This window comes from Streptomyces oceani, from assembly GCF_001751245.1.
Taxonomy (GTDB): domain Bacteria; phylum Actinomycetota; class Actinomycetes; order Streptomycetales; family Streptomycetaceae; genus Streptomyces; species Streptomyces oceani.
On the sequence record NZ_LJGU01000141.1, the window covers coordinates 1 to 40,579 of the forward strand.

Genomic DNA, 40,579 nt, shown 5'->3' on the forward strand with positions numbered 1-40,579 from the left:
GCTGGGCTGGCGGTCCGCTCCGGGGCAGCGGTTCCGCGTCCGTGGATGGGCGGGTGCGGGATCACGGATGCGGCGGGCGGGAAGTCCGTAGGGGCCACCCGCCCGTCCGCTCGCTGCCTGACCGCCCGCCTGTCCGCCGTCGCGCGCCCGCCGTCGCGCGCCCGCCGTCTCGCGCGTGCCCCTGTGCGCTCGTGTCTACGGTCCCGTACGGCTCAGGGCTCGACCTTCGGCAGGGTCGCCGCGAGCGCCTCGAACGCCGGGGTGTTGGGCGTCAGCGGCGCGAAGTGCCCGCAGGGCTGCAGATGCAGCCGGGCGCCCCAGTCGCTGGCGTACCGGCGGGAAAGTTCCACCGGAACGTCCTCGTCCCCCGTGCCGTGCAGGATCTCCACCGGAACCCGGGGCATCAGTTTCATCGGATCGGCCGCCCGCAGCCGCTCCGTGAAGTCCTCACCCTCGCCCGCGCCGTCCGCGCTCCCCAGGAACTCCTGCACCGCCCCGCCGCTCAGCCGCAGTTCGTGCGCCCGCGCCAGGTCCGCTACCGGTGCCACCGCGAGGACGCGGGCGCTGGCCGCCCGTTCCCGCGTCGCCGCCGCCCACAGGGCGAGTTGGCCGCCCGCCGAATGACCGAGCAGCACCTGTGGTGGTGCGCCCAGCCGGTCGAGCGCCGCGTCGACGTCCTGTGCGGTACGCGGCCAGCCGCCGCCACCGCCGACCCGTCGGTACTCCACCAGCTCCACCTGGTATCCGCGCGCGGCCAGCGCCGCGGCGAACGGCGCGAGGTGCCGGCGGTCGTACGCCTCGCGCCAGAAACCGCCGTGCAGCACGCTGACCCGCACGCCCGACTGGCCCGCCGCCCCGGACTGGCCCGTGGCCCCCGACTGGCCCGCCGCCCCGGACTGACCAGGCCGGCGCACCGGCTCGTACACGTCGATCACCTGCGCCGGGTGTTCGCCGTACGCCATGGTGCGGGCCGGCGGGACGTACGCCGCGGCGGTCCGCCCGAACAGCGCCGCCGCCTCCGTCTCGCTACTCACGCCACCACCTCCCCCAGCACGCGAGCCGCGTGCGCCACGTCCGCGAACGAGGTGTAGAGCGGGGTGAGGCCGAAACGCAGCGCGTCCGGCTGCCGGAAGTCACCGACCACCTCCCGCGCGATCAGCGCCTCCATCACCTCGCCCGCGCCGGCGCACCGCAGCGTGACCTGACTGCCGCGCTCCCCGTGCGCGCCGGGCGTCAGGCTTTCCACCCGCCCCGCGGGGACGTACGCGGCCACGCAGCGCAGGAAGAAGTCGCTCAGCGCCAGGCTCTTGGCGCGCACCTCGGCCAGCTCGACACCGTCCCAGACCGTCAGCGCCTCCTCGAGCGCGAGCAGCGAGAGGATGTCCGGGGTGCCCACCCGACCGCGCGCCGCGCCGTCCGCCGGGACGTAGTCCGCCGCCATCGCGAACGGCTCGGCATGTGAGTTCCAACCGGGCAGCGGGGAGTCGAAGCGGGACCGCAGCTCCTCGCGCACGTACAGGAAAGCGGGCGCGCCGGGGCCGCCGTTGAGGTACTTGTAGGTGCAGCCGACGGCGAAGTCGACCTCGTGCGCGTCCAGTTCCACGGGCAGCGCGCCGGCGCTGTGGCACAGGTCCCAGACGACCCGGGCGCCCCGTTGATGTGCCGTGGCGGTCGTACCCGGCAGGTCGTGCAGCCGGCCGGTGCGGTAGTCGACGTGGTTCACCAGCACGACGGCGGTGCGCGGACCGATCGCCTCGCGCAACTCGGGGGCGGGGACGGGGCGTAGCGTGCAGCCGGTGAGTCGGGCGGCGGAGGCCGCGATGTAGCCGTCAGTGGGGAAGGTAGCCGCGTCGACCAGCAGCTCGTCCCGGCCCGGAGCGTCCTGCTGGGCGATCCGGACGGCGGCGACGACCGCCTTGAAGACGTTCACGCTGGTCGAGTCGCCGACCACGACACGGCCCGGACCGGCGCCGACGAGCGGGGCGATCCGATCGCCCACCCGCTCCGGCGCGGTCCACCAGCCCGACTCGCTCCAGGACCGGATGCGCAGCCGCCCCCACTCGCGGGTCACGACCTCGTGCAGCCGGCCCGGGACCGTACGGGGCAGCGCCCCGAGCGAGTTGCCGTCGAGGTAGACAGGGCGGGGCGTACGAGGCGGGGCTACCGCGTGCGCTTCGGGAGGGGCGAGCGGGGGCGCGCCGTCCAGCACGAACTCCGCGCGCTTCGCGGCGAGTACGTCGTCCGCGTCCAGCCGGGCGGCCTCCGAGAGCGGCTCCTCGGCCCGCGGGGCGGCGCCGAACTGGGCGGGCTCGGTGGGTTCGGCGGGCTCGGTGGGTTCGGGTCGCCCGTGGTGACCGGGGCCACGGGACTCCGTACGCTCAGACATGGCTGCGCGCCGTCCACAGCTCGGGGAAGACCTGCTTCGTCGCCCGCTTCTCCAGCCAGGCGACCCCGGCCGAACCGCCGGTGCCGGTCTTGCTGCCCATCGCGCGTCGGGTGGCGGCGAGGTGGTCGTTCCGCCAGCGCCACACCAGTTCCGCGACCTCGGTCAGCGCCTCTCCGAGCCGCACGACTTCGGCGTCTCCGGCGCCGGTGGCGCCCGCGGTTCCGTACGCCGCCGACTCCGTGCCGTACGCCCGCACCCATACGGCCTCCACCGCGGCCGAGGGCTCGTACCGCCGCGTCAGGTCCCGCTCCAGGGCCTCGGCCGGGATGTCCTCGCCGCGTCGGGCCAGGAAGCGCAGCACCTCGTCGTACAGGCTCGGCTGGTGCAGGGCTTTCTCCAACTCGGCGTGCACACGTGGCGCGCCCCGGTGCGGCACGAGCATGGACGCCGACTTCTCCCCGAGCAGGAACTCCAGCCGCCGGTACATGGCCGACTGGAAACCGGAACCCTCGCCGAGAGCGGAGCGGTAGGAGTTGAACTGCGCCGGGGTGAGGTGCGCGAGCGGCTGCCAGGAGGCGTTCAACGACTCCAGTTCGTACGTCGACCGCTTCAACGCGGCCAGTGCCGCCGGCAGGTCGTCCCTGCGCAGCGACTCGGCGGCGGTCTCCCACTCGTGCACGATCACGGTGAACCACAGCTCCATCACCTGGGTGGTGACGAGGAAGACCATCTCTCCCGGATCGTCGGAGAGCGGGTGCTGCAGATGTGTGAGGACATCCGCCTGTACGTAGTCCTCGTACGGAGTGGTGCCGGCGAAGTCGAGGTTCGGGGTTTCCGAATCCGTGCCTTCGGGCTGTGCCATGGTGACTCCCTCATTGCTCCGCCCGGGATCGCCGGGCCCTGTCCTGTGATGGTCTTGGTCAGGGCCCGGCGAGGCAAGGGGACCAGGTGCCGGCCGCATCAGCGGGTCTCGGTCAGGCCGGTCGACGCAGCCCGGTTCAAGCGGGGCCGGCGCGCTCAGGCCGTTCAGGGTGCCCGGGGCGTCCAGGTCGCTGAGGACCCCCGGGGCGCCCAGCCCGGCTCAGGAGCGGGTGGCTCAGGACAGCGTTGCGGCGGCGGTGGGCGAACTCTCCTTCAGGAAGGTGCTGCAACGCTCGTGCTCCTCCCGCTCGCCAATCGAGTCGGCCGCGCGCGCGAGTGCGTGCAGCGCCCGCAGGAAGCCTCGATTCGGCTCGTGCTCGAACGGCACCGGGCCGTGCCCCTTCCAGCCGCTACGGCGCAGCGCGTCCAGGCCACGGTGGTATCCGGTGCGCGCGTAGGCGTACGACTCCACGACGCGTCCGCCCTCGAAGGCGTCATCAGCCAGCTGCGCCCAGGCGAGCGAGGAGGTCGGGTAGCGCGCGGCCACCTCGGAGGGAGCGGTGCCGGAGGCGAGCAGCTCGCGCGGCTCCGGGTCGTCGGGGAGGTGAGTCGGGGGCGGACCCTCGAGCAGGTTCTCGTGAATTGCCATGTCTTCCAGTTTGCCTCGTTCGCGCGGCGGGAGGACGGGCAGCCCGGGCGACGGCCGTGCCGGACGGGCGCGGAGGGCGGCGGGTGCGGCAGGCGAACCGGCCGCGGCACGCGAAACCGACCGTGGCCCCGTACGGCCACTGGGGCTGGTACAGGGCCACGGGTTGGCGGTCAGGGCAGCCGGGTGCCGGTGGAGCGCAGGTTCGCGCATGCCTGCTGCACCCGCTCGGCCATGCCCTTCTCGGCAGCCTTGCCCCAGCTGCGCGGGTCGTAGACCTTCTTGTTCCCGACCTCGTCGTCGACCTTGAGCACGCCGTCGTAGTTCCGGAACATGTGGTCCGCGACGGGCCGGGTGAAGGCGTACTGCGTGTCCGTGTCCAGGTTCATCTTCACCACGCCGTTCTCCAGCGCGGTGGCGATCTCCTGCTCGGTGGAGCCGGAGCCGCCGTGGAAGACGAAGTCGAACGGCGCCTGCTTGCCGTACTTCGCCGCCACGCCCTCCTGCAGGTCCTTCAGCAGCTCCGGACGCAGGACGACGTTGCCCGGCTTGTAGACACCGTGCACGTTGCCGAAGGACGCGGCCAGCAGGTAGCGGCCACGCTCGCCCAGGCCCAGCGCCTCGGCCGTACGCAGCGCGTCGTCGACGGTGGTGTACAGCTCGTCGTTGATCTCGTGGGTGACACCGTCCTCCTCGCCGCCGGTCGGGGTGATCTCCACCTCGAGCACGATCTTCGCGGCGGCGGCGTCGGCCAGCAGCCGCTCGCCGATCTCCAGGTTGTCCTTGAGTGTCTCGGCCGAGCCATCCCACATGTGGGACTGGAACAGCGGGTCCCGTCCGGCGCTGACCCGCTCCCGGGAGACCTCGAGCAGCGGACGTACGTAGCCGTCCAGCTTGTCCTTCGGGCAGTGGTCGGTGTGCAGGGCGATGTTGACCGGGTACTTCCGGGCGACGATGTGGGCGAACTCGGCCAGCGCGACCGCGCCGCTCACCATGTCCTTGCTGTACTGGCCGCCCAGGAACTCCGCGCCACCGGTGGAGATCTGGATGATGCCGTCGCTCTCCGCATCGGCGAATCCGCGCAGGGCGGCGTGCAGCGTCTGCGTCGAGGTGACGTTGATGGCCGGATAGGCGAACTTGCCTGCTTTCGCCCGGTCGAGCATCTCGTTGTAGACCTCGGGGGTTGCGATGGGCATCTGTTCGCTCCTTGTGAAGTGACGGTCAGCTGGGCCTGGCTCGAGGTCGTCCAGCACGTCCCGCCCAGTGGCGTGGACCGCGTGAGGTCCAGACGGAATCCGGACAGTCCCTCGGGTGCGACGTCATCGTCCTCACCATCTTCCCAGACGGGCGCGAATGCTCCAGACGGGCGTAGTTTCACGTGAAACCGCATACACGCAGCGTGTCCGTTGAGGGTGTCACCACGCCACGCGGACCGCTCGCCCAACGCCGTCGCCGCGCCGGGTAGTTGCTCCGCGTGGCGAGACGGTACGGAGCGCCGCCCCGCCGGCCGCGTGCCCCGTACGCTCAGTCGAGTCCGATGTCGGCCAGGTCGTACGGATAGACGTACGGCAGGCCGGCCGCACGGATGGCCTCGGTGGCTGACCGCTCCACGATCGTGGCCACCGCGACCACCTCCGCACCCGCCTCCCGGGCCGCCTCGACAGCGGTCAGGGGCGAGTTGCCGGTGGTGGTGGTGTCCTCCACGATGAGCACCCGACGTCCCGCGATGTCCGGTCCCTCGATGCGTTGTTGCAGGCCGTGTGCCTTGCCGGCCTTCCGCACGACGAACGCGTCCAGCCGTTGCCCGCGCGCCGCGGCGGCGTGCAGCATGGCGCTGGCCACCGGGTCCGCGCCGAGAGTCAGGCCGCCCACCGCCGCGTAGTCCAGGTCCGCCGTGGCGTCCAGCATGACCTGGCCGACCAGTGGCGCCGACGCCCCGTCCAGGGTGACGCGGCGCAGGTCGATGTAGAAGTCCGCCTCGGCGCCCGAGGACAGCGTCACCCGGCCGTGGACCACGGCCTTGTCCTTGATCTGCCGCAGGAGTTCCGCCCGTGCCGGGCTCGGATCGACGCCGCCCTGGTCGCCGCCGGTGGTGCTCGTGTCGCCCGCGCCGTTCGTGTCGTCCGGGTAGTTCGTACTGCTCATGTCGCCTGTGCCCGCTGTGCCGCTCATGTCGCCGAGCCTATGCCAGCGACCGGTGCCGCGCCGGTGCGGCCTCGCCTGGCCGGTCAGTGGACCGCCGCCACGAGCATCGCCCGCGCGCATCCGCCGCAGGTCCGTTGACCGTCAACCGGCGTGCTGCCAGGTCCAGGTGGTCGAGACCTCCAGCGGCTCGATCGGGGTGACGAAACGGGGCAGCGTGTTGAGACCGTTGGGCGGCCCGGACTGCGGCTCGACGCACACGGCCTCCGGCTGCTGGTCGTAGATCACCGCCCACTCGGCGCGGCTCGCGATGTGCAGCCGCAGCTCGTCGGGCCAGTCCAGCGTGACATCGACGCCGTCCGGCATGCCGAAGCAGTCGTCCCACGGGCCGGGCCGCGGGTCGATGCGGTTGCCCGTGGGCAACTGGTCCGCTCCGCGCTCCTCCTGCCACTCCGGTGCGAAATCGATACGGACGTCCTGCCCGCCGTTGTCCAGATTCCGCCGGAACCACGGGTGCCAACCCGCCTGTGCCGGAAACGAGTCGCCACGCGTCTCCACCCCGAGCGTCAGCGTCAGCCCGCCGCCGTCCTCCGCCAGCTCGACGAGCTGGGTCACCCGGCCGTCCCAGGGCCACGGGTCCGTGAGGTCGAAGGTGAACGCCGCACTGCGGTCGTCGACCTGGTTGGTCCGCCAGCCGCCGTTGCGGGCCGTGCCGTGCAGGGCGTGTTCCCGGTTGGTGACGGGTAGCTGGAAGACCTCACCGCCGTTGCGGAACCGCCCGTGGTCCGTACGCCCGCACCACGGCGCCATGACGAAGGAGCCGTACTGCTCGCCCTGCCGCAGCAGTTCCGTACCCCTGGTCAGCAGCGAGGTGAGTCGGCACCCGTCCTGGGGGGCGATGGTCAGCTCGGCGTCGGCGGCGCGCAGCGTGACGCTCTCGGTGGGGGAGTGACGATTCATACGGCGACCTTAGACGAGTCGGTACAGCGGACGAACGCCCGGTCGGGCGAGGGCGCGTGGACGCTGGCAGAAGGTGGCTGGCGGGTTGCCGGAGGTGTCCGCCGGTCGTCGGGCGCCGACCGATACGGCCGGTCAGCGGCGCCGGCGCAGCGCCCGGCCGAGGACGATCGCGCCGGCCACCGCGAGTGCCGCGGCCGGCGCCGCCCAACGCAGCGTGGCGCTGCCGGCGACGGTCTCCGGCAGCGGCTCCGGAGCGTACCGACCGCGCGGCGGGGCGTGGTCCACCTCCTCGGCGCTGCGGCCGATCATGGTGCGCCGAGCGTGCGCGGCCTCGGCCGTCGAGCGCGCGATGTCCTCCTCGTCGAGTGCCTCGCTGTCGGCGTACGGATCGAGGGAGGGCGGCGGCACATCGGTGTCGAAGATCCCGTCGCCGGCGGGGCTGTCCGGTGCCTCAGTGGCTGAGGGCTCCGGGTCGGCCGACTCGGCGGCGGGCTGGTCCTCGGGCGCGGGGCCGTGCGTACGGTCCGGGTCCGGCTCCTCGTGAGGGGTGCCGGTCGCTTCCGGCGCGCCGGCCGCGTCGTCCGGGTCGGCCCTGTCATCCGGGTTACCCGGGTTGTCCAAGTCATCCGACGCCGGTTCGTGCGGTGTTGAGCCGGCCGTGGCGTCCGAGCCCGCGATGCCGGGAAGGTCGTCGTCCTCCGGTTCGTCGCCGCTCGCCACCCGTCGGGCGTTGATCTCCGCGTCCGCGGTGCCGTCCGCCGGGCTGCGGCTGTCCGAGGGCGCCGAGTCGGCCGCCGACCCGGATGCCGATTCCGTACGCAGGCTCTCCGCCAGTGCGCTGGCAAAACGATCCAGCATCCGACGGCCGGCGGCCAGGGCCACCTTCGGCTCGATGTCCGCGATGCGCCCCTCTCCGGTGACCGTGCCGGAGCAGGTCAGCCGGGTGCCGGTGCCGTCCGCGGCGAGTCGTGGCACCACCTCCAGATCGAGCCGCACCGACCCCTGGCCACGCGCCTCGGCGCCGCTGCCGCGCACCCGGAAGCCGTCGCCGAGCGCGTTGATCTCCAGACTGCCGCGGTACGTGATCGTGGAACCGCCCACCCGCACCCGCAGCCGTCCCTCGACGGCCCCGGAGTCGGCCGGCGCGTCGGCGGCCTGCCGCAGTCCCGGGACGCATCGCGTCACACGTGGTCGCTCGGTCAGCGCCGCGCGTACGGACCCGACGGGATGCGGAACGTACACCTCATGCTCCATGCGTCGGAGCCTACCCACCACATCCGGCACATGCGCCCGATCGGCGCATCGGCCGCGTCACGTAGTGCGTGGTGCGCACACCCGGCACGGGGCGCAGCTGCCTCCTCGCCGCAACGCGAACCTGCCAAGCAGCTCGAACTCCGAAACAGATCCTGCTCAGTGCGAAGGGACGGTGAGCAGAGCGGCCTCCGCCGGGGAAACGTCAGGGCGCAGGACCCGGGCACCACCCGCACGGAACAGCGCGATCTCGCCCGGCCTCAGCGAGGACGTGACGCGGACGGCCTGCTCGCCAGCGACCGGGCCCACCGTCTCCGCGAAGTCAGTACCCAGCGTCAGCAGGGCGTCCAGCGTGCGCCAGAAACTCCCGTGCCGCGGTGCTTCCCGGCGTACATGCACCACGGTGCACCAGGAACCGCCACCCGCGGAGACCGGTGGTGGTCGCCGTACGTCCGAGACAAGGCCCTGCGGCCCTTGGCCCACCCCGGGCGGTCGCGGCGGGTGGGGAGGCCAAGAACCCTCCTCGGTGCCCAGCACCAGGCGGCTACCGGCCGCTTCACTCAACGCCCTCCACAGCACTGGCCCCCGGGTCGCGGCAGTCACCTGTATCCCCACCGCGATCATCCGGCAGGCCAGCACCCGGCCGAAAAGCGACTCTCCCAGGACACCGATCCGCATGCCGCTGGAACCGCCGACCGGCAGCACGACCGGCAGCCCCTCACGGTCCTCGCCCAGACGGACCCCAGTCTGCGCGTCACGTAGCGCGAACCCGGCCCCGTCCGTATCGCCCTCGCGCCATCGGGTGGCAGGCAGCGCGGCGAGGCTCGGAGGCCGTTGTCGAGTTGGGCGCGGGTGGTCCGGAGGAGTCGCACCGGCGTCCGGCCGCCCGGTAGGGGCAGCGGCATCGGTTACGAGGCGCCGGCCGGATTGTCCATCGGTCTGACTCATACTTCTCCCACTCCGGTGGCGAACCCGGTGGCTGCCACGAGTGACCGGGACGGGTAGCTCACCGGCAGTGTGGCCAGCAGACCCGCTTCCTGAGAACCGGTCATTGGACGAGCGGAACCCTCACCGCTGATGTGGTCGCGTGCCACGGCGGCGCGCTGACCGAGAGAGCTCACCAGCCGTACGGCACACCGCATCTCCAGCTCCCCGTCTTCCCTGCTGAAGGTTGCCCCCATGACCAGACGGTCCACCCCGCAGGAGGCGGCCCGACCCATCAGCCCTCGCCAGTCTTCCGTGCTGCCGATGTCCGCGGTCAGCAGACAGTGTGTCGCTGTATCCTCCGCCCAGCTGTCCGCCAGTGCCCGTCCCGTCCCGTTCGGGCTGCCGAGCTGCTTCAGCAGCGTGCGTACCCGGTCGCCCCCCAGCGGCTGACTGGTGACCCCGAGCGACCGCAGCCGAGCCTGTAGGCGCGCGGTGGCGGCGACCACCGCGGCCCGCGCCCCTGCCGCCCCGCCCCCGCGGGAGGCCGCCGCCTCGGGAGCTTCCCAGGGCTCGTAGCGCACCACCAGCCAGGTACGGACGGCCAGCGGTGGGGCGTACGTCGACAGCTGACGGTAGGCCAAGGTGGGCTCGAACCGCTGGTGGAAATCCCATGACGGCAGGCCATGCTGTTCCACCAACAGCTGTGCGGTGGCAGGGCGGGCGGGATCCTCGGCCAGCCAGCGACCGAGCACCTCGGCGGGGAGATCCGGGTAGAAGCCGGAGGGAAGTTCCAGCACCGCGGCGAATCCCCGGCCGTCGCCCAACACCCCGACAGCGGGGCCGTTACGGTTCGTCACCTCGGTGACCTCCAGCTCCGGCAGCAGCGCTCCGGCCAAACCGAAGTCGTCCACCGCGGCGTCAGCGGCACCCGTCGGGACGGCGGCGAACGCTTGGCCGCGCAGCCACCGCACCAGGTGGCCGCTCGCGGTGCGCCCACCCCACCGCAGGAGAGTGAGCGCGCCGATGGCGGCACCCGCTGCTGCCAACAGGTAGCCGCCGGCGCCGGCGTACGCCACACCGGCGGCCACGCAGCCGACAGCCGTCTCCAGCGCGATGACGCGACCTCTGCTGAACGGATGCTTCCGGGCCGCCGAAGCTCTGGAACTCGGGTCTGCCGTGGTCACTGCTCCTCCCCCTGGTCGCCCTCACCCGACTTGTCGCCTTCCTCCGAGTCCCCGCCCGTATCCGTGCCCTCGGCTTCCAGCTCGTCCGTACCGCCTCGGTACTCCTTCGCGGCGGACTGCGGGTCGAGGACCGGCCCGCTCGGCAGCAGCGCCACGAACCCTTTTGGTACGGAGAGCGCGTCGTCAGGCTCGTACCGCAGTCGCTCCACAGCTTTTCCAGAGGAGAACGGATACGCCATGCCGCTGTCGGTCACCAGGGTGTAGGTGCCGCCCGAACCAGCCGACGCCGCGGCCCGCACCACCGCACCCTGGCCGGACGGCACGTACAACTTGTCGAGCGGGCCGGGGGTTGTTCCCTCCACTGACGCGACCGGGGTGACGTCCGTGGGGTCCGGCATCCGCTCAGGCAGATGCACCGTGGCCTCCCAGGGGGTGTCACCGGGCGTGCTTCCGGGCGGTGTGGTGACACACACCGGCTGCTCACGACCGGGTTCGACGGCTTCGGGAAGCTGTTGCGGCCAGGCGGGGTCGCCCGGCGCGCTCCGCTGCGAGCGGGGGGCGCCCGCCGCCTGTGCGGGCGTCAGTTCATGTTCGGTCGCGCCGGCGGCCTGCAACAGCGTGTACACCAACTCCGAGACCGGGACGAGGCCGTCCTGACGGATCTGGTAGTACTGCGGGTTCACCCCGTCCAGATCGCTGTGCGCCAGGTCGCCTGTCCCGGCCTCGACGGGGAGGCCGCTGACGGGCTGACTCTTCTCAGCTGTCTCCGGAACTCGAATGGCCGGGCCCTCCGGCACGGTGGCCAGCACATCCCCGCTCAGCGGCACCTCCTGGGACCGTCGCAGCCCCAGAGCGTCCCGCACCTGCTCGGAGATCCGGTAGCGCCGCTTGTCCGCGAGAAGCCACAGTTCATCATCGGGCGAGCGTGCGAGGACGGTGACTGATGACGGCTCCTTCTCACGCGTTCCTGTGCCGGGTGCGGGCCCGGCCTGGTCGAGCGCGACGTAGAGGTGGGTACGGGCCCTGCCGCCCTCCTCTCCCTCGGGAATCGCGCACACGGTCCAGTCCTCGGAGCTGAGGTCATCCTTGCCGGGCAGTGAGTCGGGAGCCGCGGGTATACCGACCGGCAGTCCCCGCCGTACGCCATCCAGCACGTCGGAACGGACCTCGGTCCGTTTCCCGCCTCCCACCAGGAGGGCTGAGGACAGGTTCAGCGCCGGGTGGAGCACACCGTCGGAGACGACGTAGCGATCGCCGCTGCCGCTGACCACCACGGCACCTTCGCCCGGCAGTTCGGGACCGCTGCCGCCACCGAGCCAACCCGCGATACCGAATCCGGCCATCACGAGGACGCCGATGGCGACTCCGCCGCCCAGTGCCCGGTTCAGCCGCCGCCGCGGATCGTGCAGCGCCTCGTCCGTACCCCGGATGAGACTTGTGGCCTGCCGCCGGCTGTCGTAGCCGTGGGACTCCGCCTGCTCTCGTGTGGTCGCCATCAGGGAGTTCCGTTCCGTCGGGCGTTGGTGGCGCGGCGCCTGGTGCGATCCGCTGCCGCTGGCCGCGGCGGCCCGGTCAGCCTTTCCAGCACAGCGGGTGGCGACTGCGGCAGTGTGGGTGCGGTTCCGCCGCCGGGTGGGGGCCGCTTGCCGGATGCCGCACCCGGCCGCCAGCGGCGGCCCACCGCACGGCGGAAGGCCGGTGCCGCCAACAGGGTGAGAAGTACGGCGAGCAGGATGCCCCCGCCCCAGGCCACGGCCGTGGTGGCCCTCGGGGACAGCAGTGGCTGCTCCTGAGGAATGGCCTGGACGGGGACGCTGCCCGCCTTGGCGGCAGGCTCAGCGTCCTCCCCATCGTCCACGAGTTGCGTCAGCGCTCCGAACGGGTCGACGAGTCCCGCGCCGGTACGGGTGTCCCTGCCGCCGCCGAGGGGGGCGGCGGAGGCCGCCAGCCGCTCAGCCACCTCCTCGGCGGACAGGTCGGGGAAGCGGGAGCGGAGCAGTGCCGCCGTGCCCGAGACCTGGGGCGCGGCGAAGCTGGTTCCGTCTACTTGCTGGTAGCCCGAGCCGCCGGCGGACAGCGCGATCTCGCCGTCCCCGTACGCGGCCAGATCCACCCAACCGCCCTGGTTCGACTTGTCCATCGGCCGGCCGTCCGTACCGACGGCCGCCACCGCGATCACACCGTCATAGGAGGCGGGATAGAAGCGCTTGCTCTTCGTGCCTTTGTTTCCCGCGGCCGCGACCACGACGACGTCCTCTTCCACCGCCTGCCGCACCGCCTCGCGGACGGGCTCACGGTCGACGGGCAACGCGAAAGAGAGGTTGAGCACCTGCGCTCCGCTCCGGACCGCACGGTCGATGGCGGCGGCGAGCGTGTTCGCTGACGCGCTCTCCACACCGCCGACCACCCGCACCGGATAGACGCGCGCCTCGGGCGCCACGCCGGTGATACGGGCCTCGCCGCCGCGGCGGGCGGCGATCAGCCCCGCGACTGCGGTGCCGTGGCCCACGCAGTCCAGTGAGGGCGCTTTCGTCTTCTGTACTTCGTACTCGTCCTTGTCGCGGACCGGCACCACTTCCCTGCCGGTGTCGACCGCTCCGGAGAGTTCGGGGTGACGGTCGTCCACACCCGAGTCCACGACGGCGACGGTGACGCCTCTCCCCTCCGTCAGGTCCCAGCTCTGGGCGAGACCCAGCCGTTTCGCCAGCGGAGTGGACGAGAGGCTGTCGGGAAGTTCCGCGCCCTTCCGCGGAGGCTCACGGCAACTGGTGTCCTCGCGCTCCGCGGCCATCGCGTGTCCGTTGAGTGAGAGCGGCAGCAGCGCGGTGGCCAACGCCACCACGCACCACCGGCACGCCGAGCCCCTCCTCATGCCTTCAGCTCCAGCAGGGCCGTGTAGACGTCCCATACGGCGAGCACGAGCGGGATCAGCGCCAGCAGCAGCATGGTCTCGACGGTGTCCAGCACCCGCGCCAGCCGTGGATTCTGTGTCCGCCGGCCGCTGAGGAGTCCCACCGCGCAGGCCGTCAGCGCGACCACCGAACAGATCGGCAGTGCGGCACCCAACAAGGGCATCGTCTCGCCCGTGAAGCGGACGACGACCAGTACCGCCCCACCGAGAAGCACGGCGAGGCCCGCGGCCAGCGCCGTACCGACCTGCACCGCGTCACGGAAGAGGCGGGCACGCAACAGGGCAAGGAGCCCCAGGACACCGGCCAGTACCGAGGCCCACGGTTCTCCGGAGGCCAGCAGCACCAGTGCGCCGCCCAGCATCACGACCAGGGACCCGGCGAGCATCCCCGTCAGAAGCCAGCGCGCCCGGTCGACCCGTACCCGCAGCGTCTCGTGCTCGACGGGCTCCGGCAGCTGGTCCAGTTCCTCAGCCGTGGAGGCGAGTTGCGGCCCCGGTAGGTGCGCAACCCGCAGCGCGAGAGCGGGCCACAACGTCGTGACGGCGAGAGCGAACGGAGCCATGACCGAAGCCGCCTGGGCCGCTCCGATGTCCCCGATGGTGGCGATGAACGCGCCGCACGCGCTCAGGGCTCCGCTGACCACCAGCACCGCGAAACTACCGTCGCCGCCCCCGACGACCACCGGCCCGGAAGCACCGACGACGGCCAGTACGGCACCGGCCAGAAGGAGATGAGCCGCGCCGAAACCCGCGTCGTCGCCGGGCCCGGCACCAAGCAGCCGGGCCGCTCCCACGGCGGCGAGCGGCGAAGCCAGTATCGCGGCGCACGTCCCGCCCGCCACGTCCGAGAAGGCCCGAGACAGCAACGCGGCCAGCCCCAGCCCCAACAGGCAGGCCACCAGGCCCAGATAGCCGGGCAGGGTGCCGGGGGCGACAGCGAGCGCCCCCGCGGCCCCCGTGACGGCGACCGCGGCGAAAGCGGCGGCGGTGCGGCGCACCGCCGTGGACGACCAGGGACTGCGTACGCCTTCGACACTCAGCGCCTCCACCACGTCGTCGTACAGCGGCGGTACGGGGTCGTCGCTGCCGTGGCCCAGGAAGAGGATGTCCCCCTCGCGGATCTCCTGCGCCCCGAGACTGCGGGAAGCCTCCAACCGGGCGCCGCCGCCCGTACGCAGCACCCAGCCGTCGTGCAGCGCTCCGCCGTCGGGTCCGGTCTCCACGCCCGCGTGCTGGACGAGGGCGGGCATGAGTCGGATCAATGGCACGCTCAGCGGGAGGGCGAGGTCGGCGCGGCTGTGCGGGCCCGCGACGACGACCCGGCAGAAGTCACTGCCGGAGCTCCTCTCCCGCTGCGAGCCGCTGGGCGGATTCCCGGGCGGGGTTCCGAGGGCGCCGTCCGTGCCCTCGGCTGTGGGGAATCCGGTCTGGGTGGTGCCGCTCATCTGGTCAGTCCAAACTCACGGAGTCGGTTGGATGTCATACGTCGGGGCGCGTGCGGGTCACTGTGACTGGCCGGGTGCGGGGCGATCGTTGGTGTCACGAGTCGTCGGCCAGCCGTGGGGCGTCGCACCGCACGGTGTGCACGGGTGTCGTCCCGAGCTTCCGGTGCAGCATCAGGGCACGGCCGCGTCCGCGCCGGGCGGAGCGGTGACCCCAGACGGCTGGTTCCTCCTTCGGCATGCTCATCAGTACGCCGGGGAAGTTGAGCTCCCGCATCCGGTTGAGGAGGGGATCGCCGCTGGCGCGGGAGGCACCGCCGGCCTGTCGGGTGAGGTAGACGTGCAGCCCGACGGCACGGGCCTGGGGCAGGAACTCGACGAGCGGCTTGAGCGGGTTACCGGCGGAGGTGGCGACCATGTCGTAGTCGTCCACCAGCAGGTAGATGTCCGGCCCCTGCCACCACGACCGGTCACGCAACTGTTCCGGCGTCACGTCCGGCCCGGGAAGACGTTCCTTGAGCCCGGCGACGAGGCCGGACACGACGTCCGCGGACGTCTCGTGGTTGGTGGCGTAGCCCAGCAGGCTCTCCCCGCCGAACTCCCGCAGCATGGTCATCCGGTAGTCGAGGACGATCAGCTTGGCCTGTCGCGGCTCCCAGGTACTCACCACCTGCCGGGCCACGGCACGCAACAGCGAGGTCTTGCCGCACTCGCTTTCCCCCAGGGCGACGAGGCCGTGTTCCTCGCCGGGCCGGAACACCAGCGGCTCCAGCCGGCTGCCCTCCACGCCGACGACCACGCCTGCCGGGCCGGTCCGCTCCGGCACCCGCTCCAGGGGATAGTCGGTGGGCAGCAGCCGTACGCGGGGCGCGGGATCCCCGGTCCACGCCTGAGCGATCCCGTCCACCAGGCCGGCGATCCCGTCCGCCATGTCACTGTCCCGACGCTGTCCGTCCAGCCGGGGTACCGCACCGAGGAAGTGGAGCTTCTCCGGCGTGACTCCGCGGCCCGGCCGGTCGGCGGGGATGACCCGCTGCACCTTGCGGTCGACCTCTGAGTCCAGCGCGTCACCCAGTTTCAGCTCCACCTTGGTGCCGATCAGGTCCCGCAGCCCCATCCGCATGTCCAGCCAGCGGTTACCCGAGACGACGAGGTGGATGCCGTACGTGAGCATCCGGCCGGCGACCGCCATCAGAGTGTCCTCGATCTCCGGATAGCTCTGCCGCAGCACCTGCCATCCGTCCACGACGAGGAAGACATCCCCGAAGGGGTCCACTCCCACGCGGTCCCGGGACCGCAGGGAACGGTAACCGGCCATGGAGTCCACACCCAGTTCGCGGAAGCGCAGCTCCCGCTGCTCCAGCACTTCCAGTACCTCGGCGACCGTACGGTTCACCACCTCGGTATCCAGTCGGCCCGCCACACCGCCGACATGCGGCAGCTCGGAGAGCGCGAACAGCGTGCCGCTGAAATCCAGGCAGAAGAACTGCACCTCACGGGGGGTGTGCCGCAGGGCGAGCGAGGCGATGAGGCTGCGCAGCACCGTGGACTTGCCGCTGTGCGGCCCGCCGACGACGGCGGCATGTCCGCCGGCGCCGGACAGGTCCAGGGTCATGGCATCGCGACGCTGGTGGAAAGGCCGGTCGACGGTGCCGATGACCGCTTCCAGCGGAGGCCGTCCGGGATGCACGCTCAGGCCACGGCCCTCGCGCACGGTCAGATCGCCGTAGAGCCCGTCGAGCGTGTCGGGCTCGTCCAACGGCGGCTGCCAGACCTGGTGAGCCTGCGGTCCGTACCGGATCAGCTGCCCCACCATGACACTCAGCACGGTGTTGCTCATGTCCTCGTCGGCGCCGAACTCGTCCTCGTCGAGTACGGGTTCCGGTTCCGGGGCACGAAGCTGAGCGGGCACGGGGACGTATCCGGCGGTGAACGGGCGTACGTCCGCGGGGCCGCTCAGCGCGGTACGACCGGACTCCTCGCCCGTGCGGTGGGCGCCGGAGACGTAGGCGGCACGGAACCGCCGGAGCGTGGTGGTGTCGGTGCGCAGGTAGCCGTGGCCGGGGGCGCTCGGCAGGTGATGCGCGTCCGGAACCCCGATGGCGGTGCGGCTTTCCTGCTCGGAGAAGGTGCGCAACCCGATCCGGTAGGACAGGTGCGCCTCCAGCCCGCGGAGGCGGCCCTCGTCCAGCCGTTGTGAGGCGAGGAGCAGGTGCAGACCCAGGGAGCGGCCGAGGCGCCCGATCTGCACGAACAGGTCCGCGAAGTCTGGTTTCTGGGCGAGCAGTTCGGAGAACTCGTCGACGACGATGAAGAGGCTGGGCAACGGCGGCAGGTCGGCGCCGCGTTGCCGGGCACGCTCGTAGTCACGTACGGACACCAGATTGCCCGCGTCCCGCAGCACCTCCTGTCGCCGGTTCATCTCGCCGGTCAGTGCCTCCTGCATGCGGTCGACCAGAGTCAGGTCGTCCTCCAGGTTGGTGATGACCGCGGCGACATGGGGCAGTTCGGCCATGCCGGCGAAGGTGGCACCTCCCTTGAAGTCCACCAGCACGAGATTGAGTTGCTCGGAGGAATGGGTGGCGGCCATCGACAGCACCAGAGTGCGCAGTAGCTCCGACTTGCCGGATCCGGTGGCGCCGACCAGTAGCCCGTGCGGGCCCATACCGTTCTGGGCGGACTCCTTGATGTCCACCTCCAGCACGCCGCCTTCGGCCGACAGTCCGATGGGCACCTTGAGCCGGTCCCGCATGGGGCGGGGCCGCCACAAGGCGTCCACGTCCAGCCGTCCCGCGTCCTGCACCCCGAGCAGGCCGGGAAGAGAGGTGTCGGCGGTGGACAGGTCCTCGCTCTGCCGGGTCGTCTGGTCCATCCGGACCCCGGCGAGCTGCTGCGCCAGGGCCTCCGACTCGGCGACGGACAGTGAGTCGGCGGTGCCCAGTTCATCGGTGACATCGGCCGCCACCACCTTCAGCAGGCCGTCCTCGGCCGCGAGACGGATGCCGTGCGCTTCGGTGAGCGCCTCCGTACGTCCGTCCGCGTCAAGGACGGTGACCTCCTGCAGTCCGTGCGGGTCGAGCACGGTCTCCGAGCCCGTCACCAGACCGTCGTCCAGGACGATCAGCAGATGGGGCACATCCGGATCAGGTTCGGCGTCCCGGCTGAAGCGCGTACGGCGGCTGAGTTCGGCGCCGAGTATCTCCTCCAGTTCCGCGAGCCGACTGTGCACCATACGGACCGGCCCCGCGTGATCCACCTCCTCCGGATGCTGGGCGTGCGGCAGCCACTTCAGCCAACCCCAGGCGGGGCCGTCCGGGTCTGCCGTACAGACCAGAACCCGCAGATCACGGGGTGAGTGGAACACCACCGACTGCGCCAGCAGCGCCCGCAGCAGGGGGCGTATCTCCTCCCGCTCCCCCTCGAAGGCCAGCGCGGCGAACCTGCGCAGGGCCAACTGCACCGGGAGGGCGGGGACCACGGAATGGGCGTTGACGAAGCGTTTGAAGGCGGTCGCGCTCAGCGGATCCAGCTCCTCCACGGGAGCGGACTCGCCGGGGATGATCGGGGTCGCCAGGTAACGGGGGCCGCAGCCGATACGTACGACGCCGAAGTCCGGGTCGGCCGCCCGGCGTTCCCACAAGCGGTTGCTCCCCGCGACACTCCACAGGGAGGTGGGGACGGGCGCGTCCCAGAGCAGGGCGGTGCGTTGGGCGCTGGCGGTTTCACGTACCTCAGCGCGGGTGCGTTCCAGATAGCGCAGGTAGTCGCGCCGCTGGGTGCGGGCCTGCGCCTTGGCGTTGCCACGCTGGCGCACCACCGAACCGACCACCATGGCCAGGGAGGACACCAGGAACATCGCCCCGACCACGTAACCGATGGGGCCACGACCCATGGTCAGCATGTACATCACCGAACCGAGGCCGCTCAGCGCGGGCAGCGCGGTCATCCAGACGTTGTTGTCCTCAGGCTGCGGCAGCTCCGGCGGCGCCTGCAGCGCCAGATCGCCCTCCGGCACGGAGGGGCGCGCGGCCCGGGCGGGACGGCGGAAGAGGACGGTGGGGGAGGTCACTCGTCGTCCTCATCTTCGTCATTTTTCCCTGGGTTTCCAGCTTTATCCTGCACATCTGTTACAGGCACATCGGCATCTACACCGTTAAAGGCCAGCCAGTTGCCATACGAATTGTCATAATCGGAGGAATAGTTGAATTTATCATGCATGTCATCCGTGACATCAACAAGACTGCCACCTTCACCCGTTACAGAGCTGTAGTTGCTGCCCAGGGTAGGAAGTTCAAATTCTCGCCCAGGGCTCTGGTATTTTCCGTCAAATGATTCTTCTGGATCATTTTCGACCTGCAAAGCGGCACTCGCGATCGCGTGCCGCATACTTGCGTTATCAGCCAGAGCATCTTCCATTTGTTCGCGACTATCCACGATCGGAGCATCTGGCATGCTATTTACCAGCGAGCCGCCCACAAGGGATACGGCTCCACCGGTGGTAAATATGGGTCCTGCTGCCGGGGCTAGACCACCCATGGTGGCGCCAGCGATGATGCTCGACTTCATTATGTCAGTTCTAAGCTTCTCCTGCTTATCCTCGCGCCCTTCATAATGGTGGATCGCGGCCCGCTCGCCCCAGTCCGTAAGTCCTTGTAGATCTCCGATTTTCCTAAAAGAACCGCTTGACGGTGCGTTACCCGTGAATACGTCGTGGGCGGTATTTCGCTGGTACTCGTAGACGCCCGCCTGGAATAGACGGTTTGCCTCGTGGTCTAGTGCACCCATTAGCTGGAAAGTTCCCGCGCGTTCCGCTGAAGAATAATGGTGGTTTGTAGTGTTGGATAGAATATCCAAACGATTCAATGCTGCAGTGGCAACTGACTCTTGCAGATCACTGCTGTCCATCGGGTGTATGTTTTTATACATTTGCTCATGGGCCGCGCTCCAGTCTTCTACAAGCAGCTGTGGACTGTTCGCAAAGTGCTTCACCACGTGGTCCGCTGCGAGCATCTGATTTTTGCTCAACTCCCCATCTTCACCAGGGTCAATAGCACTTTTCACAATTTCGGATATTCCCTTGCTGTCCGCCCAGTGTGCATTTAGCAGATCCTCGCGTGTATTCTTCTCGTTGAGCAACGACACCGAAACGTCAGAATTATGCGCTACAGCGTTCAGGAACCCACTACTGCCGGTATTGGACAAAGGCTTGGGAAGTTGTTCATCTTCCCCATTGGCAGCGTTTGCATTATTTAGATTCAGGGTTTCCACTGACTGCTGGGAATCGATCGCAACTTGCGCCATTTGTTTACTGAAGGCATCTCCTGCGGCTACTGTGGAATTCCCCATAAGACTGCCAAGCGCATTGAACTCTTGAAGGTCTTCCTTGTTCTTTATATGATGACTAATCAATCCTGATATTGAATCCGGAATCACACGGTGGGCATCGCGCGAACTGTAGTCAATTCCACCGACTTCCGGGTTCATCGCTGCGTTGATTCCGTTTGCCACCGCCTGTTTGGCTCCGAGAATCGAGTCCCTGGGGCTGCTCGGGCTGGTGTCCATATTCCCCAGTGTGGCCAGTGATTCGGCGCTCAGTGGTTTCAGGATATTGTTGACGTACTCATCCAGATTGCTTTTGTTTTCCTTGAAATCCGGATCGCCGTTCTTGTCATACATGTCTTCGATCGCCGAACCAAGGCCCACGGTGTACTGATCGAGAGCGTCCGCGTCCGGGTTCTTCTTGCTGAGTTCCTGCTCCAGCATTTTTCCATTGTACGCGGCCATTTCATCGGTGTGCCACAGCTTCAGCGGGCCGTCGGACGTATCATAGCCCGCCTCTTCCAGCTCAAGGCCGAGTTCTGACAGATTTTTCCGGTATTGCTGGATGATATCTTTTATTTCGCCGTGAGTATTCTTGGCCGCCTTGACGGCCTCGCCCAGGTAGTGTTGTTTGATGGCGGTTGCGAGTCCGCCGGGCGGCGCCCAGCCGCCCCGACCATCGGATACCGCCGTGTATTCGACTTCCTTGTAGATGTACGTGGGGGGCGGCTGCTCGGCCTGTTCCAGTATAGAAAAACCTCTGTCCGGCAGGCCGCTGCCGGAAGGGCGAAAATTGCTCAGGGCGTATTTGGCCGCGTCGTAGTCCGCCTCGGCGGAGTCGCTGAGGTCCTTGATCCTCTGCTCAAGCCCTTTTCCCTGGCCTTTTCCGCCCTCGATTTCGGCGGTGGTCTCCTCGCTGGCGTCCGTGGCCAGGCCGATGGCCTTGTAGACGTTCTTCACCACGGCGTCCATCGAGTCGCCGCTGTTGCCCAGTGCCTTGTCGGTAAGGTTGTCGCGTTCCTCCGCGTCCAGCAGTGGCGTCCCGTCCTGCGACCCCGAATCCTCGCTGTGATCGGTTGCGAGTTTCCCCAGCTGCATGGCCGATTCCGCCTCGCCACTCGCCTTGACGAACGACGTGGCATGGTCCGCCATCTCCTCGGGCTTGATCTCCTTCACGAAGTCGTCCCGCTTGTCCCACGGATTCGGCTTGGTTTTGTCTTTCACCTCGGATACGGAGATCGAAACATCAGCCATGACAGAACTCCCGCCCCTGTCGCTCACATACCGTCGGTGATGCCCTGCGCGATGGCGCTGTGCCCCGCTGGGTCGCTGAGGCGCTGCGCCGCGGCCGCCGCCGCGTCCGTTTCCTCTCCGAGGTCGGCCGCCTGATGATCCGCGTCACTCATGGTGTTCCGGTCCTGCGCCGCCAGGCCCGCGTCCTCGGCTTGCCGAGTGGCGTTCGCGTTGAGCGCGTCCGTGTACGAGCTGGCGCCGCCGAAGCTTCCCGGTACGGCGTTGACTCCGCGCAGGTACTTCTGCGCTCCTTCCGCCGCGTCCGCCGACTTGACGCTGCCACGTCCGCCCTCGCGGTAGCCCTCGGGCAGGTACTCCAGTCCTTCGCTCCCGGTCATGCTGCCTCCGCTCCGTTCATCGCCTACTCGCCGAGCACGCCACGGCCCGGGCCACGGCGACGGGTTTCCGTACCGGGGTCCCGGTCGTCCGGCTGCCCACGTCCTTCCTGGTTCCGGTCGCGGTCCCGATCCCGGTTGTTCCGGCGGCGCTCTCCGCCCGTTCGGCCGCCTCCAGCCGCTGGTGCCGGCCCGGGAACGGGACGGGCGGTGCCGGCTGCGGGCCGGGCCGGGGCGGGCGATTCCGCGAGACGGTGCCGGGCGCTCGCGTCCGCCGCCCGGGCGCGCCAGGTGCTGGGTTGCTCCCGTAGGTACCGGGAGCCGCCGCCCGTACCGGACCGCCGGGTACCGGCGCCCGCTCCAGCAGCGCCCGCTCCCGCGGCGGGCGGCGGCATGTAGGGGCGGCCACCCTGAGCGGCCTCCCGCGTCGCGAACCGGTTGGCGACATCAGCCTTGTGGGACATGTTCTGGAACGCCTGTTGACCCAGCCGCGCCTGTGACGCGCCGCCGTTCGCGATGCTCGGCGGTACGGCGCCGCCGTACATCCCGCCCAGGTGTGCGCTGCCACTCGCGGCGGTGCCGCCCAGCGCGGCGAGACTCACGCCGCTCGGACCAGCGAGGGCGCCGGGACCGCCACCGAGTCCGGCGAGTTGAGTGGCGTACTCGGTGACCGCGCCGAACGGTTTGCCGGTGAGCGGGTCGATCCAACGGCCGGTCGCCGGGTCGAACTCGCGGCCGGTCGCCGGGTCCACCAGGTAGCCCGTGTTGGGACTCTCGACCCAGCCGGCGAAGTCGCCCCCACTCGGGCCGACGACCGAGGAGTACGGGTATGAACCGCCCCCCACGGTCGCTCCGTTGGCCGCCAGCACGGTCGGGCCGCTGCCGCCTGCCACGGGCCCCTCCGCGCCACCGGCGCGGTGGGTGGCCGCCGCCCCCGGTGAACCGGCGCCCGACGCGGCCCCGACCTCGGGCGCGGACGGTGCGGTCCCGCCCAGCACCGTGCCGAAGACAGCGTCCAGACCGGCCAGTTCACCGGCCGCTTCCTTGGCGAGCTGGGCCTTCCGGCCGCCGTGCATGGCGATCGCCTTGTCAGCCTGGACAGGGGCGACGCTCCCACCGGAGGCGGCGTCGTCCCCCTTCTCCGCGCTTGCCGCCTCTTCCGCCTCGTACTCCGCCAGCAGGCTGTGGGCACGCTCCGCGGCCTTGGATGAGGCATCGCCGGCTTTCCGAAGCTGGCTACTGATGGTCATCGCCAGTGACGCGGCCCCGGTGCCCCAGCCGCCGACCTGATCCAGTCGGTCAGCGAGCTCCGGCAGCCCCACGCCTGGTTCCGCCGCGGTGCTTTCCGCGACGCCGCGGAGTTCGTCACCGCTGCGGGTGGCCGATCCCGCCAGCGCCGCCCAGGCGCCGGCCGCGGCCTTCATGGCGTAGCCGTTGGCGCTGAGAATCGCGTCGACACTCTTGTGGAAATCCCCGGACACAACAACTCACTCCAGAAGCATCTGCGCACCGCCGCCGGGACGTTCAGCCGCTGCCAACCGCGCCTGCATGGCGGCCTCCTCGTCCGTCATGTCAGCGATATCTGCGACCGTCCCGGCGTTGGCCACGATGTTCTCCACGGACACTCCGGCCCGTTCGGCCTCCGCCAGCATGTCCTCGGCGGCACGCTCCAAGGCTTCCTCGGCTCCGGCGCCGTTGGGCACCTTGCCGAAGAGGCCCCGTGGCGAGGCGATCCGCAGGAACTCGTCGCGCATCGCGTCGAGCCCGCCCGTATCAGCAGTCTGGTGTCGCGTGTCGTTCGCGGCCCCGGCGTTGAGGTGCTCGGCGCCCTGATTCGCTTCCATGGTTACCCCCCGGTATGGCGCGGAACGCTCACAGACGTACGGCGTTCCGCATCATCTGGCCACCCTCCGCGGCGATCTGACGGGTGTTACCCACCGCGACGTTCTGCAGGTCCATGTCATCCGTGAACTGCTGGACCTGCTTCTGGTACTGCTCATTGCGCTCGCTCAGCACGGCGGCGAGGCCAGCGTCGATCTGGCCGTCCGGGAACAGCGCGGAGATCCTGGACATCACATCGCCCCAGATCTCGTTGCACACCGCGACCTGCTGTTGACCGACGCTCTGGATGTCGCCCAGTCCCGCGTCGCTGAACTTGTAGTGCCCGTCCGCTCCCATGGTGCTCTCCTTATGCCGACAGGCCGCCCGGAGAGGTGCGGCCAGCTGTACGAGATGCTGCGCGCTAGCAGTCGTGCTCAGGCGCGCATGCCCTGATAGACACCCTGGCCCGTCGCGCCGCGCATCTGCTGCTGAGCCTGCTGGTCCGTCTCGTGGCCGTGCTCGGAGGTGATGTTGAGGTCCGCCTTGAGCCCCTCGAGCGCGTTGCTCAGCGCGGTGCCGGCACCCGCCAGGTTCTCGTAGTTCTCCTGGCCGGCCGCGGAGCCGGAGCCGACATACGAGAGGGCCAGCTGGCCACCCTGGTTGCGGATGGTGGTGGCCGCAGTCTCCATCCGATCGTAGGCGTCGGCGACGATCCCCTCGATGGCCTTGAGCGCCTCGGTACTGACATTGACGTCGTACTCGCCTGACACGTCGTCCTCCTCGTCTCGCCCCGTGCTGGCGCGGAAACACCGATGACGGTGACGTCGCGTCAGCGACTTCTGAACATGGCGTAATTCAGCCTAGAAGGTCGTCGTATCAGACACGTATCCACTGTGTAACGGTGCCTGTTGCAGCGTCAACCAGCAAAGTCCGTACACGACATCGGGTCACACCAGAGCGCGTGCCTCCCGAGGCTGGAGGACCAGCCTCGTACGGGTGGCCACCAGCCGACCCTCCTGCGGGTACGAGTGCCAGGTGCGCCAGGCCACCTCCTCGTCCTGCCGCTGGACCAGCAGTGCCGTGAAGGCGGTCGGATCGCCGGGAAAGGTGCCCGCCAGGCCGTTGGGGTGGTCGGCGACCAGGGCGAGGAGTTCCTGCGCGCGTCCCGCGAAGGAGCCGGGGGACAGCGTCTCGACCCGAGCGGCGAACTCGTAGTCGCAGTCGCCGATCCGCTTGGACACCCCGAGCGGCAGTGGCGAGTTGCTTCCCGGCATGCAGGCGACAGTCTCCGAGCAGGAGTCCGGGCCGTCCCGCAGCAGCACCTGGTGGGAGGCGCCCAGTAACCGCAACTGCACGCGGGCGCCGGAGAGTTCCAGGTCGAGCGTGGCCAGCGCCGGCAGTGGTCCGCGTCCCAGCGCCCAGGCCAGGTCCGCCGCGCGGGTGTCGCTGTAGGCGATCTTGAGTGAAGTGAGCATGGGTCGACTCCGCGGGAAGCAACGGAAAGTGGACTCACCGAATCACGGAAAGAGCCGAGGCACAGCGCTTTTGCCCGAGTTCATCGGGGTATTTACCTCGTCGGAGTTCTTTCTGCTCGGTTGTTCAACCAAGCCGCCCATGGCCGGATAACACACGGGCCGCGACCGGTTAGTGATGGCTTGTCAGTGTCGGTGCGGGTGGCCGTCCAGGCCGCCGTGGAGGAACGCCACACGGATCGGCGTCACCCGGCGGCCTACGAACTCCTGGGCGGTCATGGCGTCCCCCTTCGTCTGACCGGACCCCGCGTCGTGAACGTGCGAGCGCGACGGCGTCGTTCGCCGTGCGGTGGCACCTCGGCGAGGCTGCACCTCATCGCCGCGGCGCCGCGAACACACGCGGCTACAACGGAACGTTCCCGACGGAACCCGCTTCAATCCCCCCGTGGCACCGCCGAAGCGCGCTGACTCGTGTATGCCGGCCCTCGCTCGGCACGGGCCGCCAACCGCCCCTGCGGGAGGGCGCGCACGCTCCACTCCGTACGTCCGTCACGCGCTCCGGACCAGCCGGTCCACCGCGTCCCGTACGGACTCCCCACGCTTGCAGAAGGAGAAGCGCACCAGCCACCCCGGCGCCTCCGCCCCCTGGTAGAACGCCGCGGTGGGAATCGCCACCACCCCCGCCCGCTCCGGCAGTTCACGGCAGAACCGCACCCCGTCCGCGTGCCCCCAGGGCCGTACGTCCGCCTGCACGAAGTATCCCGCGTCCGCCCGGTACGGCCGCAGCCCCGCCGAGCGCAGCCCCTCCGTCAACAGGTCGCGGCTGCGTACGAGTTCGCTCCGCAGCCGCTCGGCCCACTCCGACACCGAGTCCAGTGAGCTGGCCAGCGCCGCCTGGTACGGCGCCCCGGAGACGTACGTCAGGAACTGCTTCGCGGACGCCGCCGCGCCCACCAGTTCCGTCGGGCCGCACAGCCAACCCACCTTCCAGCCCGTGACGTTGAAGGTCTTGCCCGCCGAGGAGATCACCAGAGTGCGCTCCCGCATGCCGGGCAGCGCGGCGATGGTGTGGTGCCGCGCGCCGTCGTAGACCAGGTGCTCGTACACCTCGTCGGTGACGACGGTCAGCCCGTGCCGCTGGCACACCTCGGCGATGACGGCCAGCTCGTCCGGGCGGAACACCTTGCCGGTGGGATTGTGCGGGGTGTTCAGCAGCAGGACACGGCTGCGCGGCGTGACCGCCGCGCGCAGCGCGTCCGGGTCCAGCTCGAAGCCCTCGCTCCCGGCCGCGAGGGGCACGGCCACCAGTTGGGCGCCGGCGAGGCGCGCGTCGGCGGCGTACGCGTCGTAGCACGGGTCGAAGGCGATGATCTCGTCACCCGGGTCGCAGAGCCCCAGCACGGCCGCCGCCAGCGCCTCGGTCGCTCCGGTGGTGACCAGCACCTCCCGCTCAGGGTCGTAGGTCAGGCCGTACTGCCGCAGCTGGTGCTCGGCGACGGCCTCCCGCAGGGCCGGTACGCCCCGCGCAGGCGGGTACTGGTTCTCGCCGGCCAGCACCGCCCGCGACACCCCCTCCAGCAGCGCGGGCGGGCTGGCCAGCTCCGGCACGCCCTGGCCGAGGTTGACCGCGCCGGTACGGCGGGCCAGGTCGGTCATCTCGGTGAAGATCGAGGTGGCCATGCCGCGCACCCGCGCCGCCGGTCGCCAGTCCCGCGGGGTGTTCGCGCGCTGGGTGTCCGCGCCCATGTCTGTCGCCGCCTTCCCGAGCGATCGTCCGTGTCCGAGCCCTCCAACCATAGGTGTCGCGGGCCGCCGGGAACCCCCGCCCGTACGGCCCCCGGTTCGCGGTACGACCCCCGGGCTCTCGCCCGTACGGCCGCCGCGCACAGCGGCGCCCCCTCCCACGCGCCGCCCGTACGGGACGGAAGCGGAAGGGGGCGCCGCCGACTGCGAACCGGGGCATCCGCCCTCGGGGGCGGATGGCTCAGCTGTCGTCCGAGCCGGAACCGGAGTCGCCGTCCGAGTCCTCGCCGGACTCGGCGTCCTTCTCCAGGCCCAGCTGGTCGACCAGCCACTTGTCGAACTCGATCGAGGCCCGCACCCAGCTGACCGTGCTGGACACGAAGTGCTCCAGCGCGACGCCGACGCCGACCATCATCTGGGCCTCGCCGATCAGCCGGACGGTGCCGTCGTCGTGCGTGTGGCTGTACACCTTCGGCCACAGAGTGCGGCGGTTCCAGTCGTCGATCGACTCGAGCAGTTTGCCCTTGTCATCGATCGGATGCGGCCGGTCGTAGAACGTGCGGACGGAGAAGACCTGCTGGTCGCCCTCGCCACGGAACATGAAGTACGTGCGGAAGTCCTCCCACGGCGCTGCGAGGTCACCCTCGTCATCGACGACGTACTTCAGCTCCATCTGGTCGAGGAGCTGCTTGACCAGGTCCTGGTCTGGGACGACGGGGCCGGCCGGGCCCTCGTCCTTTGGGTCGGGCTGCTGGCCCCCGAAGTTCGGAATCGAGGACGGGTCGATGCTCACCGTGGTGGTCCCTTCAGTACGGAATTCGGCCATCCTCTCGCATCCCCGACCGGTCCACGCAAGCGCGCGCGGGCACATGTCCGAAGCCGCCGCCGCGCGGGCGCGTACGCCCTGGTGAGACGCCTGATCCGGGCGAGAGAACGTACGAGCGCCGCCGGCTCCGGACGCTCACCCATCGGTGTCGTCGCCCTGGCCGGTGCCGTCGGAATCCGAGTCCGTCGCCCGGTCCACGTCTGATCACGAGCGGCCCGGGACGGCGGAACGGTCCCTGGCCGCTCGGCCGGGAAACCGGCCCGGGCCGCTCGGTCGGGAAGCGCCCCGGGACGCCGCTCAGCCCCGCTCGGCCGGGCCGACACTCAGGCCGTCCCAGCCCTCCACCCGGTCGACCCGCACGGTGTCCCCGTCCCGCACCTCGCCGGACAGGATCTCCCGCGCCAACTGGTCCCCGATCGCCGTCTGCACCAGCCGCCGCAACGGCCGTGCGCCGTACGCCGGATCCATGCCCTCCCGGGCCAGCCAGTCCAGCGCGGCCGGGGTGACGTCCAGCTCCAGCCGGCGCTCGGACAGCCGCCGCTGGAGACCGTCCAGCTGTAGCGCCGCGATCCGACTCAGTTCCTCCTGACTGAGCGCCGAGAAGACCACCACGTCGTCCAGCCGGTTCAGGAACTCCGGCCGGAAGGCGGCCCGTACGGCGTCCAGCACCTTCTCCTGCTGCTCCTCCTCCTTGACCAGCGGGTTCGTCAGATGCTGGCTGCCGAGGTTGGAGGTGAGGATGAGGATGGTGTTGCGGAAGTCGACCGTACGCCCCTGCCCGTCCGTGAGCCGCCCGTCGTCCAGCACCTGCAGCAGGATGTCGAAGACCTCGTGGTGCGCCTTCTCCACCTCGTCCAACAGCACCACGCTGTACGGCCGCCGGCGCACCGCCTCGGTCAGCTGACCGCCCTCCTCGTACCCGACGTAACCAGGCGGGGCCCCGACGAGGCGGGCCACCGAGTGCTTCTCGCCGTACTCGCTCATGTCGATGCGGACCATCGCCCGCTCGTCGTCGAAGAGGAAGTCCGCCAGCGCCTTGGCCAGCTCCGTCTTGCCGACGCCCGTGGGCCCGAGGAAGAGGAACGAGCCGGTGGGACGGTCCGGGTCCGCGATGCCGGCCCGGGTGCGGCGTACCGCGTCCGAGACGGAACGCACCGCCGGGGCCTGCCCGATCAGCCGGCGGCCCAGCTCCTCCTCCATCCGCAACAGCTTCCGCGTCTCGCCCTCGAGCAGCCGACCGGCGGGAATGCCGGTCCAGGAGGCGACCACCTCGGCGATGTCGTCCTGGCCGACCTCCTCCTTGACCATGGTTGGCTTCTCGCCCGCCGAGCCCCGGGCGCCCCCGCTGGCCGCTTGCTCCTGCTCGGCGGCGGTCGCCCCAGAGTCCTGCTCAGCGGCTGTAGCCGCAGATGCCTTCTCAGCGGCTGTAGCCGCAGATGCCTGCTCAGCGGCTGTAGCCGCAGATGCCTGCTCAGCGGCGGTAGCCGCAGATGCCTGCTCAGCGGCGGTAGCCGCGGATGCTTTCTCAGCGGCTGTAGCCGCTTCGAGGCGGCGCTCCAGATCCGGGATCTCCCCGTACAACAGCTGCGAGGCACCCTCGAAATCGCCGTCCCGCTGGGCCCGTTCGGCCTGGCCACGGGCCTCGTCCAGGCGCTCCTTCAGCTCACCCAGCTGGTTGAGGCTCTGCTTCTCCTTCTCCCAGCGGGCGGTGAGGCCGCGCAGCTCCTCCTCCCGATCGGCCAGCTCGCGGCGCAGCCGGGCCAGCCGCTCCACCGAGCCCGGGTCGGTCTCATTGGCCAGCGCCAGCTCCTCCATCCTCAGCCGGTCGACGGCCCGCTGGAGCTCGTCGATCTCGACCGGCGAGGAGTCGATCTCCATCCGAAGCCGGGACGCCGCCTCGTCCACCAGGTCGATGGCCTTGTCGGGGAGGAACCGGGAGGTGATGTAGCGATCGGACAGGGCGGCGGCGGCCACCAGCGCGCCGTCCGCGATCTGCACCTTGTGGTGCGCCTCGTACCGCCCCTTCAGGCCGCGCAGGATCGCGATGGAGTCGCCCACGGTCGGCTCGGCCACCAGCACCTGCTGGAAGCGACGCTCCAGCGCCGGGTCCTTCTCGATCCGTTCGCGGTACTCGTCCAGCGTGGTGGCGCCCACCATCCGCAGCTCGCCGCGGGCCAGCATCGGCTTGAGCATGTTCCCCGCGTCCATCGCGGAGTCGCCGCCCGCGCCCGCGCCGACGACGGTGTGCAGCTCGTCGATGAAGGTGATGACCCGCCCGTCACTCGACTTGATCTCGGCGAGCACGGTCTTCAACCGCTCCTCGAACTCGCCCCGGTACTTCGCGCCGGCCACCATCGCGCCGATGTCCAGCCCGACCAGACGCTTGTCCTTCAGCGACTCCGGCACGTCGCCCTTCACGATCCGCTGTGCCAGGCCCTCCACCACCGCGGTCTTCCCGACCCCCGGCTCGCCGATGAGCACCGGGTTGTTCTTCGTACGCCGCGACAGCACCTGCACGACCCGACGGATCTCCTGGTCCCGGCCGATGACCGGGTCGAGCTTGCCGTCCCGGGCGGCGGCGGTGAAGTCCGTGCCGAACTTCTCCAGCGCCTTGTACGTCCCCTCCGGGTCGGCGTTGGTCACGCGCTGGCTGCCACGGGCGGCGGCGAAGGCGTCCAGCAGCTTACGGTCCGCCGCGCCCTGCTCCTTGAGCAGCGTGCCGGTGGCCTCGCCCTTCGTGGCCAGGCCGATCAGCAGGTGCTCCGTGGAGACGTAGTCGTCGCCCAGCTCCTTGGCGCGGTCCGTCGCGTCGGCGATGACGGCCAGCAGCGCCCGGTTCGGCTGCGGTCGGGCGACGGTCGACCCCTGGACGCTGGGCAGCGCGGCGAGCTGGCGCTCGGCGCCGGCGCGCAGGGCCGCCTGGTCCGCCTCGGCGGCGGCGAGCAGGTCCTGGATGTTCTCGTTGTCCTCGCCCTCGAGCAGGGCCAGGAGCAGGTGTGCCGGGGTGATGTCGGGGTGGCCGTCCCGGACGGCACGGTCGTTGGCCGTGCTGATGGCGTCCCGGCTCTTGTTGGTCAGCTCGGCGTCCACGGTGCTGCGTTCCTCCTCGTCGTCGCTGCGGTCAACGCGGCTCAGTAAGTATTGATAAGTCAAGCCTATAACAACTTGAGTCTATAACGCTCAACCCGTCGGCGCTGTTCGGTGCGGTCCCCTTCCCGTGCGCTGACTCTTCGTGGTTGTAACGTCCCGCCTCGTGCGAGGCGGGTCGGTCCCGGCCGACCGATTCCGCCGTGGTGGGGAACCGGTCGGCCGCGTCTGACATCGAGTCGAGTGTGGGGTGTGCGGGCGGGGCGGACACGCGCCCGGCACGGACAGCCCACAGAGCACCGGGTTACGCTGCGACGTACGTACAGCGACGTACGTACGGCAGGGCCACGGCAGTTGAGAACGGCAGTTGAAACAGATGGCCCGACAGCGAACGCAGTCCGGATCGCCTGACCGTACCGTGGCGGACCCGGGTGGTGTTGGGCCCAACTGAGGGGCGGGGGAAAGCGTTGAGCGCCATGTCGCCGCTGGAGGAGAAGGACCCGCGGTCGATCGGCTCGTACCGGCTACTGGGCAGACTCGGCTTCGGCGGCATGGGCCGGGTCTACCTGGCCCGTTCCGCGGGCGGCCGTACCGTCGCGGTGAAGGTGGTGCACCCGCACATCGCCGTGGACCCGGAGTTCCGGGAGCGGTTCCGACGTGAGGTGGACGCCGCGCGGAGCGTGGGCAGCGAGTGGACGGCTCCGGTGCTGGACGCCGACCCGGACGCCGAACTGCCCTGGGTGGCCACCGGATACGTGGCGGGCCCCTCGCTGCAGGCCGCGGTCTACGAGCACGGCTCGTTGCCCGAGCCCTCGATACGGGCGTTGGGCGCGGGCCTGGGCCAGGCGTTGAAGCACGTACACGACCTGGGGCTGGTGCACCGGGATGTGAAGCCGTCCAACGTGCTGCTCACGCCGACCGGGCCGGTGCTGATCGACTTCGGGATCGCCCGCGCGGGCGACGGCACCACGGGGCTGACCTCTTCCGGTGTCTCGCTCGGCTCACCGGGCTACATGTCGCCCGAGCAGGCTCTGGGCGAGCGGGTGGGGCCGGCCGCCGACCTGTTCTCGACGGGTGCGGTGCTGGCGTACGCCGCCACCGGATTGCGGCCGTTCGTGGGTGGGAACTCCGCGGTGCTGCTGTACCAGGTCGTCCATGAGGCGCCGGATGTGGAGGGCCTGGAGGAACTGGACGAGGCCGTGGGCGAGTTGATCATGCGCTGTCTCGCCAAGGAGCCGGAGGCTCGGCCCTCCTCGCAGGACCTCGTGAACGAACTGGCGGGCCACGCCGGCGGCGCGGCGGCGCTGGTACGGGACGGCTGGCTGCCGGGCGCGATCCTGCAACAGATGAGCCGGCAGGCGGTCGAACTGCTCGATCTGGAGCCGGAGCCCATACCGGAGCCCATACCGGAACCGGAACCGGAGCCGGAACCGGAAGCCAGATCGGAGCGACAGCCCGGGCGCGAGCCACAGCCCGGGCACGAGCCAGACGTCGAGCGGAGTACCGGAAGCGGGCCGGCGGCCGACGCCACGTTCGCCCTCGGATCCAAGAGCGGGCCAGCGCGGGCCGAGGGTCCCGCGGGCCCCGTGGGGGCCGTGGGCCCGGTCGACGGGGTCGGGGCCACCGGCTCTGCCGCCGAGCCGCCCTCCGGAGGCACGGTCCCGGAGGCTTCCCGTACGCGGCCGTCCCCCCGGCGTCGCGGGCTCTACGTCACCCTCGCCGCGGTCGCCACGGTGGCCGTGCTGCTGGGCGGGATGATCGTCGTACGGAGCGACGGGGACGACTCGGTGAAGGACTCGGGGGCCTCCCCGGTGTCCACGCCGACCAGGGGCAAACCAGTGACCAGCCCGAAACCGTCGCCCTCCACAAGCACGAAGGACCCCGGGAACGACCCGACACGGTCCCCCACGCAGTCCAGTGACAGCCCGGAGGACGACGCTCCGCCACCCTCGCCTCGCCCTTCCGACGGCGAGGGTGGCCCGGCACCGAACCCGGCGGGGCCCATCGCCCCGAAGTACATCGGTCAGTGGGAGGGGCCGTTCCTGAAGCGCGAGTACCAGGCGGAGGGTTCGGTCAGGATGACCCTCGCCCAGGGCCGGAAGGGCGAGCGAGTCGGACAGGGGGCGTTCCGGTTCAGCACGCACGAGTGCCCGCTCGACTGGCAGCTCCTCAGCGCCGGTCCGGAGGGCGAGGCGGTCACGGTGCAGGCCGTGACACGGGAGGCGGGCCCGTCGGCGGAACGCTGCGCGTCGTACGCCGGAGCCTACGAACTGCGCGCGCCCGGGTCCGGAAACGAGGCCGGCGAACTGCGCATGCGCCGCGCGGACAAGGGAGAGACACAGGACCTCGCGAGGCTCACCCCCGGCATACAGTGACGTGCCGTGCTTCCGTACGGGCAGGGGCAGGGGCAGGGGCAGGGGCAGGGGCAGGGGCACGGACACGGGCTCGGCCGGTCAGGGGCGCGCTGGCGCGCGGGGGTACGCGGGGGTGCGCCCTCGCGGGCCGGAGCGGGCTCCGCGTACTAGATTCGGTGTCGTGCCGAATCCTGCCGCTGGCTCCGACGCAGCTGACCCCCCCGACCCCGCCGTGTCCGACCCCGAGGAGGCCCTGTTGGCCTTCTGGCGGGAGCGGCACTACGCCACCCTGACCACCGCCCGGCCGGACGGCACCCCGCATGTCGTGCCGGTGAGCGTGACGTACGACCCGGACGCCGCGCTCGCCCGTGTCGTCGCGAGTGCCGGCAGTCGGAAGGTGCGGAACATCCGTGCCGCCGGCCCGTCCGGCATGCCGGTGGCGCTGTGCCAGGTGGCCGGGCGGCGCTGGTCGACGTTGGAGGGGCGGGCGCACGTACGCACCGAGGCGCCGCTGATCGCGGAGGCCGAGCGGCGTTACGCGGAGCGGTACGGTCGGGAGCCCCGGCCGAATCCGGAGCGGGTGCTGATCGAGGTGGCCGTACGCTGCCGGATGGGGCGCGGCTGAGGGCTCCAGCCGAGCGGCCCGTACGCATGTGGGCCGTCCGTACGCCGTCCGCTCACGCCCTCGGCCGTACGCTGAGCCCTCGGCCGCGCACGCGAAGGGCCGCGCACGCGAAGGGCCTGCCGTCCAACGGTGGGACGACAGGCACCTGATCACCGGAGCGAGCACCGGACCGATGGTGGGGGTCACCGGTCCGGCGGGGCAGGTTCCGCGGAGAGCGGGCTCAGGCGGGGAGGCCGAGCGCGTCCCAGATGACGAACGGGTCCATGTCCTCGCACGGGCCGATGGCGGCTTCGCCGTGGTTGCCCTTCGAGGCCCGATAGTGCACGTGGGGATGGTTCAGGCCGTCCGCCTCGGTGCCGACCTTGGCCCAGACGTCGCCCTTCTCGAAGGTGCTGCCGACCTTCAGCTGGGAGCCGTCCAGCAGGTGACCGAGCGTCATCGACATGTCGATGGACGGGAAGTAGACCTGGATCCACCGGTGGTAGCCACCGTCGTCGTAGCCGGTGCCGACCACCTTGCCGGAGCCCCAGGCGTGGATCGTGGTCCCGGTCGGGGCGCCGATGTCAAGGCCCTTGTGACGCTGGTCCCCGTTGCAGCCGAACTTGTAGCCGGGGTTGTACTCGTTGTACGGCGTGGTCGTCTTGCCGTCCCGGACGCCCCACCAGCTGTCGTCCGGCAGTTCGGCCTGGGCGCTGACGGTGGTGCTCTGCCGTACGGAGTCGGCCGGTGTGGTCGCGACGGCCCCGGTGACTCCGGTGGTCAGCAACGCGACCGCGGCCACCGCGACCGCTCCCGTACGGAAAGTGCCGGCCCTGCGGCGTCTGTTGGTCATGGAACGCTCCCTGTGGGGGGTGGATACCTTCCACGGGACATCCGAACGCACTGACGCGTCATTGGTCCATGGCATCGGGCAACTGTTATTGGGCGAACCAATGAGGTGACCTGCTCGGGCCTGGTCAGGAGAGGGAGTTTTTGCCTGAGAGGCAATTCGTTTGCCTGGTGGGCATGACTGTGTGTCCAATCGACCCATGGGCCAAGACACCGGCGAGCCTGGCATGGCTCTGCCCAGCATCGCGCCACAGCTTCGTGACCTGCGCAGGCAGCGGGGTCTCACCCTGGAGGCGGCCGCTCGGCGCCTCGACCTGTCGCCCGCCTACCTCTCCCGGCTGGAGACCGGGCAGCGGCAGCCCTCGCTGCCCATGCTACTGACGCTCGCGCGCACGTACGGCAGCACGGTGTCGGACCTGCTCGGCGAGGCGCCCCCGGAGCACGACCCCGTGATCCGGGCCAGCGAGGTCGAGTCACTGCAAGCCGGTGGCTGGACGTACTGGCAGGCCAGCGGGCCACAGCGAGCCATGCAGGCGCTGCGCGTGCACGTGCCGCCGAACGCGCAGGACGACCTCGTACGCACCCACACCGGCGAGGAGTGGCTGCACGTCCTGAGTGGCCGGCTGGGCCTCGCGCTGGGAGAGGACCAACACGTGCTCCAGCCCGGCGACTCCGCCCACTACGACAGCCTCACCCCGCACCGGATCACCGCGGTGTCGCCGGAGGGCGTCGACCTGCTCTTCGTCCACACCCTGTTGCAGAGCCCCACCAGCGACCTGTGCCTGGGCGGCGTGCGGCGTTCGGCCTGGCAAGCCGCAAAACAGCGCAAGGCTCCCTCGGAGGGTAGGGCCCATGGCGGGTAAGGAGCACGGCGTCGAGCGCGGAGACGGACGGTTTCCCCGCGGCTTCGCTTTCCGACTGTTCGTGTACCTCGTCGCGGGTCACTTTTTCGCGGGCTTTCTCTACCTCCTCTTCGAAGTGGGCGGGAGCTAGCTGGAACTAGGCGCACCAAGCCGCCTGTGCCACCGTTCCGAGTGCGCGGGACCCGAGGCCGCCCCCGGGAAGCCGCCCGCGGCGCGTCGGCGTCAGTCGCCGTCCGAGGTGGGGCGGTGGTGCACGTACTCGACCACCGTGCCGTCCGGGTGACGGACGTTGAACGCGGCTCCGGTCGGCACCTCCTGGAACGGCACCACGATTTCCGCCCCGTCCGCGACCAGCCGCTCGTAGTACGGCCGCACGTCATCGACGAGCAGCGTGCCGGTCGTGGAGCGGTAGGGACGCAGGTCCTCCTCGGCGCCCTCGATGAGGAGGAAAGCACCCACCATGGCGAGCCGTAGAGTCCCGTACGTGAACCGGCCGTCCGCCTCGACGCCCTGCAGTCGCTCGTAGAAGGCGAGCCTCGATTCGAGGTCGCCGGGGTCGAGGAAGACGCGGATCAGGACCCGGGGTGTGGTCAGCCGGGAGGAGTCGTTCCGTCGGCGCCACATCTGTGGCGCGTGCTGTTCTGCTGGCATACGGCAAGCCTGCGGCCCCCCGGCGGGCGTAGCCAGGTGGGCGTTTCTGGGGTGACCGGCGCTCATAGGATCGCGGTATGGACGAGTCGTTGCGCCGGGAACTCGGTGAGCATCTGCGTGCGGCGCGGGCGGACATCACCCCTCCGGAGGTCGGACTCGCCGGCGGGGGCAGGCGTCGCGCTCCCGGGCTGCGCCGCGAGGAGGTCGCCACCCTGGCCGGCGTCAGCCTCGCTTGGTACACCTGGCTGGAACAGGGCCGGGTGACGACCTCGCGGCAGGTCATCGACGCGGTGTGCCAAGCCCTGAGGATGGACACCGGCGCCCACCGGCACGCGTTGGCACTGGCCGGGTACCTCCCCGGAGTCGCGCTTGCCGGCGAGGACCGGGCGACGATCAGTCCGGGGACACGGATGCTCATCGACGGCTGGCCGACCACGCCAACGCTGGCTCTGGACGAACGTCTCGACATCCTCACCAGCAACCCGGCCTACCGCCGGCTGTGGGGTGACCCCGAGGATCTGCCCAGGCAGCGCCGCAACGTGCTGCTTCAATGGGCGAGCCTGCCCTCCGGGGGAGCCAGGATCACCGGCGACGAGTCGCTGTTGCGCGCCCTGTACGAGCACTTCCGCACCGCTGTCGGCCACGTACCGGAGGACCCCCGAGCAGCGGAGATCGTACGGCTGTTGCACGGCGAACGGCCGCACGCCGCGCACTGGTGGCGGTGCCGGGCGGTCGCGGACTTCCCGCCAACCACGGTCGAAATGACGTTCGTCGAGCCGGAGACGGAGCCGTGGCGGCTGACGTACGCGCTCCTGCGGCCGGTGGCTGATGCCGGTGTGCTGCTGTTCACCCAGACCCCGGCCGACACCGCGACGGGGCGGCGGCTCGGCGGCTGAGCTGACCGTGCTGGCCTACGGGTTGGCGCGGACGTACGGAAACGGCCCCCGAAGAGTCGTCTTCAGGGGCCGCTCACACTGCTCAGAGGGCGTGGCTGGGGCCGGGGTCGAACCGGCGACCTTCCGCTTTTCAGGCGGACGCTCGTACCAACTGAGCTACCCAGCCACAGCGGTCCTGACGGGATTTGAACCCGCGGCCTCCACCTTGACAGGGTGGCGAGCACTCCAAACTGCTCCACAGGACCAAGCGTGACGCATGCGAGAACAGTCTCGCACAGGTGGTGCGTGCCCCCAACGGGATTCGAACCCGTGCTACCGCCTTGAAAGGGCGGCGTCCTGGGCCACTAGACGATGAGGGCTGATGGCCCACCTGGGCGCCCTCGGGCGCCTCGGGGACGCGAGAAGCATATGGGATAGCTACACGGATCGCCAAAACGGTTCCCGGGCCGGGCCGCCCGTGCCCTCCCGGAAGCTGAGCGGGCTGACGGGCGCGGCGCCTGCCCTCGCGCGGAGCCCATGCCGCCCCTCTGCCCTGTGCGGGCGGAACCATGATGGTTCTGAGGACGAACAGTCGATTGGGCGCTGTGAACCGCTTGGCACGATATGCGGCGTATCACCTCGTACGGCGTCGGCTTACGGCGACCGCGAGCGCGAGGCTCGTACGCGCCTGCCCATGCGCCCCGGGCGCCCGGTGGACGACAATGGCCGGGTGCTGCAGATGACACGCGAGGACTTCGAGGAACTGGTGTCCCAGGCGCTCGATCGCATCCCGCCGGAGCTGACACGACTGATGGACAACGTCGCGGTCTTCGTCGAGGAGGAGCCTCCGCCCGAGGATCCGGAACTGCTGGGGCTCTACGAGGGCACGCCCCTCACCGACCGCGGGGAGTGGTACGCCGGGGTGCTGCCGGACCGGATCACGATCTACCGGGGGCCGACCATGCGGATGGTCGACGCGGAGGGCGGCGATCGAGAACTGGTCGTGCGGGAGGTCGAGGTGACCGTGGTGCACGAGGTCGCGCACCACTTCGGTATGGACGACGCCCGGCTGCACTCCCTCGGGTACGGGTGAGCGGGGGCGACGACGAGCGGAGCGGTGCCGGCGAACCGTACGTCTCGAGGCGGGCGGAACCGTACGGGAGCCGGGGGGCGAACCCGTACGGTGACCCGGCGGCCGGCCCGGGCCCGGCGGCCGGCCCGGACCCGGACATGGGACCGGTGCCGGACCCTGACATCGATCCGGGTGTTGACCCGGACGTGGACCTGCACGTGCCGACGCGGCGCGCGGAGCTGGCCGGCGGCCGCGCCTGGCCGGTGTTCGCCCTCCTCGCCTGCGGTGGCGCGCTCGGCGCGGCCGGTCGCTACGGACTGGCGCTGCTGCTACCCGCCCGGGCCGCGTCGTTCCCCTGGGCGACCTTCCTGACCAACGCGCTCGGCTGCGCGCTCATCGGCGTCCTCCTGGTGCTGCTGACCGAGGGCGGCCGACGTGGCCATCCGCTCCTGCGGCCGTTCCTTGGCACCGGCGTGCTGGGTGGTTTCACGACCTTCTCCACGTACGCGGTCGACGTGGTCGGGCTGCTCGACGAGGGTGCCGCCGGCCTGGCACTGGGCTACCTCGCCGGTACGCTGCTCGTCGCGCTCGGCGCGGTGTGGCTTGGCGTGACGGTCACCCGCCGGCTGGTACGGCGTGCGGCGCGGAGCCGGAGGGCCACGGCGTGACCTGGTTGCTGGTGATCGTCGGGGCGGCGGTGGGTGCGCCGTTGCGGTACGCGACGGACCGCGCGGTGCAGGTCCGGCACCTTACGGTCTTCCCCTGGGGGACGTGCGCGGTGAACGTCCTGGGCTGTCTCGTGCTGGGCGCCCTCGTCGGTGCCGCGGATGCCGGGGCGGTCAGTCCGGCCGTACGGTCGCTGCTGGGCACGGGCCTGTGCGGGGCGTTCACGACGTACTCCACCTTCTCGTACGAGACACTGCGGCTGTGTGAGCGCGGGCGGAACGGGCTCGCGCTGGCGAACGTCCTGGTCTCGGTGCTGGCCGGGCTGGGCGCGGCGGCACTGGGGCTCATCTCGGTACGGTGGCTGGCGGGTTGACGGCGACGGGCGGCGGGTGGCGGGTGGAGCCCGGCAGGCGAACGTTCCGGCAGGTGGGGGCGGGCGCGGTTTGCGCTACCCACCCTGGGGTGCGTATGGTGGTAGATCGTTTGATCCCACTTGCCCGGCGCCCGGTTTGAGCGCGCCGTGTGGCGCGTTCCTTTCCAGCCGTGGCTTGATCGCAGTTGAGGCGATCGTGTGTGCAACACGGAGTTGTGGGCGCGTGCCGATGACTCCGGAAGGTTCACGTTTCGCATGTCCGTTTCTGCCCCTGACGCCGCCATCCTCGCCACCGAGGACGACGCGCCGACCGTCACGTTCGCCGATCTCGGGCTCGCCGAGCAGCTCGTAGCCAAGCTCGCGCAGAACGGCGTCACCACGCCGTTCCCCATCCAGGCCGCCACCATCCCGGACGCGCTCGCGGGGAAGGACATCCTCGGCCGTGGGCGTACCGGCTCCGGCAAGACCCTCTCGTTCGGGCTGCCGCTGCTGACCCGGCTGGTCGGCGGCAGCACCGCCAAGCGCCGGCCGCGAGGGCTGATCCTCACGCCGACCCGGGAGTTGGCGATGCAGGTGTCCGACGCGCTGCAGCCGTACGGCGACACGCTGGGGCTGAAGTTCAAGGTCGTCTGCGGCGGCACCTCGATGAGCAACCAGATCTACGCCCTGGACAAGGGCGTCGACGTCCTCGTCGCCACGCCGGGCCGGTTGCGTGACCTGATCAACCGCGGCTCCTGCGCGCTGGACGACGTCGAGGTCGCCGTGCTCGACGAGGCCGACCAGATGTCCGACCTGGGCTTCCTGCCGGAGGTCACGGAGCTGCTCGACCTGGTGCCCGAGGGCGGCCAGCGGATGCTCTTCTCCGCGACCATGGAGAAGGAGATCGGCAGCCTGGTCGAGCGTTATCTCGTCGACCCGGTCAGTCACGAGGTGGATGCCGCGCAGGGCGCCGTGAGCACCATGACGCACCACGTGCTCGTGGTGAAGCCGCGGGACAAGACGCCGGTCACGGCGGCCATCGCGGCGCGCAAGGGACGTACGATCATCTTCGTCCGCACCCAGCTGGGCGCCGACCGGGTCGCGGAGCAGCTGCGCGAGTCCGGGGTGAAGGCGGACGCGCTGCACGGCGGCATGACCCAGGGCGCGCGTACGCGGACCCTCGCGGACTTCAAGGAGGGTCAGGTCAGCGCCCTCGTCGCCACGGACGTCGCGGCCCGCGGTATCCACGTGGACAACATCGACCTCGTGCTGAACGTCGACCCGGCCGGCGACCACAAGGACTACCTGCACCGCAGCGGGCGTACGGCCCGTGCCGGCGAGTCCGGCACGGTCGTCTCGCTGGCGCTGCCGCACCAGCGGAGGCAGATCTTCCGGCTGATGGAGGACGCGGGCGTGGACGCCTCGCGGCACATCATCGGGCGGGGCGACATCTTCGACGACGATGTCGCGCGGATCACCGGCGCCCGGTCCCTCACCGAGGTGCAGGCAGAGTCGACCGCGAACACCGCGCGACAAGCCGAGCGGGAGGCGAAGAACCTCGCCCGTCAGCAGGCCCGTGCCGAGCAGCACGCCGCCGAACTCCGCGCGGAGGCCGACCGGTTGACCGCACGGGCGGCGCGCGAGCGGGGCGACGACCCGGACGAGGCGCTGGCCCGGGCGGCCCTGC

35 protein-coding genes and 3 tRNA genes are annotated in these 40,579 nt (G+C 70.5%); 9 read left to right on the forward strand and 29 right to left on the reverse strand.

The features are described from left to right. Positions 1-212: 212 nt before the first annotated feature. The 24 genes from AN216_RS20310 to AN216_RS20420 all read right to left on the reverse strand — a co-directional run bounded on the left by AN216_RS20310 (position 213) and on the right by AN216_RS20420 (position 30,609). Positions 213-1,034 carry an alpha/beta fold hydrolase gene (locus tag AN216_RS20310; protein ID WP_070198156.1) on the reverse strand — a complete coding sequence of 274 codons (822 nt, stop codon included), beginning with the start codon at positions 1,032-1,034 and terminating at the stop codon, positions 213-215. Further along, a complete protein-coding gene (gene kynU / locus AN216_RS20315; protein WP_079166781.1) occupies positions 1,031-2,386 on the reverse strand; it encodes a kynureninase in 1,356 nt (451 codons plus the stop codon). The genes AN216_RS20310 and kynU overlap by 4 nt, the downstream gene beginning before the upstream one ends. Further along, a complete protein-coding gene (locus AN216_RS20320; protein WP_070198157.1) occupies positions 2,379-3,248 on the reverse strand; it encodes a tryptophan 2,3-dioxygenase family protein in 870 nt (289 codons plus the stop codon). The genes kynU and AN216_RS20320 overlap by 8 nt, the downstream gene beginning before the upstream one ends. 234 nt (positions 3,249-3,482) lie before the next feature. Beyond that, entirely contained in the window at positions 3,483-3,896 is a 414-nt protein-coding gene (locus AN216_RS20325) for a DUF3151 domain-containing protein (protein ID WP_070198158.1), read from the reverse strand. A gap of 170 nt (positions 3,897-4,066) precedes the next feature. Continuing rightward, positions 4,067-5,089, reverse strand: coding sequence for a class II fructose-bisphosphate aldolase (fbaA, locus tag AN216_RS20330; RefSeq protein WP_070198159.1), 1,023 nt, complete (start codon positions 5,087-5,089; stop codon positions 4,067-4,069). A 328-nt stretch (positions 5,090-5,417) separates the two neighbouring features. Further along, positions 5,418-6,065, reverse strand: coding sequence for an orotate phosphoribosyltransferase (locus AN216_RS20335; protein WP_244502554.1), 648 nt, complete (start codon positions 6,063-6,065; stop codon positions 5,418-5,420). A gap of 114 nt (positions 6,066-6,179) precedes the next feature. After that, positions 6,180-6,995, reverse strand: coding sequence for an aldose epimerase family protein (locus AN216_RS20340; protein WP_070198160.1), 816 nt, complete (start codon positions 6,993-6,995; stop codon positions 6,180-6,182). 132 nt (positions 6,996-7,127) lie between these two features. Next, on the reverse strand, positions 7,128-8,249 hold the full coding sequence (locus AN216_RS20345; RefSeq protein WP_079166783.1) for an SRPBCC family protein: 1,122 nt from the start codon (positions 8,247-8,249) through the stop codon (positions 7,128-7,130). 156 nt (positions 8,250-8,405) lie between these two features. Further along, positions 8,406-8,951: a hypothetical protein gene (locus tag AN216_RS20350; protein ID WP_244502555.1), complete on the reverse strand. Its 546-nt coding sequence runs from the start codon at positions 8,949-8,951 to the stop codon at positions 8,406-8,408. A 239-nt stretch (positions 8,952-9,190) separates the two neighbouring features. After that, positions 9,191-10,357, reverse strand: a complete 1,167-nt coding sequence (locus AN216_RS20355; RefSeq protein ID WP_070198161.1) for a type VII secretion protein EccE — start codon at positions 10,355-10,357, stop codon at positions 9,191-9,193. After that, positions 10,354-11,853 carry a type VII secretion protein EccB gene (gene eccB, locus AN216_RS20360; RefSeq protein ID WP_070198162.1) on the reverse strand — a complete coding sequence of 500 codons (1,500 nt, stop codon included), beginning with the start codon at positions 11,851-11,853 and terminating at the stop codon, positions 10,354-10,356. Before eccB ends, AN216_RS20355 begins: the two co-directional genes overlap by 4 nt. Beyond that, positions 11,853-13,229, reverse strand: coding sequence for a S8 family peptidase (locus AN216_RS20365; RefSeq protein WP_244502556.1), 1,377 nt, complete (start codon positions 13,227-13,229; stop codon positions 11,853-11,855). The genes eccB and AN216_RS20365 overlap by 1 nt, the downstream gene beginning before the upstream one ends. After that, positions 13,226-14,713: a type VII secretion integral membrane protein EccD gene (gene eccD, locus AN216_RS20370; RefSeq protein ID WP_070198164.1), complete on the reverse strand. Its 1,488-nt coding sequence runs from the start codon at positions 14,711-14,713 to the stop codon at positions 13,226-13,228. Before eccD ends, AN216_RS20365 begins: the two co-directional genes overlap by 4 nt. A 94-nt stretch (positions 14,714-14,807) precedes the next feature. Further along, on the reverse strand, positions 14,808-18,779 hold the full coding sequence (gene eccCa / locus AN216_RS20375; RefSeq protein ID WP_070198165.1) for a type VII secretion protein EccCa: 3,972 nt from the start codon (positions 18,777-18,779) through the stop codon (positions 14,808-14,810). Continuing rightward, positions 18,776-21,283, reverse strand: coding sequence for a hypothetical protein (locus AN216_RS28750; RefSeq protein WP_139140966.1), 2,508 nt, complete (start codon positions 21,281-21,283; stop codon positions 18,776-18,778). Before AN216_RS28750 ends, eccCa begins: the two co-directional genes overlap by 4 nt. 23 nt (positions 21,284-21,306) lie before the next feature. Continuing rightward, on the reverse strand, positions 21,307-21,660 hold the full coding sequence (locus AN216_RS20380; protein WP_070198166.1) for a hypothetical protein: 354 nt from the start codon (positions 21,658-21,660) through the stop codon (positions 21,307-21,309). A 23-nt stretch (positions 21,661-21,683) separates the two neighbouring features. Continuing rightward, positions 21,684-23,138 (reverse strand): hypothetical protein, encoded by a 1,455-nt coding sequence (locus tag AN216_RS20385; protein ID WP_070198167.1) that lies wholly within the window; start codon positions 23,136-23,138, stop codon positions 21,684-21,686. Positions 23,139-23,144: 6 nt separating this feature from the next. Beyond that, entirely contained in the window at positions 23,145-23,501 is a 357-nt protein-coding gene (locus AN216_RS20390) for a hypothetical protein (protein WP_070198168.1), read from the reverse strand. Between the two features lie 28 nt (positions 23,502-23,529). After that, the gene (locus tag AN216_RS20395; protein ID WP_070198169.1) at positions 23,530-23,835 is read right to left on the reverse strand and encodes a hypothetical protein; all 306 of its coding nucleotides are present in this window, start codon (positions 23,833-23,835) and stop codon (positions 23,530-23,532) included. Positions 23,836-23,912: 77 nt separating this feature from the next. Then, a complete protein-coding gene (locus tag AN216_RS20400; RefSeq protein WP_070198170.1) occupies positions 23,913-24,248 on the reverse strand; it encodes a WXG100 family type VII secretion target in 336 nt (111 codons plus the stop codon). A gap of 177 nt (positions 24,249-24,425) precedes the next feature. Then, the gene (locus AN216_RS20405) at positions 24,426-24,953 is read right to left on the reverse strand and encodes a DUF2617 family protein (protein WP_070198171.1); all 528 of its coding nucleotides are present in this window, start codon (positions 24,951-24,953) and stop codon (positions 24,426-24,428) included. A gap of 546 nt (positions 24,954-25,499) precedes the next feature. Next, positions 25,500-26,696: an aminotransferase class I/II-fold pyridoxal phosphate-dependent enzyme gene (locus AN216_RS20410; protein WP_070198172.1), complete on the reverse strand. Its 1,197-nt coding sequence runs from the start codon at positions 26,694-26,696 to the stop codon at positions 25,500-25,502. A 238-nt stretch (positions 26,697-26,934) separates the two neighbouring features. After that, a complete protein-coding gene (locus tag AN216_RS20415) occupies positions 26,935-27,486 on the reverse strand; it encodes a YbjN domain-containing protein (protein WP_070198215.1) in 552 nt (183 codons plus the stop codon). Positions 27,487-27,816: 330 nt separating this feature from the next. After that, complete coding sequence (locus AN216_RS20420) at positions 27,817-30,609, reverse strand: ATP-dependent Clp protease ATP-binding subunit (protein ID WP_070198173.1); 2,793 nt, start codon at positions 30,607-30,609, stop codon at positions 27,817-27,819. A 473-nt stretch (positions 30,610-31,082) separates the two neighbouring features. Here AN216_RS20420 and AN216_RS28315 point away from each other — a divergent pair, with 473 nt between their 5' ends. Both AN216_RS28315 and AN216_RS20430 read left to right on the forward strand, forming a co-directional pair. Continuing rightward, entirely contained in the window at positions 31,083-32,981 is a 1,899-nt protein-coding gene (locus AN216_RS28315) for a serine/threonine-protein kinase (RefSeq protein ID WP_070198174.1), read from the forward strand. Positions 32,982-33,141: 160 nt separating this feature from the next. Then, a complete protein-coding gene (locus AN216_RS20430; RefSeq protein ID WP_420855778.1) occupies positions 33,142-33,585 on the forward strand; it encodes a pyridoxamine 5'-phosphate oxidase family protein in 444 nt (147 codons plus the stop codon). Positions 33,586-33,805: 220 nt separating this feature from the next. Here the strand turns inward: AN216_RS20430 and AN216_RS20435 are convergent, their stop codons facing one another. Next, the gene (locus tag AN216_RS20435) at positions 33,806-34,417 is read right to left on the reverse strand and encodes a M23 family metallopeptidase (protein WP_070198176.1); all 612 of its coding nucleotides are present in this window, start codon (positions 34,415-34,417) and stop codon (positions 33,806-33,808) included. Between the two features lie 196 nt (positions 34,418-34,613). On the opposite strand from AN216_RS20435, the gene AN216_RS20440 reads away from it, so the two are divergent. Then, positions 34,614-35,276, forward strand: coding sequence for a helix-turn-helix domain-containing protein (locus AN216_RS20440; RefSeq protein ID WP_070198177.1), 663 nt, complete (start codon positions 34,614-34,616; stop codon positions 35,274-35,276). Then, positions 35,266-35,406, forward strand: a complete 141-nt coding sequence (locus AN216_RS29380) for a DUF6126 family protein (protein WP_170843178.1) — start codon at positions 35,266-35,268, stop codon at positions 35,404-35,406. The genes AN216_RS20440 and AN216_RS29380 overlap by 11 nt, the downstream gene beginning before the upstream one ends. A gap of 92 nt (positions 35,407-35,498) precedes the next feature. Here the strand turns inward: AN216_RS29380 and AN216_RS20445 are convergent, their stop codons facing one another. Next, the gene (locus AN216_RS20445; protein WP_070198178.1) at positions 35,499-35,927 is read right to left on the reverse strand and encodes a VOC family protein; all 429 of its coding nucleotides are present in this window, start codon (positions 35,925-35,927) and stop codon (positions 35,499-35,501) included. Positions 35,928-36,004: 77 nt separating this feature from the next. Between AN216_RS20445 and AN216_RS20450 the strand changes: the two genes are divergently transcribed. Continuing rightward, positions 36,005-36,823, forward strand: coding sequence for a helix-turn-helix domain-containing protein (locus AN216_RS20450; RefSeq protein WP_070198179.1), 819 nt, complete (start codon positions 36,005-36,007; stop codon positions 36,821-36,823). A gap of 92 nt (positions 36,824-36,915) precedes the next feature. Here AN216_RS20450 and AN216_RS20455 read toward each other — a convergent pair. The 3 genes from AN216_RS20455 to AN216_RS20465 all read right to left on the reverse strand — a co-directional run bounded on the left by AN216_RS20455 (position 36,916) and on the right by AN216_RS20465 (position 37,182). Next, positions 36,916-36,989 (reverse strand) — tRNA-Phe (locus AN216_RS20455). 4 nt (positions 36,990-36,993) lie between these two features. After that, a tRNA-Asp gene (locus AN216_RS20460) sits at positions 36,994-37,068 on the reverse strand. 41 nt (positions 37,069-37,109) lie between these two features. Continuing rightward, positions 37,110-37,182, reverse strand: a tRNA-Glu gene (locus AN216_RS20465). 350 nt (positions 37,183-37,532) lie between these two features. Here AN216_RS20465 and AN216_RS20470 point away from each other — a divergent pair. The 4 genes from AN216_RS20470 to AN216_RS20485 form a co-directional block, all read left to right on the forward strand. Next, positions 37,533-37,895: a metallopeptidase family protein gene (locus AN216_RS20470; RefSeq protein ID WP_212732735.1), complete on the forward strand. Its 363-nt coding sequence runs from the start codon at positions 37,533-37,535 to the stop codon at positions 37,893-37,895. After that, positions 37,892-38,542 (forward strand): fluoride efflux transporter FluC, encoded by a 651-nt coding sequence (locus tag AN216_RS20475; RefSeq protein WP_338059272.1) that lies wholly within the window; start codon positions 37,892-37,894, stop codon positions 38,540-38,542. The genes AN216_RS20470 and AN216_RS20475 overlap by 4 nt, the downstream gene beginning before the upstream one ends. After that, on the forward strand, positions 38,539-38,913 hold the full coding sequence (crcB, locus tag AN216_RS20480) for a fluoride efflux transporter CrcB (protein ID WP_070198180.1): 375 nt from the start codon (positions 38,539-38,541) through the stop codon (positions 38,911-38,913). Before AN216_RS20475 ends, crcB begins: the two co-directional genes overlap by 4 nt. A gap of 255 nt (positions 38,914-39,168) precedes the next feature. Next, positions 39,169-40,579: DEAD/DEAH box helicase (locus AN216_RS20485; protein WP_070198181.1), on the forward strand; the 1,411-nt coding region annotated here is incomplete at its 3' end.

Excerpts from the sequence above, each read along its gene's own strand:
- AN216_RS20395 (WP_070198169.1), bottom strand. The coding sequence starts at position 23,835 with ATGGGAGCGGACGGGCACTACAAGTTCAGCGACGCGGGACTGGGCGAC.
- AN216_RS20365 (WP_244502556.1), bottom strand. The coding sequence starts at position 13,229 with ATGAGGAGGGGCTCGGCGTGCCGGTGGTGCGTGGTGGCGTTGGCCACC.
- AN216_RS20340 (WP_070198160.1), bottom strand. The coding sequence starts at position 6,995 with ATGAATCGTCACTCCCCCACCGAGAGCGTCACGCTGCGCGCCGCCGAC.
- AN216_RS20325 (WP_070198158.1), bottom strand. The coding sequence starts at position 3,896 with ATGGCAATTCACGAGAACCTGCTCGAGGGTCCGCCCCCGACTCACCTC.
- AN216_RS20380 (WP_070198166.1), bottom strand. The coding sequence starts at position 21,660 with ATGACCGGGAGCGAAGGACTGGAGTACCTGCCCGAGGGCTACCGCGAG.
- AN216_RS20410 (WP_070198172.1), bottom strand. The coding sequence starts at position 26,696 with ATGGGCGCGGACACCCAGCGCGCGAACACCCCGCGGGACTGGCGACCG.
- AN216_RS20335 (WP_244502554.1), bottom strand. The coding sequence starts at position 6,065 with ATGAGCGGCACAGCGGGCACAGGCGACATGAGCAGTACGAACTACCCG.
- eccB (WP_070198162.1), bottom strand. The coding sequence starts at position 11,853 with ATGGCGACCACACGAGAGCAGGCGGAGTCCCACGGCTACGACAGCCGG.
- kynU (WP_079166781.1), bottom strand. The coding sequence starts at position 2,386 with ATGTCTGAGCGTACGGAGTCCCGTGGCCCCGGTCACCACGGGCGACCC.
- AN216_RS20320 (WP_070198157.1), bottom strand. The coding sequence starts at position 3,248 with ATGGCACAGCCCGAAGGCACGGATTCGGAAACCCCGAACCTCGACTTC.
- AN216_RS20435 (WP_070198176.1), bottom strand. The coding sequence starts at position 34,417 with ATGACCAACAGACGCCGCAGGGCCGGCACTTTCCGTACGGGAGCGGTC.
- AN216_RS20390 (WP_070198168.1), bottom strand. The coding sequence starts at position 23,501 with ATGGAAGCGAATCAGGGCGCCGAGCACCTCAACGCCGGGGCCGCGAAC.
- AN216_RS28750 (WP_139140966.1), bottom strand. The coding sequence starts at position 21,283 with ATGGCTGATGTTTCGATCTCCGTATCCGAGGTGAAAGACAAAACCAAG.
- AN216_RS20450 (WP_070198179.1), top strand. The coding sequence starts at position 36,005 with ATGGACGAGTCGTTGCGCCGGGAACTCGGTGAGCATCTGCGTGCGGCG.
- AN216_RS20345 (WP_079166783.1), bottom strand. The coding sequence starts at position 8,249 with ATGGAGCATGAGGTGTACGTTCCGCATCCCGTCGGGTCCGTACGCGCG.
- AN216_RS29380 (WP_170843178.1), top strand. The coding sequence starts at position 35,266 with ATGGCGGGTAAGGAGCACGGCGTCGAGCGCGGAGACGGACGGTTTCCC.
- eccD (WP_070198164.1), bottom strand. The coding sequence starts at position 14,713 with ATGAGCGGCACCACCCAGACCGGATTCCCCACAGCCGAGGGCACGGAC.
- AN216_RS20445 (WP_070198178.1), bottom strand. The coding sequence starts at position 35,927 with ATGCCAGCAGAACAGCACGCGCCACAGATGTGGCGCCGACGGAACGAC.
- AN216_RS20440 (WP_070198177.1), top strand. The coding sequence starts at position 34,614 with ATGGGCCAAGACACCGGCGAGCCTGGCATGGCTCTGCCCAGCATCGCG.
- fbaA (WP_070198159.1), bottom strand. The coding sequence starts at position 5,089 with ATGCCCATCGCAACCCCCGAGGTCTACAACGAGATGCTCGACCGGGCG.
- AN216_RS28315 (WP_070198174.1), top strand. The coding sequence starts at position 31,083 with ATGTCGCCGCTGGAGGAGAAGGACCCGCGGTCGATCGGCTCGTACCGG.
- AN216_RS20405 (WP_070198171.1), bottom strand. The coding sequence starts at position 24,953 with ATGCTCACTTCACTCAAGATCGCCTACAGCGACACCCGCGCGGCGGAC.